We start from the raw sequence: 57299 nt of genomic DNA, 5'->3' as shown, positions 1-57299 counted from the left end.
GTGGATCAGGCCGAGGCGCAGGTGATGCACCTGACGGACACACCGCGCGGCACCCTGTTCGTGGCCGCACCTTTGGGGGTGGGCCGACGTCTGGTCGCGCCCGACGTTCCATCGTTTCTGGCCGACTACCCGCAGATCAACATCCGGCTTAGACTGTCGGACCGTACAGTGGATTTAACCACCGAGGGCTTGGATCTGGCGTTTTTTCTCGGTCAGCCTGCAGATAGCAACCTGCGCATTCGCAAAATTGCCGAGTGTCAGCGGGTGCTCTGCGCTGCGCCGGATTACATTTCCCGCCATGGTGCACCCGCTTGCGGCGAGGATTTGGTGAATGGGGCGCATAACTGCCTGAACCTGCGTTATCCCGGTGCCAGCGAGTTCCAGTGGATGTTACAAAGTGAGCAGGGGCCAAAGCGCTATGCGGTTTCTGGGCGCTATGAATGCGACGACGGTGATGTGCTCACGGATTGGGCCTTGGCTGGGGAGGGCATCGCGCTGAAACCGGTGTTTGAAGTGGCGGAGCATCTCACCTCTGGGGCATTGGTTGCAGTGGCGCAGCAGACACCACCGGTGCCGGTCCAGATGGCCTGTCTGTATACCCATCGTCGGCACCAGGACCCAAAAACGCGATTGTTTATGGATTTCATGACCCAGCGTATGGGGGCTTCGGTGCGTGCGGCGGAAACTCTGGTCGGATCTTTGGCCACAACAGAGACCTGAGTATTTCAGTTTAAAAGGAGGGGGCTCCCGCCCCCGAAACAGGCCCTGGCGGGCCTGCCCCGGCCTTGGGCCCGGCACCGCTGTCGCGGTGCGGTTGCGCCGCCTAGGAGCGGTGGCTTTAAGGGCAGGCGGCGGGCGGAGACAGGAAAGATGAACTGCTGAGAAGCGCTTCAGGAGGTTTTCTGCCTCCTGAAGACGCCCTGTCGATTGTATCGGTGATTGCCCCGCCTCAAGGGCAAGCCGGGCTGCGCCCGGCGGCTTTGCCGCCCTTGACCCGGCTCAATCCCCGCTGGTGGGGAGGTTGGCGGAAGCGGAGAGGGCCTTGAGATAAGGTCAGCTGCCGCGATAGGTGGAATACCCATAGGGAGAGAGCAGCAGCGGTACGTGGTAATGGGCCGTGGCGTCATTGATGCCAAAGCGGATGGGCACCTGATCGAGAAACAGCGGCTCCCTTGCGGCCTGCCCAGTGGCCCGGAGGTAGGTGCCAGCCTCAAAGACCAGTTCGTAGCTGCCTGTGGCGAACTCTGCCTGAGGCAGGATAGGGCTATCGGTGCGCCCATCTGCATTGGTGGTCATCTGAGCTAATTTGTGGCGAGTCTCACCTTCGAGGCGGTAGAGTGTGATGGGCAGGTTGGCAGCAGGGCTGCCTAGGGCGGTGTCCAGAACATGGGTGGTCAGATATCCGGTCATTTTAGCGGCGCTCCCTCAGATGTGTGCTGCATTTTCCTGCATGACTATGGATTTTGCTGCAAACATCCGTGCTTTGACAGTGCATTCGGGAATATTTGAAAAAGAAGCCGCGTCTTTTACAATAGCAAGAGAGAATAGGCCGTTTTTGCAGCTTTGATCAGAGGCAGCGGCTGGGAGACCAGGAAAGAGACACAAGGCATGAACAGATATCCGCGCAATATGATTGGCTACGGGGCGCAGGCACCGGATGCCGCCTGGCCGGGAGGCGCGCGCGTCGCAGTGCAATTCGTGCTGAACTATGAAGAGGGCGGTGAGAACTGCACCCTGCATGGCGATGCTGGGTCTGAGGCCTTCTTGTCTGATATTGCCGGCGCCGCGCCCTGGGAAGGGCAGCGGCATTGGAATATGGAATCGATCTATGAATATGGTGCGCGGGCGGGGTTCTGGCGGCTGCACGACATGTTTACCTCAGCCGGTATTGCGCTGACAATTTATGGCGTTGCTACCGCCCTTGCACGCTCGCCTGATCAGGTCGCGGCGATGAAGGCGGCGGGTTGGGAAATTGCCAGCCATGGGCTGAAATGGGTTGAGCACAAGGACATGGCCGAAGCGGAAGAGCGCGCTGCCATTGCTGAGGCCGTGCGTCTGCATACAGAGGTTGTGGGTGAACGTCCCAGAGGCTGGTACACTGGCCGCTGCAGCAGCAATACCGTTCGCCTGGTGGCAGAGGAGGGTGGTTTTGACTATGTGTCAGACACCTATGATGATGATCTGCCCTATTGGCTGGAGGTCGGAGAGCGCGACCAACTGGTGATCCCCTATACGCTGGAGGCCAATGACATGCGCTTTGCCACAGCGCCCGGCTATATCACCGGCGAGCAGTTCTTTCAGTATCTGAAAGACGCCTTTGATTTGCTTTATGCCGAAGGAGAGGCGGGCAGGCCCAAGATGATGAACATCGGTTTGCATTGCCGTCTGATCGGACGCCCTGGCAAGGCGGCGGGGCTGAAGAAGTTCTTGGAGTATATCCAGGGCTTTGATCATGTTTGGTGTCCGCGCCGCATCGATATTGCCGACCACTGGGTCAAGCAGCATCCGCACCAGCGCCGGGAGCGTGCCAGCCAGATGGAGCGCGGGCGTTTTGTCGAGGTTTTTGGGGGTATCTTTGAGCATTCTCCCTGGATTGCCGAACGTGCTCATGGGTTGGAATTGGGACCGGCCCATGACACCGCAGGGGGTGTGCATAGTGCGCTGTGTCGTATGTTCCGCTCCGCCAGCGAGGAGGAACGCCTTGGCGTTTTGACCGCCCACCCGGATCTGGCGGGCAAATTGGCTGCGGCCAAGCGGTTGACGGCAGAAAGCACATCAGAGCAGGCCAGTGCGGGCCTAAATGCGCTGACAGATGCGGAACGGGCGCGGTTTAGCGAACTCAACAGCGCCTACGTGGAAAAGCACGGTTTCCCCTTTATCATAGCAGTGCGCGACTATGATAAGGCGTCGATCCTGGCGGCCTTTGAGCGCCGTATCGGCAATGACCGCGTGGTGGAATTTGCCGAGGCTTGCAACCAGGTGGAACGCATAGCTGAACTCCGCCTGCGCGATCTGGTGCCCGCATGAGCGCCTCTGAGAACCGGATCCTGATTCAGCCGATGAGCGCTGAGAGTTTTGCGTCTTTTGGCGATCTCTTGGATGACTCCGGCCAGCCGGACAAGATCATCAATCAAGGGCTCTGTGGTCGATACCATGACCGGGCGCAGATGGAGTTTTTTGAAGGCCGGGCGGGATTGAGCCTGTTCAATGCCGAGCCCCGCGCTTTGCCGATGCCGCTGGCGATGATGGAGCGCCACCCCGAGGGCAGTCAGGCTTTCATCCCGATGAGCGAACATGGGTTCTTGGTCATCGTCGCTCCGGATGAGGGTGGCAAGCCGGGACTGCCACTGGCCTTTGAAACCCAGCCGGGGCAGGCGGTGAATTTTCATCGTGGCACCTGGCATGGGGTGCTCACGCCTTTGCAGGCGCCAGGGCTGTTTGCGGTCGTGGACCGGATCGGTGCAGGCGACAATTTGCAGGAGTATTGGTTCGAGACGCCATTTGTGGTGGCGCGACCCTGACACTGACGAGAGTGACACTGACCAGAGTGACCCCCCAATAGAAGGTGGCGCTCGTGATAACCAACAGAACGAGGGAATAAAAGAATGGCTGACGGCGCAATAGGAACGCCCGCGCAATTGCGGGATCCGAATTATACTCCACCCCTGGCCCGTGCGGTGCCGCTGGGCATCCAGCATGTGCTGGCAATGTTTGTCTCTAACGTGACACCGGCGATCATTGTCGCGGGGGCTGCGGGATTTGGCTTTGGCTCCAACTCACCGGACTTCCCAGAGCTGCTCTATCTGATCCAGATGTCGATGCTCTTTGCTGGGGTGGCCACCCTGTTGCAGACTGTGACACTGGGGCCTGTTGGGGCAGCGCTGCCAATCGTGCAGGGGACAAGCTTTGCCTTTTTGCCGATCATGATCCCACTGGTGGCAGGCAAAGGCGTGGATGGCCTGGCGGCGCTTTATGGTGGGGTGCTGATTGGTGGCATCTTTCATGGGCTTCTGGGGCTGGTGATTGGCAAGATCCGTTTTGCCCTGCCGCCATTGGTAACCGGGCTGGTTGTGACCATGATCGGCCTAGCCCTTGTCAAGGTGGGCATTCAATATGCGGCTGGCGGGGTGCCTGCGATTGGCACGCCTGAATATGGCTCTTTGTTGAATTGGTCGGCGGCTCTGGTGGTGATCTTTGCCACACTGGGGCTCAAGTTTTTTGCACGTGGTATGCTGTCGGTCTCAGCCGTGCTTTTGGGTCTGATTATCGGCTATATTTATGCTCTGATGATGGGCATGGTGACCTTTGACGCCATTGGCACCAGCTGGTCGCGCGCGGCCTCTTTTGCTCTGCCGGTGCCGTTCAAATACGGGTTTGAGTTCTCCTTTGCTGCCATTCTCGGCTTCTGTCTGATGGCTTTTGTTTCGGCGGTCGAGACTGTGGGCGATGTCAGCGGCATCACCCGCGGTGGGGCCAAGCGTGAGGCGACGGACAAGGAAATCGCCGGGGCAACCTATGCTGATGGTCTGGGCTCGGCTGTTGCCGGCATCTTCGGCGGGCTGCCTAATACCTCGTTCAGCCAGAACGTTGGCTTGATCGCCATGACCGGAGTGATGAGCCGCCATGTGGTCACCATCGGGGCGCTGTTCCTGATCCTCTGTGGCTTGGTGCCCAAGGTTGGCGCGATCATCCGCACTATTCCGATTGAGGTGCTTGGGGGCGGTGTCATTGTGATGTTTGGCATGGTTGTGGCCGCCGGTATTTCGATGCTGTCCGATGTGGACTGGAACCGGCGCAATATGGTGATCTTTGCGATTTCTCTGTCGGTTGGTTTGGGGCTGCAGCTGGAGCCGGGGGCGGTGCAATATCTGCCAGGCACGCTGAAGGTGCTGATGACCAGTGGCCTGTTGCCCGCCGCGTTGATTGCAATTGTGCTCAACCTGATCTTGCCTGCAGAATTGGCGGATGAAGCCACCGAAGAAGTCTCTGGCGGTATGGCCGGGAATGGTGAGGGCAGCCTGTAACCTTCTGCGGGGCCTAGCTGAGAAAGGGGAGGGCTCCCGCCCGATCCAGGACAATCAAAGATTGGCCAAGATCCGTTGGGCCCAGCGCCGCGCTTCGCGCGGCGCATTTTTTTGCTGAGAAGCCTCTGAGGAGCAGGTCTGCCCCTCAGAGGCGTTATTGAGTGTGCCACGCCGACCCCGGCCTCAAGGGTGAACCGCGCTGCCGCGCGGCAGCCAGGGCTGCCCTTGACCCCGTGTTCGGCAGAGGAGGTGGCGGGGAGGTCTTATGCTCGCCGCGCGACAGCGCAGCGCCTGGCCCAAGGGGAGCGCGGCGGCTTTGCGGCTGTGGCGACGGTCGGGTACGTCTGGCTTTGGTCTCTTATGACCTGGCCATCAGGCGCGCGACGTCCAGCATCCGCGCGGAAAAGCCCCACTCATTATCATACCAGCCAAAGACGCGGACCTGCTGCGGGTCCACCATCCGAATTTCCGGTGCTGCGAGGATGAGGGATTCCGGGCGGGCGCGTAGGTCTGACGAAACCAGCGGCATTTCGGTCCAGCCCAAGACCTCAGCAGCCTCGCTACCAGTTTTGAGTGCGGCGACGAAGCTGGGCTCATCCATCGGTTTTTGCAGCCGGGCGACCAGGTCCACCGCGGAAACGCTGGCAGTCGGTACCCGCAGGGCGGCACCGCTGATCCGGCCCTTGAGATGTGGTAGGACCTCATCAATCAGATAGGTTGCTGAACTGGTTGTTGGCACCATCGACAAAGCGCCTGCGCGTGAGCGGGCAAAGTCACCGCGCGGGGCGTCCACCATAGGCTGCGAGTTGGTGTAGCAATGGATGGTGGTCATATGAGCGCTCTCAATTCCACCGATTTCGTCGACCAGCTTGACCAAAGGGGCCAGCCCATTGGTGGTGCAGGAGGCGTTGGAGACAATCCGCGCTCCTCCCAGTCGCTTCTCGTTGACCCCAAAGACCACTGTTTGCTCGGCGGCAGGAGAGGGGCCGGAAATCAAGACCTTGCCGGCCCCGGCCGCCAGGCCGCGTTGTGCCACGTCGGAACTGCGGGCAATGCCGGTGCATTCCAGCACCACATCAACACCGGAAAGATCGACCTGGGTGAGATCGGCCTCGTGGGACATCGGGACGGATTTGTCCAGAACCCGGAGCATGCGGTCTCCATGGGTTACCGCATGGGGGAAGGGGCCAAAGGTGCTGTCGTATTGAAATAGATAGGCGCACATCTCCAGTGGGGCGATGTCATTGATCAGGGCGATCTCGACCCCCTCGCCGCGCGTCGTCGTGAGGATCTGGCGCAAAATAGCGCGACCGATACGGCCAAACCCATTGATGGCAATTTTCATATGCGCAACTCTCCTGCGATCCGGATGGTCTTGCGAGGGGCAAAGGACCGGGGATCTGTTCAGCAAATCTGCCTTGGCGGGTTAAACTCTAACCTGCGCGGGCGGTGGTCTTGAGGGGTTACTGATGTGGGCAGATCAGAGCGGAAAAATAGGTGCCGGTGATGTCACGATACAGCGTGTCGAGATTGGTGCTACACCCTGTTGCCCTATGAAAGGCGCGCACTGCCTGTCGCGCGCTGAGCACAGCGGGCGGGCGTTTGGGGCGCAATTCGGTATTGAGCCGGGTGGCGCTATAAAATCCAGGCACCTCTTCTGTCGGGGCGACAACCCAGCTGCGTCCCAAAACCGTGACCTGCTTGTCGGCTTCTAAGTCTTTGGCCTGCGTGGTGATGGGCATCAAACCAGAAGCGACCGAAAGGCACAGGGCAGCAGCCAGCTTTGAGGGCAGTTTTGCGGGCCATGTTGCAGACAGTTTCGAGGACGGGGGGCTGGTGATCATTGCGAAAAGCTCCGGTAGTCAAAAGCACTTGCCGCCAGCCTAGCGCCGCGACCGGGCTTTGCAATGGGCTTCTCCACCAGCTGCGGTAAAGAAAGCGGCACAGGAGGAGGGCCACCGGAGCCAAGGCGCTGCACGAGGTCTTTTCCAGAGCCCCGTCCCGTCTCCAGTCCGGGCTAGAGGGACAGGGGCATGTGGCGATTCACATCCTTATATAGCAGGTAGCGGAATGGCCCTGGGCCGGCAGAATAACAGGCCTGTGGGCAAAAGGCGCGAAGCCACATAAAGTCGCCTGCTTCGACCTCAACCCAATCCTTGTTCAGCAAATAGACCGCCTTGCCCTCAAGCACAAAAAGCCCGTGCTCCATGACATGAGTTTCCTCAAAGGGGATAACGCCGCCGGGCTGGAAGGTAACAATGGTGACATGCATGTCGTGGGACATGTCTTCGGGGTCCATGAACCGGGTGGTGGCCCAGCGTCCCTCTGTGTCGGGCATCGCATTGGGGGCGATGTCCTGCTCATTGCAGGTAAAAGCCTGAGGCCTGTCGATCCCTGGGGCGGATTGCCAGCGTTTGCGGATCCAGTGGAAGCTGGCGCTGGCTGCGCTGTGATTGTGCAGGGTCCAATTGCTGCCCGCTGGCAGATAGGCAAAGCTGCCGGGGCTGAGGTCCTGGACCTCGCCATCGATGCAGATCTGGAGGCTGCCTTCGGTGACAAACAAACTGCTTTGGGCAGTGGCATCGCTTTCGGGAGTGTCAGATCCACCACCAGGTTGAAGTTCAACAATATACTGCGAGAAGGTCTCAGAGAAACCAGTCATGGGCCGGGCAATGACCCACATGCGCATGCCCCTCCAGCCCGGCAGGAATGAGGTGGTGATATCGCGCATGGTGCCGCCAGGGAGTACTGCGTAGGCCTCAGTGAAAACCGCGCGCCCGGTGAGCAGCTGATCCTGACCGGGTAGGCCGCCTTTGGGGGTGAAATAGCTGCTTTGGCTCATGGTGTGTCCCTATTGCTCAATCTGGGCTGCCGCTGGGGCATGCCAAGGGCAATATGCGCCTCCCCTTGCGCCACTCCTAGCGGCGCAAGGGGGATAACTATCTTCGTGTTTTTTTGAAAACGAACGCAGAGCTTGGATGCTTGGGCTGTTCCGAGATCCCCCCCTCAGGGTCAGGCCAAGGGTCAGGCCGGGGTCAGAGGTCCTCAACGGCATGGGTCTGACGCAGCTCAGCGGCGCAAACCTGCAGCCCCTGCAGCAACTGTTCCGCTTTGTGGTCGGCCGCGAGGCCGCCGGGGGTGGAACTGCCCAGGACCACTGGCGTCGTCCCGGGACGCGACAGGGGGACAGCATAGCCGATGATACCAGGTTCAAATTCGCTGTCCGTGATGCAATATCCCTGACTGCGCGCTGCTGCGATCTGGTGCAAGATCTCGTCCTGATCCTGGAGCGAATGTTCGGTGTGCCGCGGGATTTCCGAACGATCCAGCAAACCGGCGGCCTCTTCCTGGGAGAGGCAGGCCATCAGCATCCTGCCTAGGCTGGTATGGACCAGCGGGATATGGGCACCAGCGGTAAAGCCATAGGTGACAGGCCCGCGCTCAGTCGTAGACTGCGCCAGCAATAAAACCCGCCCCTGATCAAGAATCGCCAGGCTGAGCTCTGTTTGCAGTCTGGTGGCATGTTGATTCAAGACCGGCTGCACCCTGCGCCCAAATTGATTTGCCTGCAAAAATCCCCCAGCCAGTGCCAGGACCCGAGGTGTGAGCGAAAGCATGCGCCCCTGTTGGCGCAGATAGCCAGCCTGAACCAGCGTCAAGGCCCCGCGCCGGGCGGTGGCGCGGTCTTGCTTTGTGCGCCGGGCTATTTCGGCCAGGGTCATGCTGGGCGTTGCGGCATCAAAGACGGCCAGCACGGCTAGGCCCTTGGCAAAACTTGAGGAAATATTTCGGTCTTGTTCTGATTTGGTCATGGAAACCGTCGCTTGTCAAAATTGAATTCTGGTCGTGACCTTGACAATGGCCGGAACATACTGCAAAAAATGACCGTATTCAACACTATAAGTACGTATTTCGAACTATGTCAAGGCCGTTAAGTCGCCTACCTCTTCCACGTTGACTGCCAGAGAAAGAGCCAGCCATGATCAGCCAGGGACTGAACGACGGCCTCACCCGCACAGGTAAGGGCAGCGATGCCGGCGAGGTGCTGCGGCGCTATTGGCAACCCGCCGCGCTCTTGGATGAGTTGGAGGGCGGGCGCCCTGTGGTGCCAGTGCGGCTGCTGGGCGAGGATCTGGTGCTATTTCGCGACAGCGAGGGCGCTTTGGGCCTGATCGGGCGCCATTGCCCGCATCGCGGTGCGGATATGTGCTTTGGTCGCCTAGAGGACAACGGGCTGCGCTGCCCCTTCCATGGCTGGCATTTCAACCGCGCCGGTCAATGTGTTGAACAGCCGGGAGAACCGGCCGGCAGTCGGATGCACGAACAGATCCAAACCACCGCCTATCCGGTGGTCGAGAGGAACGGCATCATCTGGGCCTATATGGGGCCGGGCGAGCCCCCAGACTTCCCAGCGCTGGATTGCTTTCGTGCGCCCACCACCCATGTTTTTGCCTTTAAGGGCCTCTGGCAATGCAACTGGCTGCAGGCCATGGAGGTGGGGATCGACCCAGCCCATGCTTCGTTTTTGCATCGGTTCCTGCAGGACGAAGACCCGGCAGAGGCCTATGGCAAACAGTTCCGCGATACGGCTGGCAATACGGAAATCCCGATGACCAAACTGTTGCGCGATTTCCCCCGTCCTGAAATCACCGCTGAAGAGGCAGATCACGGGCTCAAGATCACTGCCCTGCGCCATCTGGGCGATGGGCGCACCCATGTCCGGATCACCAATCAGATCTTCCCCGAGGCGATCTGCATTCCGATGTCACGCGAGATGACCATCACCCAATGGCACGTGCCGATTGATGATGAAAACTGCTATTGGTACTCCATGTTTACCAGCTTTGATCAGCCCGTAAACAAGGATCTGATGCGCGAACAGCGCCTGAAAGAGCATAGGCTGCCAGACTATGCGCCGCTGAAAGGACGCCACAATAACTATGGTTTCGACCCCAAAGAGCAAGAGCGCGAGACCTATACCGGCATGGGGCTGGACATCAACGTGCATGACCAATGGGCGGTCGAAAGCATGGGTGCTATTCAGGACCGCACTCAGGAGCATTTGGGTAAGACGGATGTGGCCATCATTCGTTACCGTCGGCAGCTGCGCGCAGCGATTGATGCGGTCAAGGAGGGGCGGGATCAAGACCTGCCGATGTGGGGGGATCTGGACCTGTCTACTGTCTATGGGCCAATCTCTAATGATTCCATTGCGCAGGACGGCGATTGGCAGAGCGCGGCACTGCTGGCCGACCAGGAGCGGCGCGGCGGTTGTTCCTGGGATGCTGATGTCGCAGCGGAACACGCATTGGCCAAGGTTGCCCCCTAATCAACATTGTTTTTTGAGTAAAATTTGGGATTACCTGACGGCAGATCAACGGATCTGCCCTGAGGTGTAGCTTTTGGGAGTGACGCAGGATCTGCACAGCGGCAGGATGCGGCGCGGCTTGGCTGTGAGATTGGGCTGCAGGATTTGGCAGCGGCAGAGGGACGAATAGACGCAAATGGCATATGATCTGGCAACAGGACGATTGGCGCGCGACGGATTGCTCAGCTCTGAGGCGCTGACCCAGGCAGATGAGCTATTGGCCCAGCTTCAAGCGGCCAGGGTGGAAACGCTGCGGGTTCTGTTTGCCGATCAGCATGGTATTTTGCGGGGAAAGACCCTGGTGGCAGAGGCCTTTGCCGGGCTGTTCCGTACTGGGCTGAATGTGCCCTCAACCCTGCTGCTGAAAGACACCTCACATCGTACGGCCTTTCCGGTCTGGGACGAAGGTCGCGGCCAGGACGCCTTTGTGCCGATGCGCGGCGCCGGGGATGTGCTGTTGGTGCCGCGCCCAGAGACCTTTCGGGTGCTGCCCTGGTCGCCACAGTCCGCCTGGATTCTCTGCGATCCGGTACAGACCGATGGCAGCGCTATCAGTTTCTCCTCAACGCAGGTGTTGCGCCGTGCCATGGGCGGTGTGCAGGCGCAGGGGCTGGAGGCGATTTTTGGTTTGGAGGTGGAGTTTCAGATCTTTGAGCGCCTGAACCCGGAGCTGGAGCATGGCCAATGCACCATGCCAGGGGCACCGGTGCAGACCCGAAATCTGACCCAGGGACACCAATATCTGACGGAAACCCGCTATAGCGACTGCGAAGCTGTGCTGGATGACATCCGCCGCAATGCCCAGGCGCTGGGCCTGCAACTTCGCTCGGTTGAGATCGAGATGGGGCCAAGCCAGTTTGAATTCACCTTTGCGCCGCTGCCCGCGCTGGAGCAGGCCGATGCCATGGTCATGTTCCGCACCATGGTCAAGGAGGTCTGCGCCCGCGCCGGGTTGCACGCCAGTTTCATGGCCAAGCCGCGGCTGGAAAATGCCATGGCCAATGGCTGGCACCTACATCAATCCCTGGTGGAGCGCAGCAGCGGGCGCAACCTGTTTCAGCCCGCCGAGGATGGCAATCTGAGTGCGCAGGCCTCTGGCTGGATTGCCGGGTTGCTGCAGCACGCGGCGGAATGCTCGCTGATGATCGCGCCAACGGTGAACAGCTACAAACGCTATCAGCCCTATCAATTGGCGCCGGATCGCATTCAGTGGGGGCAGGACAACCGTGGTGCCATGCTGCGCGCCCTGATGAAGCCCCAGGATGCCGCCTCGCGGATTGAAAACCGCGCACCGGACAGTTCGGCCAACCCCTATTATGCTCTCGCTTCCCAGATCCTTGCGGGATCTGCCGGGATGGCGGCGGGGCTGGCTGCGCCAGCACCGACCTATTCGCCCTATGATGCCGGCGCTGCCCGGCTGCCGCGTTCCCTTGGTCAGGCGCTAGAGGGATTTGCGGGGTCAGAACTTTTTGCCGCCACCCTTGGGGCGGAGTTCGTCAGCTACTTGTCGCAGTTGAAGCGGTTTGAATGGGATCGCTACCTGAATACAGTTAGCGAGTGGGAGCAGGCGGAGTACTTCAACCTTTTCTGACCCGGCTTGCGGGACGCTCAAGATAGTTATGAGCAAAAGCGACAGAGCGGGACGCATTTGCGTCTTGAACGGTTTCCTGCGCGCTGGTAATTGTGCCCCTGTGTATATGGGAGAACCGTCGCTGTGATGTCGGGCCTTTGGCCTGCCCCGCAAGCTCGGTGCCGAAGGAGCAACCGCCCCGGAAACTCTCAGGCAGAAGGGACCTTATACACGAAAGACTCTGGAGAGAGCTCGAGGGAACTCGAGCCGCCGAAGGGATAACGATCTCAGGCACCGGGACAGAGGGGGCATCGAACCGCGCAGGCGGACTGCTCGCGCGGGGATGCCGGAGTGACTTGACCAGATCCCACTGATCAAGCCGGCCCCAGATTTCAGGTGTCTCATTGGGGCGCCGCAAGGCCAGATCAACCACCGGGCAAGGCGCTCCGGGGCAAGCATAACGGGATGAAGACGATGAAATTTACCGAAGAACACGAATGGCTGGACGTGGACGGCGAAATTGTGACCGTGGGGATCACGGCCCATGCCGCCGAGCAGCTGGGCGATGTGGTCTTTATTGAGCTGCCCGAGGTTGGTGACGAATTTGCCAAGGACGACGAAATTGTGGTGATTGAGTCCGTCAAGGCCGCGTCGGACATCCTGTCGCCGCTGGACGGCGAAGTTGTTGAGGTCAACGCCGCCCTGACCGAGACCCCCGGCAAGGTGAATGAAGACCCGCAAGGCGATGCCTGGTTCTTCAAGCTTAAGGTTGAAGACATGTCCCCCATGGACGACTATATGGAAGAAGCCGCCTACAAGGCCTTCATCGGTTAACTCCGCCCCCGCCGCGCCCCTGGTTCGGCGGGATTTCTTTTACCAGCGTCGCCTTCAGGCCAGCAGTGTATGATACCGGGTTTGCCCGATCAGATTTCTGCGTCCTGCGTTTCGCTGCCCCGCTCTGCTTGCAATATGTCTAGATCAACAGGACCCATGTGATGTCTTTCACCCCGACCGATTATCTGCCCTATGATTTTGCCAACCGCCGTCATATCGGCCCCTCCCCAGAAGAAATGGAGGAGATGCTTGCGGTGGTTGGCGCCGAGAGCCTGGAGGCACTGATCGACGACACAGTTCCGGCCTCGATCCGGCAGTCTGCGGCGTTGGAGTTCGGCCGCCCCTTGTCGGAGCGTGAGCTGCTGTTTCACATGCGCCAAGTGGCGGATAAGAACCAAGTGATGACCTCGCTGATTGGTCAGGGCTACCACGGCACGGTGACGCCCCCGGCGATCCAGCGCAATATTCTGGAAAACCCCGCCTGGTACACCGCCTATACGCCTTACCAGCCAGAGATCTCCCAGGGGCGGCTTGAGGCCTTGCTGAACTTTCAGACGATGATATCAGACCTTACCGGATTGGAAGTCGCCAATGCTTCCTTGCTGGACGAGGGCACCGCAGCGGCTGAGGCGATGACCATGGCGCAGCGGTTGGCAAAATCCAAGGCAAAGGCGTTTTTTGTCGATCGCGACTGCCATCCGCAGACCATCGCCGTGGTGCAAACCCGCGCGCAGCCGCTGGATATTGAGGTGATTGTTGGCAATCCGGACAAGCTGCAGGCGGATCAAGTCTTTGGCGCGCTTTTTCAGTACCCTGGCACCTATGGTCATGTGCGTGATTTCACCCCGCAGATGGAGGCGCTGCACGGGGCCCGTGCGATTGGTGTGGTGGCGGCGGATCCCCTGGCGCTGACCCTGCTAAAAGAGCCGGGCGCCATGGGGGTCGATATTGCGGTGGGCTCGACCCAGCGCTTTGGCGTGCCGATGGGGGCGGGCGGTCCCCATGCGGCCTATATGGCCACGCGCGATGCCTACAAACGAGCAATGCCGGGGCGCATTGTCGGCGTGTCGATTGATGCCCAGGGCAACAAGGCCTACCGGCTGTCGCTGCAAACCCGCGAGCAGCATATCCGCCGCGAAAAGGCCACCTCGAACGTCTGCACCGCGCAGGCGCTGCTGGCGGTGATGGCCTCCATGTATGCGGTGTTCCACGGTCCCAAGGGGCTGAAGGCCATCGCGCAGCGCATTCATCGCAAAACTGTGCGTCTGGCCCGTGGGCTGGAAGAGGCGGGCTTCAAGGTCGATCCCAAGAGCTTTTTTGACACCATCACCGTGGATGTGGGGCCTTTGCAGGCGGCGGTGATGAAGTCGGCCCTGGACGAGGGCATTAACCTGCGCCGCGTTGGCGAGACCCGCGTTGGCATTACCCTGGATGAAACCACCCGCCGCGACACCACCGAGGCCGTCTGGCGCGCCTTTGGCATTACCCGCACGGATGATGCGCTGGTGCCAGAGTACCGCGTGCCGCAAAATATGCACCGCACGTCTGACTACCTCAGCCATCCGATTTTCCACATGAACCGGGCCGAAACCGAGATGATGCGCTATATGCGCCGCCTTGCGGACCGTGATCTGGCCCTTGACCGGGCGATGATCCCGTTGGGGTCCTGCACCATGAAACTGAACGCCGCGGCCGAGATGATGCCGCTGAGCTGGCCGGAATTTGCCCATATCCACCCCTTCGCCCCCGCAGCGCAGCAGGCGGGCTATGGTGAGATGCTCACGGACCTGTCGGCGAAACTGTGCCAGATCACTGGATATGATGCGATCTCGATGCAGCCCAACTCGGGTGCGCAGGGCGAATATGCCGGGCTCTTGACCATTGCTTCCTATCACCAGGCGAGAGGGGAGGCGCACCGCAATATCTGTCTGATCCCGATGTCAGCCCATGGCACCAACCCGGCCTCGGCCCAGATGGTGGGCTGGAAGGTTGTGGTGGTGAAATCCGCTGAGAATGGCGATATCGATCTGGATGATTTCCGCGCCAAGGCTGAGAAACACGCGACACATCTGGCGGGCTGCATGATCACCTACCCCTCCACCCATGGGGTGTTTGAGGAAACCGTGCACGAGGTCTGCCAGATCACCCATGATCACGGCGGCCAGGTCTATATTGATGGTGCCAATATGAACGCCATGGTTGGGCTCAGCCGCCCCGGCGATCTGGGCGGTGATGTGAGCCACCTGAACCTGCACAAGACCTTTGCCATTCCCCATGGCGGCGGTGGCCCCGGCATGGGGCCGATTGGCGTTAAGGCACATCTGGTGGCGCATCTGCCGGGCCACCCTGAACTGGGTGGCGCCCAAGGGCCGGTCTCGGCAGCGCCCTATGGGTCGGCCTCGATCCTGACCATTTCCTGGGCCTATTGTCTGATGATGGGGGGCGAGGGTTTGACCCAGGCCACCAAGGTGGCCATTCTCAACGCCAACTATATCGCAAAGCGGTTGGAGGGCGCCTATGGCGTCTTATACAAGGGGCCGACAGGCCGGGTGGCGCATGAGTGTATCCTGGACACCCGTCCCTTTGACGAGAGCGCTGGCGTGACGGTGGATGATGTGGCGAAACGGCTGATCGACAGTGGCTTTCACGCCCCCACCATGAGCTGGCCTGTGGCGGGGACACTGATGGTGGAACCCACCGAGTCAGAAACCAAGGCCGAGCTGGACCGCTTTGTCGATGCCATGCTGTCGATCCGTGCCGAGGTGCAGGCCATTGAGGAGGGCGTGATTGATCCGGAGAATAACCCGCTGAAACATGCGCCCCATACCATGGAGGATCTGGTGAAGGATTGGGATCGCCCCTACAGCCGCGAGCAGGGCTGCTTTCCTCCCGGCGCCTTCCGCGTCGACAAATACTGGCCGCCGGTTAACCGCGTCGACAATGCCTATGGTGACCGCAACCTGATCTGCACCTGCCCGCCATTGGAAGACTACGTCGAGGCGGCAGAGTAAGCCTTGGGTGCAATATTATCAAAATCGACGGGCCCTGTGGGGCCCGTTCTCGTTTGTTGGGGTGGTCCGGCGAAGGCTTTGAGGCACGGCGCGGGCGACGGTGGGGCCAGGCGCGGTTTTCTTTTTGCGGCGACAGCAGCCACTGCTCAGCAGGCTGATACGATCTCTGCTTTGTAAGCGCAGAGGTTGTGACTGAAATCTGTAAATTCTCCTTAAGTTTGCACCCTCCCGCAACGTCAGCCTTGTTTGGAACCATCGCGAAGACAATCCTGCCGAGCAACGGTACGGGGGAGATACGTGCGATGAAATGGCTGGGACGCGTATTCAAAGGGTTGCTAGTGTTGGGGCTGCTAGCGGCGGGGCTGATCTGGTATCTTCTGCGCCCCGAGCGCGTTGCATCCCAGCTGATCCTGACCGGAGGGCAGATCCTTCCCATGTCCACAGCGACCGAGGTGCCAGGTCCCGAGGCGATTTTGGTTCAGGATGGCGTGATCACCGCTGTTGGCACCTTGGCACAGCTGCAAGAAAGTGGCGCGCCAGTGCATGACCTCACGGGCCGGGTGCTGACTCCGGGCTTGATCGAACCCCATACCCACCCAATTGCAACCGCGCTGCTGGGGGCGGTGGTGGACGTCAGCGGCTTTCGCCACACCAGCCGGGCGGAGGTGATGCAGAGCTTGGAGCAGGCCGCAGATGCCACTGCACTCACCCCCTGGTTGGTCGCCTATGGATGGGATCCGGTGGCAATCGCGGATCTTTCCGCCCCCACCTTGGGGGAGCTGGATGAGATTGCGCCAGAGCGGCCGCTGGTGGTGATCACCCAGATGCTACACGAGGTCTTTGCCAATACCGCCGCGATGCGGGCCTCTGGCATTTCGCTGGCTACCCCGGAGTCTGGTGAGCCCCACGGCATCATCCGCGATGCGCAGGGGCGCGCGACGGGTGCCTTTCGCGAGCTGGAGGCGGTAAATGCGGTGCTTGGTGCAATGCCCGCAGCAGATCCCGCGGTGGTAGAGCTGTTGGTGCGCCGCGCATATGTTTCTTATGCCAAGGCAGGCTATACCACGATCGGCATCACCGGGGCAGTGGGCAAACATCCCGATCCGGTGGGATTGCTGCGCCATATCGGCGCCAGGGATGCGCCGCTGCGGGCCTTTCTCTACCTCTTGCCACATCAGGGCAAAGATCTGGGAGGCAACGATGATTTCCGGGTGCTTGGCACCAAATACTGGATGGATGGTTCTCCCTTTACCGGCGGCGCCGCCTTTGCCGAGGCCTATGAGCACAGCGATCTCACTTCAGAGCGGATGCATATCCCCCATGGTCATCTGGGGCCGGTGAACCATGAGCCCGGCGATTTCAGCGCCACCGTGGCAGACCTGCAGGCGCAGGGGCATCAGATCGCGGTACATGCCCAGGGGGAGCGCGCCATTGATCAGGTTCTGGACGCTTTTGAGGCGGCAGCGCCCAACCCCGGTCTGGCCCATAGGCTGGAGCATAATGCGCTGATCACGCCGGCGCAGATTCAGCGGGCCAAGGCCCTGGGCATCAGCCTCGGCTTCTTTGTCGATCATATCTACTACTATGGCGATGCGCTGCCCGATATCGTTGGGGATCGCGCAGATCGTTATATGCCGGTGGGGGCGGCGATGCGTGCGGGGGTGGTGACGACGCTGCATGGGGATCACCCTGCCTCGCCGATTGATGCGCTGCGCACCCTGCGTACGGCGGTGGACCGTCACTCGGTTTCGGGTGACACGATCACCGCACCGGACCAGGCAATCACCCGCTACGAGGCTCTGTCGGCGATGACATTGCAGGCGGCGCAACAGCTGGGGCAGCAGGATCTGATCGGCTCGATTGAGGTTGGAAAGAGGGCAGATTTTACCCTGTTCAACGGCAACCCGTTGACGACGGACTGGCAGGCACTGTCAGTGGCGGCAACCTGGAAAGATGGCCAGCCAACCCAGACTGGGCTGGGAGGCTGGCTCCGATTTGGACCTGCGTTTGCAGCGATCAGATCCATATTGTTCTGAAGCCGATGGCGGCAGGCGGGGTCAGTAGCCCCGCTGGCGGTCTACCGCATGCAGTAGATCTTCGCCGGCGCTTAGCCGGCGGAAGTTTTCCACCACATCCGCCAGGGCCTCGCCCAGGTGCCAGCCCGAAACATGCGGCGTGATGGTGACCCTGGGGTGGGACCACAGCGGATCTGTCTCGGGGAGGGGTTCGGTGCAGAGCACATCCAGCACCGCATGGCCTAGGTGGCCGCGATCCAGATCGGCAATCAATGCGGCCTCATCCACCAGATCACCACGTCCGGCATTGATGAATGTGGCGCCAGGCTTCATCGCGGCCAATGTCTGCGCATTGATCAGCCTGCGGGTTTCTTCGGTGGAGGGCAGGATGGCGCAGATGTAGTCACAGATGCCCAGCATCGGCTCCAGCGTTTCCGCCCCGTGGTGGCAGGTGACGCCTTCCATGTCTTTGGGGGAGCGGCTCCAGCCGTGCACCTCAAATCCGAGGTCACGCATCAGCCGAGCAGTCTCGCCGCCAATATGTCCCATACCGAGCACGCCAACGCGGGTCTTGTGGTTTTGCTTCGGCTCCAGTGACTCCCAGGCAGCGCGGGCTTGGCTTTCGGCATGAGCTGCAACATTGCGTTGCCCCATAAGGACATAGGTCAGGCAGTATTGAGCAATCTCGCGTGCGGGCTCGAGCGGTTTCAGTCGGGTCACCTGCACATGGGGCGGCAGGGCCGGGTGGGCGACGATGGTTTCGACGCCAGCACCAAGTTTCTGCACCAGGGCCAGATTAGGCAATTGGGCGGGGAGATTTGGGGCCAGGCCAGAGACCGCCAGCATGGTGATTTCCGACATGTCGCCGGGCGCATCCAGTGTGCGAATATCCGCCTCGGGCATCAGGGCGCGCAGCTCAGCAGCCAATTCCGTGTCGCGATACCATCCGTTGTGACCAATATTGACCAATAGCGCCATGCCCGTTCCCTTCCGTCTATTTTCCATTGTCGGCCCATGACGTTCCGTCATTGTGCTGGACAGTTATCAAGCGACTAAGCCATGGTTTTTGCAAGAGCGAAAGCGGCAGTGGAGGAGAATTTGAGATGGATATGAATTTTGGAATGCGGGCAGAGAACCGCAAGCTGTTGGACCGGGTTGCCACCATGGTGCGCGACGAGATCATGCCGTTGGAGGCCGAATATCAGGCCGAAATCGGCAAGGAAGATCGCTGGCAGTATACCGCCCGCCAGGCAGAGATCCTCGAAGGGCTGAAGGCCAAGGCAAAAGAGCAGGGGCTGTGGAATTTTTGGCTCACCGACAGTGACAAGGGTTTTGGCCTTTCCACCGTGGAATACGCCTATTTCGCCGAGGAAATGGGCAAGACGCCGCTGGGGGCTGAGGTCTTTAACTGCGCCGCGCCTGATACCGGAAATATGGAAGTGTTTGAGCGCTACGGCACCGATAAGATGAAGGAAGAGTGGCTGGCGCCGCTGTTGGAGGGCAAGATCCGCTCCGCCTATCTGATGACCGAGCCCGACGTGGCCTCGTCGGATGCCACCAATGTGTCGATGGCCTGTGTGCGCGATGGCGATGACTATGTGCTGAACGGCGAAAAATGGTGGGCCTCGGGCGCGGGGGATCCGCGTTGCAAGGTCTATATCGTCATGGTGAAAACCGGTGGTGAAGACCTGCCCAAGCACCAGCGCCAGTCAATGATCGTGGTGCCTGCCGATACGCCGGGTATCGAAGTGCTGCGCCCGATGGAAGTCTATGGACACGACGATGCGCCCCATGGCCATATGCATATCCGTTTCACCAATGTACGCGTGCCCGCCGAAAACCTGCTGCTGGGCGAAGGCCGGGGATTTGAAATTGCCCAAGGCCGCCTTGGGCCTGGACGCATCCATCACTGCATGCGCGCTATCGGTCAGGCAGAGTCCGCACTCGAGCAAATGTGTAAACGCTCGCTGCAGCGCGAAGCCTTTGGCAAGAAGCTGGCCCATCTTGGTGCCAACTATGACATCGTTGCCGAATGCCGCATGGAGATCGAAATGGCGCGTCTGCTCTGCCTAAAGGCCGCCTGGTATATGGATCAGGGCGATGGGCGCGCCGCTGCACCTTGGATCAGCCAGATTAAGGTGGTCGCACCGCGGGTTGCGCTCAAGGTGATCGACGAGGCCGTTCAGATGTTTGGTGGTCAAGGTGTCAGCCAGGATACACCGCTGGCGATTGCCTGGACCCATGTGCGCACTCTGCGTCTGGCCGATGGCCCGGATGCGGTGCACCGTCGCCAGGTGGCACGGGTCGAGCTGAAAAAATATACTCAGGAAAAGGTCTGATCACATGACCTCCAGGGCCCTAGAGGCACCGCCGTTTTTCTCACAAAACTCCGATGGAGTCTTTGTGGGCAATGATCCGGCGCGGGGGCCCTGGTCTGCGGATCACTGTCATGCCGGGCCAGTCACCGGCCTGGCAGCCCGTGCCGCCGAGATCGCGGTCGGCGCGGAAAAGATGCTGTGCCGTCTGACCTTGGACATCCTGCGCCCACTGCCTTTGGCGGGGCTGCGGGTTGCAGCCGAGACCACGCGACACACCCGCACCTTGGCCACCACGCAGATTACCGTGCATGATCTCGACAATACGCTCTGCGCGCTGGGCACCTCGATGCATCTGGTGCGCAAGGATCTGGGTGTGGTTCCAACTGCGCCGGTCACGCCTCTGCGCCGGGCGGATGCTGTGTCCGGGCCGTTTTCCATAGGCGCAGGTCTGCACGACAAACCCTATTTTGGCCAGTTTCTGGATGTGGCCTACCCACCGGAGTTCGGCCTGAACCCTGGACCAAAAACCCTATGGATGCGCACCACGACCTTGGTGGAGGGCGAAGAGCAATCTGCGATCCAGTCGCTCTGTGCCCTGGCGGATTGTGGCAATGGGATTTCCTGGAACGCGCGCCCCGCGGAAATGGGCTTTATGAATACTGATCTTACCCTCAATGTGCACCGGGAACCCGAGGGCGACTGGCACGCCTCAGATTCTGTTTCCCATTGGCATGGAACCGGAATTGGCATGTCTCAATCGGTTTTGCAGGACGAGAAGGGGCCGGTGGCCACTGCCCTGCAAACCCTGGTTTTGCATCCCGCCAAAGCTTAAACTTAGGACCCGCGATCCGCTTCAGCTCTGCTTCGTGAAGGGATCTGTCGGATAGCCAACGCGTGCCAGATACAGACCATGGCCGGGGCAGACCGGGCCGCAGGCGGCGCGGTCGCAGGCTTCAAGCGCTGACTTCACATCCTGCGGCGTCCAAGCGTCGGCGCCCACCCGTTCCAATGTGCCGACGAAGCTGCGCACTTGATTGTGCAGGAAGGATCGGGCCCGCACATGGAAATGCACCTCAGGACCAGAAAGCCCCTGCACCCGCTCAATCCGGAGCTCATCCAGGGTCTTTTGTGGGCTCTGTGCCTGACAGATCGAGGAGCGGAAGGTGGTGAAATCATGGTTGCCTAGCAGATGGTTGGCCCCCTGCTGCATCCTTTCCACATCCAGGTCATTGTTGATCTGCCAGACCTGGCCCGCGTCATGGGTAGCGGGGGCGCGGCGGATCAGGATGCGAAACAGATACTGGCGCTCGATGGCTGAAAACCTTGCGTGCCACTCCGGGTCGACCACGGCGCAGTCGACAATGGCCACGGGCGCAGGCTTCAGGTGAAAGTTCAATGCCTCAGAGAGTCTAAAGGGGCTCCAGGGTTTTTGCAGATCACAATGGGCGACCTGTCCCAGGCCGTGCACCCCAGTATCTGTGCGACCGGCGGCGGCAATGGTATGGGGGCCGGGTTCCAGCTTTGCCAGGGCCTCCTCAATCGCGCCCTGCACCGAGGGCTGATCTTTTTGCCGCTGCCATCCGGCAAAGGGCTTTCCGTGGTATTCAACTTTGAGAGCAAAACGAGGCATGGTCGGGCAAGTAACCCGGCAACAGGGCTGAGGCAAGTGCTCAGGCATACTGGAAACCCACCGGGCGCCTGCCTATCTTGGGGAGAGAGAACAAACAGCAGGTGAGCCGGGTGGTATTATCGACATTGACCGAGGGCGCCGCGCGCGGGTTCGACACGCTTGGCAGTACGGTCTCTTCGCGTTTTTTTGAGCCCTCACTGCGCCTTGGCGTCACCGGATTGGCGCGGGCGGGCAAGACGGTGTTCATCACCTCGCTGGTGGCAAATCTGTTGAACCGGGGGCGTATGCTGCAGCTGCAAGCAGCGCGGGCAGGGCGGATCGACAGCGCCTATCTGCAACCCCAGCCGGATGATACCGTTCCGCGCTTTGCCTACGAAGATCACCTGGCGGCGCTCACCGGGCCGCAGCCCCAATGGCCCGCCAGCACCCGGGCCGTATCCGAGTTGCGTCTGAGCCTCAGCCTACGCCCCTCGGGGCTATTGTCCGGCTTTCAGGGACCGCGCCGACTGCATCTGGATATCGTGGATTACCCCGGTGAATGGCTGTTGGATCTGGCGCTCTTGGATAAGTCTTATGCTGAGTGGTCCGCCGAGGTTCTGGACCGGCTGCCCGCCCGTGAGGTTGCACGGGATTTTCTGCAATCTCTGACTTCGGTGACAGCGGCTGATCCCCACGATGAACCCCAAGCACAGATGTTGGCGACGCAGTTCACCATTTATTTGAACGCGGCGCGTCGGGCTGGTTTTTATGACTGTTCGCCAGGACGGTTCTTGCTGCCAGGCGATCTTGCGGGATCACCGGTGCTGACCTTTGGGCCCTTGCCACCGGAAGAGGCAGCGCCGCGCCGGAGCCTTTGGCGCGAGATGGAACGCCGCTATGAGGCCTATAAGTCCAAGGTGGTCCAGCCATTCTTTCGCGATCACTTTACCCGTATCGACCGTCAGGTGGTGCTGGTGGATGCGCTCAGTGCCATTCACTCGGGGCCGCAGGCAGTGGAGGACCTGCGTCTTGCCATGGGGGATGTGCTCTCAGCCTTTCGGCCCGGTCGCAACGGGTTCTTGTCCTCTTTGTTGCGCGGCAAGCGGGTGGAAAAGATCCTATTCGCGGCCACCAAGGCCGACCATCTGCATCATCAGCAGCACGGGCAATTGACCGCCATCATTGAGGCACTGACCAGCGATGCACGAGACCGCGCCCAGTTTGCCGGGGCCGAAACCGCTGCTCTCTCCTTGGCCTCTTTGCGGGCCACCACCGAGGAGATGCGCGCTCATAACGGCACTGAACTGCCCTGTGTGCGTGGGCGGCTTTTGGAAACGGGCAAGCAAGCGGCCTTTTACCCCGGTGCTTTGCCAATGGATCCTGCACAGTTGCTGGCGCCAGCGCGGCAGGGGGCGACTGATTGGCTGGAAGGCGACTACCAGGCCATGCAGTTCGCCCCGGCTGCGCTCAACCTGAAGCCCGGAGATGGTCCGCCCCATGTCCGGCTGGACCGGGCAGCGGAATTCCTGATCGGAGATGCCCTGTGACAGCTCCTGTAAGATGTCGTCTCCGCCCAGCAAATGCTCTGGATGCCGGCCGTACCGGTTGGATCCTGCATCGCTTTGCCCTGGATACGCCCTGGATGCCGGTGCTGTATTCCGAGGCTGAGACGATTTCCTTTTGTGGTGTCATGATTGATCGTGGCTGGGTCACCGTGGCCGAGCAGGAAGGACGCGTCGTTGGCTTTCTTGCCCGTGACGGGGCAGAAATTTGCAGCCTGTATCTGGCTCCGGGAAGCTGCGGGCAGGGTATCGGTAAGGCGCTGCTGCGGCAGGCCAAGGCTGCTCAGCCGGAGCTGTGGTTGAATGTCTTTGAGGCCAATACCAGCGCGCGGCGGTTTTATCAGCGCGAAGGGTTCCAACAAGGGGCGCGCGGCACTGGGCAGGACAACGAAGAAGGTCTGCCTGATATCCGGTTGGACTGGGTGGATGATACCAAGCAGGAGACCGAGGAATGAGCCAGAAACCGGTTGTGTTCGATCTGGAGCAGGAAGAACTGGAGCAGCTGCCTGATGTGGCTGCTGCTCCCCCTGTTCCTGACCCGCTGCCAGAACTGGCAGAGATGGCCCCGCCTGCGGCGATGGAGCAGGCCGCGCGAATGGCGGCGCGTTCGCCCTCGCGGCTGAGCCGCTGGTTCTGGGGTCTGGTACTGGCTCTCTTTGGGGCCGTGGTCTCTCTGGCAGCCTGGGATTTTGCCGTCGGGTTGGTGGCGCGCCTGCCGGTCCTGGGTTGGGCTGTCAGCGCCGCGCTTATCTTGGCGCTGGTCCTGGCCTTGATCATGCTGCTGCGGGAGCTGGCGGCTCTGGCCCGGTTGAAGCGGGTGGACGGGTTGCGACAGGGGGCAGCAGAGGCCGGCTCTGATCTGGCAGCTGCCAAGGCGCATGTTGTCAAGCTGGAGAGCTTTTATTCCGGACGCGCGGATATGGCCTGGCAATTGGCGCGGTTCAACGAGCGCCGGAGCGAGGTGCTGGATGCGGATGCCCTGATGATGTTGGCCGAAGAAGAGCTGCTGTTGCCGCTGGATACCCGCGCCTTGCAAGAGGTCGAGGCCGCTGCCCGTCAGGTCGCGACCGTTACGGCGCTGGTGCCGCTGGCGCTGGCAGATGTTGCCGTGGCGCTGCTGACCTCAGTGCGTATGATCCGACAGGTGGCGCAGATCTACGGCGGGCGTTCAGGGCTGTTCAGCTCCTGGCGTCTGACCCGCGCTGTGCTGGCGCATCTGGCTGCCACAGGGGCGGTCGCTGCCGGGGATGATATCTTGGAATCCGTCCTCGGGGGATCGGTCCTGTCGAAACTGTCACGCCGCTTTGGCGAAGGTGTGGTGAACGGTGCGCTGTCAGCCCGCGTTGGCATTGCTGCAATGGAGGTTTGTCGTCCCTTGCCCTTTTCTCCGGCGCATCGCCCTGCCACCCGCAGGGTGATCAAAGGAGCCCTGGCCGGGCTGTTTCGCCGCGATCAGGCCTCTGGGAGCACGGCCTCCTAAGTCGGGCTCGCTAGGTGATCTTTGCCAGGAGAGTTATTGATTTATCAATGATTTCTTTCAGGGCCTTTTGCAAAAGCGCCTCCAAGGTCAATGGCGGCTAGGAGGCGCGTGAGGGAGCCTGTGGGAAAACCTGTGTGCAAATCTGTGGATCATTTGATGTCACCAACCGTTTCAGCAGGTTATGGCTCATACCTGAGCGCTTCTGTGGGGCTGGCATTCGATCAGCGGTGATGCACAATCCGCAGGGGAGAAAGACCCTGAGAAGTTAACGCCTTGCATAGGGAGTTTTCCACAAGGGAGGTGCAGTTTTCCCCAAGAGGAGCGGGTTCCTACACAGAAGGCCTGTCAGATCATGCTGTTTTTACGTGTGTGCTGTCGTTCCATTGGAAATCCTTTTTTGAACCTTTTTTGGCTATTCTGAGATTCCGGGCCGTAAATTTTTGTCTTTTTTATACATTTTCTGATTTCAGCTCTCGGATTTTCATCTCCGGCCAATGCGAAGATGAAAATCCGTCAGTGAAATTTGGTCCCCAAGATGAGGGGGCGCTTTAGAACAATTTGGGCGGTGCGTTCTTGGGCTGACGCATGGCGACGATCCCGGTGCGAAATCCCTCACCGATGCGATCTGCTAGGGCCCCCCATTGCAGAGCAATCGGTGTCGGTAATTCAGTCCGCAAGACCTCGTGAAACAGGCCGAGCCATTGCGGGAAGTGCTCAGCCTGGATTTCAGGTCGCGAGACATGCACGCGCATGGGATTGCCGCTGTAACTTTTCTCGCGCAGGATTGCATTGCGCCAAAAGCGGGCAATCTTGGCCTCATGCTCGGGCCAGTCTCTGTCCGCCACGTAGCGGGCAAAAATGGGTCCCAGCTCGGCGTGGGCGCGGATGCGAACATAGAACCGGGTCACCACCCGGTCGATCTCTGGCCCGGTGATATCAAAGCGTTTCATCGGATGGTTGGCGGTCTGGGAGTCCTGGGTCATGGTTTATCTCGCATGGGAATAACGCAGGTTGTCTGCATCTGTGTTTCCGCTGCTCTCACATACGGGGGCGGACGGGTCTTGGATAGGGCCGGCGTTGATCTGTCGCAAGGCAAAGGAATGGAGATTGCTTAGATGTCTAGGGTACAAGAGAAGGGAAGCCCGCCATGGTCGATCACGGTCACAGCCCGCAGGAAATCACCGCACGTATCGGAGCCCCACCAGGGCGCGGCGTTCTGCGCGATGTGATCTATGGGGCCATTGACGGATCTGTCACCACATTTGCCATTGTCGCCGGTGTTGCCGGAGCAGGGCTATCGCCGTTTATCATTGTGGCCTTGGGGCTGGCCAATGTGCTGGCGGATGGGTTCTCCATGGCCGCGGGGAATTACTCCGGTACCAAGGCAGAGCTGGACAACCTCAAACGCCTGCGCCAGGTCGAGGAATGCCACATTCAGCACTACCCAGAAGGGGAGCGCGCCGAGGCGCGGGAAATTCTCCGGCTCAAGGGTTTGTCCGGACCCGTCCTGGAAGCGGCCACGGATGCGATTTGCGCCGACAAAGAGGCCTGGATCAACCTGATGATGGAGGGCGAATACGGTGCTAGCCCGGTGGATCCGGAGCCTATGCGAGCAGCTCTTGCCACCTTCGCAGCCTTTCTGGTGGCTGGTATGGTGCCCCTGTTGCCGTTTCTGTTTGGCCTTGCTTCGGCCTTTTCAGTTTCGGTCTGGCTGACATTGATCACCTTTTTTTGCATCGGCGCAATGAAAAGCCATTGGGCGCTGACGCCCTGGTGGCGCTCTGGGGGGGAGACCCTGGCAATTGGCGGCGCTGCAGCCCTGATGGCCTACGGTGTCGGCAGCCTGTTTCAGATCTAACCGGGCTAAAGGTTTCGCATGCGAAACGCATTAGGGGTCCGGCAACCTTTCCTAAGAACATCTTTGGGGGGCGTGCCCAGTACCGCTCGCTATCTGCGGTTAGGGCTTTGCGGCTATATCACTGCAGCTCGATCTTGAGCGGGTAGCCATAGGTATCCTGGCTGGTATCGCGCTGGCTGCCAGCACTGGCGGTCACCGCGGCTCCAATCAGCCCGTAGCCAATCAGGACATGTGCAACCGAGGCCGTTGCGATGGCTTGCTGAGTTAGGTTGACCCGTTTGAAACTCTTGTCAAAGGTGAAGTTCTCGGAGTCACATAAGACACGCAGGGGCGGTGTATTGGGGCCGTAGGCAGGCAGGTTGACCTGGGAGGGGATCGGGACTTCGGCAGTGAAATGGGAACTGATTAGGCTGCAGCTCTCGGGCTGAAAGGAGTAGGGCACAGCTGAATAGGATCTGCTGTCAGGAAAGGTCAGTTTTACCGGGGTCACGGAAACTGCGGGCGTCCGCATGCCGGTGGCGGTCAGTTTGACATTCTTTGAAACGGTGAGAGGCCCGGTTTGGCTGCTACCTGGCTCAGTGCACCCCAGGAGGGGCAGGGTGAGCATCGAGGCGGCAAAAACAAAAGAGAGCTTAGACAACAGTGAAATCCCCAATTTTTGTAAAGAAGGCCTGAACTACGGAAGCCGGGGTCTGAATAAGAATGTTGCTTTTGGCTTGCAAGTTTTTGGACGTGAAGCGGGAATTTTGTTGTCAGGCTGCGACACTGGGCCAGGCTACAACCCGGCTTTACCCCGGACCATAGTCGGCCTATAACGCCCTCATGTCCTATACTCTGGCCATCATTATTCGAATTATATCCCCGGCGCTCTGACCTCATGAGACGCCGGGCAAAGGCGCTTGAGCCATCGCGCCGCACCGAACACCTTGATTTGCGAACCGAACATCCAAAGGACGCCACCCATGTGCGCCGATACTGCTGATACCCCTGACTACAAACAGACTTTGAACCTGCCCCAAACCGACTTTCCCATGCGTGCTGGCCTGCCTAAGCGTGAGCCAAGTTGGCTGGAGCGCTGGGAAAAGATTGGCGTCTACGACCGTCTGCGCGAAAAGGAAGGCCGCACCCCCTTTGTGCTGCACGACGGCCCGCCCTACGCCAACGGCCATCTGCACATCGGTCATGCTCTGAACAAGACCATCAAGGACATGATCGTGCGCTCGCATCAGATGATGGGTTTTGACAGCCGCTATGTGCCGGGCTGGGACTGCCACGGTCTGCCGATCGAGTGGAAGATCGAAGAGCAGTACCGCAAGAAGGGCAAGAACAAGGACGCGGTGGATGTGGTTGAGTTCCGCCAGGAATGCCGCGCCTTCGCTGACAAGTGGGTCGATATCCAGCGCGAAGAGTTCAAGCGCCTTGGGATCACCGGCAACTGGGCCGATCCCTATCTGACGATGGATTACCACGCTGAGGCGGTGATCGCTGGTGAATTCCAAAAGTTCCTGATGAACGGCACGCTGTATCAGGGCTCCAAGCCTGTGATGTGGTCGCCGGTGGAAAAAACCGCCCTGGCTGAGGCTGAGGTGGAATACAAAGATAAAGACAGCTTTACCATCTGGGTGAAATTTTCTGTCACCGCTGGCTCGGACGAACTGGCGGGCGCGAGCGTGGTGATCTGGACCACAACCCCATGGACCATCCCCTCGAACAAAGCAGTGGTCTATGGCGACAGCTTTGACTACGGGCTTTACGAGGTCACCGACACACCAGAAGAATGCTGGGCCGCCAAGGGCGACCGCTTCCTGCTGGCCGACAAGCTGGCCGGTGACGTTTTCAAGCGCGCGCGCTTGGAAGAGGGGCAATACACCCGTGTCCGCGCCGTGCCTGCGGATGAGCTGGCAACCCTGCAGCTGAGCCACCCGCTGGCTGGGGCCGAAGGCTCCAACGGCGAATGGGATGCGCCCCGCGATTTCCGCGCCGCACCTTTTGTGACCGACGAAGAGGGCACCGGGTTTGTTCACTGCGCGCCAAGCCACGGTATGGAGGAATTCGAGCTCTATCGTGACCTTGGCATGCTGGAAGATGTCATCACCTACAACGTGATGGACGATGGCGGCTTCCGCGCTGATCTGCCCTTCTTTGGCGGCAAGTATATCCTCAACCGCAAGGGCGGCGAAGGCGATGCCAACAAGTGTGTGATCGACAAACTGGTCGAGGTTGGCGGTTTGCTGGCGCGTGGCAAGATCAAGCACAGCTACCCGCATAGCTGGCGCTCCAAGGCGCCGATCATCTATCGCAACACGCCGCAGTGGTTTGCCAGTGTAGACCGCGCGGTTGGCGACGGTCAGGACGAGATGGGCACAACCATCCGCGAACGCGCCCTGCGCTCGATTGATGAGCTGGTGAAATGGACCCCGCAAAAGGGTCGTAATCGACTCTATTCCATGATCGAAGCCCGCCCGGACTGGGTGCTGTCACGCCAGCGCGCCTGGGGCGTGCCGCTGACCTGTTTTGTCAAAAAGGGTCTGCTGCCCACGGATGAGGGTTTCATTCTGCGGGACGAAGCGGTGAATGCCCGCATCGTCGCGGCCTTTGAGGCCGAGGGCGCAGATGCCTGGTACGCGGATGGCGCCAAAGAGCGGTTCCTTGGGGATGGCTACAAGGTTGATGACTGGGAGCAGGTCTTTGACGTGCTCGACGTCTGGTTTGATTCTGGCTCGACCCATGCCTTTGTGCTGCGCGACCGTGAAGATGGCAGCCCCGATGGCATTGCTGATGTCTACATGGAAGGCACCGACCAGCACCGCGGCTGGTTCCATTCCTCCCTGCTACAGGCCTGCGGCACAAAGGGGCGTGCGCCTTACAAAAATGTTGTGACCCATGGCTTTACCCTGGACGGCAAGGGCAACAAGATGTCCAAATCCCTGGGCAATACCATCGTGCCCGAGGAAATCGTCAAACAATATGGCGCCGATATCCTGCGCCTTTGGGTGGCGCAGACGGATTATACCTCTGACCAGCGCATCGGGCCTGAGATCCTGAAAGGCACCGCCGACAGCTATCGCCGCCTGCGCAATACCATGCGCTATATGCTGGGCTCGCTGCATGATTTTAACGAGGATCAGCGGGTGGCGCCTGCGGACATGCCGGAGTTGGAGCAATGGGTGCTGCATCGTCTGGCAGAACTGGATCATCAGGTCCGCACCGGCTACCAGAGCTTTGATTTCAATGGTGTCTGGCAGGCGATCTTTACCTTTGCCACCGTTGATCTGTCGGCCTTCTACTTTGATGTACGCAAGGACGCGCTCTATTGCGATGGCGACACATTGAACGCCCGCGCGGCGCGCACGGTGCTTGATATCCTGTTCCACCGTCTCACCACCTGGTTGGCACCGATCCTGGTCTTCACCATGGAAGAGGTCTGGCTGGAGCGTTTCCCTGATGACGACAGCTCGGTGCACCTCACGGATATTCCCGACACGCCAGCGGATTGGCTGAACGAGCCCCTCTCGGGCAAATGGGCGAAGATCCGTCAGGCCCGTCGGGTGGTGACAGCCGCGCTGGAAGTGCAGCGTGTGGATAAGGTGATCGGCGCTTCGCTTGAGGCCCATCCGGTGGTGCATGTGCGCGATGCTGAGGTGCTGGAACTGCTGAAATCGGTGAATTTTGCCGATATCTGCATCACCTCGGATATCTCCCTCACCAATGACCCGGCCCCAGCCGAAGCCTTCCGCATGCCTGAGGTCGACGGGATATCGGTGGTCTTTGAAAAGGCCGAGGGCGATAAGTGCCAGCGGTGTTGGAAAATCCTGCCGGATGTTGGCAGCCATAGCCATGCTGGCGTCTGCGGCCGCTGCGAAACAGCCCTGGCCTAAAGACTTGGCACCTTCGCTGAGCCGCCTTGCCCTGTGTAGAGCAGGAGGGGGCCAGAAAGGTTGCAGCACAGATAAAACCTGCCGCGGTCACCGCGGCAGGTTTTGTTTTATCTAACAGTCTATTGCCCAGAGATTTACAAGGTTGCGCCAGCTACCGCAGCCACAGCCTGGCTGCGCGCTGCGCGGAAATTCTCTTCTGCCATCATGCTGCTCACGGATTTTGGTCCAGGCGCATGGCTCGAGGCAAGAACCAGAAACTGTGCGATCAGGCTCTGTTCACCGTAAATGCCCCGCCCAAGGGCCTTATCTCTGGCTGCTTCCAGCGCGGGGCCCAGGGATTGGGTGTCAGCCAAGGGTGAGGCCACAACGGCTTCCGCCTGCTTCAGGGCACGCTCCCTCTGAACAGCACGGTCCATTCCTTGACTTTTGCCTTCATTCAGACTGGCATCCATCGCAGAAACCCCAGCCTTGTAAGAACAGGCAAGAGTGCTGTGGGCGGTGCTTGTACCAGTTGCAGAGATCATAGGCATATTCCATTTGTTCTTCCTGAGGTGTTTTTAACAGAATTTTAACAATCCCTGCGGACACCTTCGGTCATGGCCTTTGCAAAATAGGGCAGTGACCTATACGAAAGGCGCAGATCCGCATATGGCATGTCCGCGGTTTGCCGCAGGCTTGCCGGAGCCACCCTGACGGAGCACGCCACATATGCCCTCTGCCCAAATAGACACAATTGTCGGCCCCCTGAGCGTAACAGAGAGCGAAGGGGCGATAACCGCTTTGACCTGGGCAGCGCTTGGAAACGACAGAACTGGGCTGCTTGATCGTGCGCTGGAACAGCTCAGTGCCTATTTCGCGGGGGAGTTACAACAGGCCTTTGACCTGCCCCTGTATGTGGAGGGGTCACCCTTCCAGCGGGCTGTATGTGATGCGATGCTGGCGATTCCCTTCGGGCATACCCGCACCTATGGCGACATCGCAAAAGAGCTCAATATGCCGCCTCAGCCGGTGGGCAATGCCTGTGGGGCGAATCCGATCCCGGTTATCATCCCCTGCCACCGGGTGCTGGGCGCGAATGGTCTTGGTGGGTTTTCAGGCGGGACCGGGATCGAGAGCAAAATTACCCTGCTCAAACACGAAGGCGCCGCCAGCCTGCTGATCTGATCCCTGCCGCTTCCAAGCGGGGCAATGCCCATGAAAAGCGCCGAGTTCTTTGGCGCTGCGAGGTAAGTGAAGCCGCTACGTGTGAAACGCGCTGCCAAACTGCAGGACATGGCCCCTGACATTTGAACAGTCTGGATTTCACCTTTCCTGAAATATTCCGGGGTGAATGCATCCTGACCTCGGTCAGGGTGCAGAGGGGCCGGCCCCTTTGCCTCTCGCCACCTCTTGGGCCGACTAGAGGGTATTCCCCCAAAGACGGTGCGGTTTTAGCTGCGCTGTGGCAGGATCTGCTGCGCGATCCCAACGAAGACCAGATAGATCGAGGTGATGACCAGCCCCCAATGCGCCCAGCTTTCAGGGTGGAAATCAACCCAGGCTGCCCAGCCGGCAAAAAATGTCCAGGCCAGCGCCATAGGCAAAGACAGCCGGCGCCAGCGTTCGGTGCGCACTGGATGAATGAACTTCAACGGCAGGAACATGGCAATCGACAGCAATGTGACCAGCAGCAGAATGGTCCAATGGTTGGGTTCCAGGGCAAAAATCACCAACACCAGCATGTTCCAGCAACCGGGAAAGCCGGAAAAGGAGTTGTCCTTTGTCTTCATCCGGGTGTCTGCAAAATACATCGCACTGGCAAAGGTGATGACAATAATTGCCACCCAGCCGGTCCAGCCCGCCATCAGCCCTGATTTGAACAGGGCAAAGGCGGGGATAAAGACATAGGTGAGGTAATCAATGATCAGATCCAGCAAAACACCATCAAACTGTGGCGCGTAGCGGCCGACCTGATAGTGCCGGGCCAGCGGCCCATCAATCCCATCGACAGCAAAGGCCACGACAAGCCAAACGAACATTAAGCTCCATTTGGCCTCCACCGCGGCGAGCATGGCGAGCATTGCAAAAACAGCACCGGTGGCGGTGAGCAGGTGAACGGAGAGGGCGCGGATCTGAGGTGTCATACCCCTGTGATGGCGAATTTCACCCGCGCCCGCAAGGGCTCAGTGCAACCAGGTCGGGTATTCCTGACGATGCTGACTTTGAGCCTCCAGAAGGGGCAAAGCCTCCAGAGCCGAAAACAGGACCATTTTTGCGTCCGGCGCACCTGGATGCGGCAGATCTGTGCGGGGTTTGCGGTCTGGCTGGCGGGGAAAGCGAATCTGCGAGGGGGCCGGTGTCGGCGCGGCAGGGGCGGGATGAAAGGCAAGGGCGGGTGCTGATGTCATTTGAGGCATCCTTTCTGGAGCAATTGGAGCCTCAAGATAAGCGCCAAGCTCTTAACCACAGATGCAAAGGGTCGGAAAAATTGTCTCGAATTTTAGAGGCTTCGCTTGGCTTGCAAACGTTTGCGACCAGGCGCAGGCAGGTGGGTCATGCCTTTGGGTGGCTGCGGTTGTAGACGGCCATCAGATGCGCCGTATCCACGGCCGTATAGGCCTGGGTGGTTGAGAGCGAGGCATGACCCAACAGTTCTTGAATGGCCCGCAGATCGCCGCCCGCCTCCAGCAGATGGGTGGCAAAACTGTGACGCAGGGCATGGGGCGTGGCACTGGCAGGCAGCCCCAGCTGCGCTCGCGCCTGTGCCATGGCGCCTTGGATCTGGCGCGGGTTCAGCGCCCCCCCTCGGGCGCCGCGAAACAAAGGGCCATCGGCTTCGTTAGGGTAGGGGGACAGCGCAATGTAGCGCGCAACGGCCTCGCGGGCGGCGGCAATCACCGGCACCAGCCGTTCTTTGCCCCCCTTGCCTAGAATGCGCAGACTGGATGGCAGCGGGGCGGTTTTGCCAGTCAGGGCCAAGGCTTCAGAAATACGCAGGCCGCAGCCGTATAGCAGTGTCACCACGGCGACATCCCGCGCGGCAATCCAGTCAGTATTTGATTGCAGCTCAACGGTTTCAATCACCGCCCGCGCGGCATCCTCGTCCAGGGGGCGCGGCAGTTTCTTTTGGAACTTGGGTGCCCGTGCTGCCAAGACGGCTGTGAGTTCAAAACCCTCGCGCTCTGCCAGCCAGCGATAGAAACTTTTGACGGCGGACAGCCTGCGCGCCAGGGAACGCGCGCCGGTGCCTGCGTTGCGCTCCTGCGCCATCCAGGACCGCATATCCGAGGTGGTGATGCGCGCCAGCGCGCCCAAGCCCTGGGGGGCGCCGCTATGTTGGGTCATAAAGGCGAGAAAACTGCTGATATCGCCCTGATAGGCGTTGATGGTATTGTCGCTGGCCCCATCCAGCGCCCGCAGCCCCTGCAACCAAAGCTGTAGCGCATTGCGACAGGCTGGCGAGATGAACATCTGGGCCTCAGTGGCGCTCATTTTCTTCGCCACCAACTGGGGGCAACCTGCGCGCGTCTCTCAGACGTGGTGCGTCTGGTGTGGCGCAGGCAGGCATATGCAGGGCGTTGAGATGCCCCGCCTGTGTCTCGCAGGCTCATGCCAGCCAGCGGCACATGGCACGTTCAAACACACCGGCAAAGAAGGTCAAGAGATCGGTACCATGCTGTGGGGTGAATTGATGCGGATCCTCTGACCCGAGCACCAAAAGACCCGGCAGGCGCCCGGCGCCAAGATTTAGGCGCAGACAGGCCTCCGAACGGACCCAATCGGCCTTGTCGCCATATATCTTTGTGGTGCCGCCCTGCAATTGGCGCAATGTAACCTGCCTTGGTTGCCCGCCCTGGCCTGTGCCACGGGCTGCGCCGACATAGGCATCGATAAAGCCGGGGCTTGCCACCTTGAGGATCTGGCCCATGCGCGCGGCGGCGGCACCGCCATCGTCTTGCAGGGTTTCCAGCACCAGGGAGATCGAATCGACCCGCATGATTTCGGCCAGATCACCGTTTAGGGCCTGCAAGAAGTCCGCAAAGTCTGTGGGATCCAACAATCGAAGCACAGCACGGTGGATCTGATTCGTCCCAGCCAGGTTTTCATAGGCTGCGGCAATCACCGACCGATGGGTGTCTTCCAGCCGGTCCAGGCGCGCCTCCATACGTTCCATGGCGATGCCACGCATATCGACGATATTGGACCCCATGGCGCGCTCACTGGCCGAAACCAGCGCATTCATCAGGCCCTGATCTTCGAGGATTGCGTCTGGCTTGGCCAGAATCGCTTCGCGCAGGGGAGTGTCTAGTTTGGCTGTGGTGCTGCTCATTCTTGAACCTTTGTGGGCTTGAACCTCTTTGGGCTTTGCGCCCGGGTTATAACACGGGTTTTGACGCAATGTGGCTAAAAATGTCTTACGGGCAGGAAAAGGCCGAAGCTGTTACCGCAAAGTGGGGGCTCCCGCCCGGGGCCGCAGGATCAAAGATCCCTTGCCCCCGTTGGGCCCAGCGCCGGGCTGGCGCCCGGCGCTGTAGAAAAAAGGCGGCTGAGATGCGGCTTAAGGGCAGGTTTGCCCTCAAACGCACGGCAACTAGTCTGAAGTGGGGGGGGCAGCCTCAAGGGCAAGCCGCGCCTGTGGCGCGGGCGCAGATCTGCGCCCCTTGACCCGGCAAAACCCCGACACGAAGGCGACTGGGTTATCGGCCTGTTCGGGCATGGAATTCAGCAGTAAAAAAGGACGCCCCAATGGGCGCCCCTCTTCCTGTTTTGTGCGCAACTTCGCCCATAGCCTGTAGGGTATTGCCTTACAGGATTTTGATGTCTGCGGCTTTGATGTCGTCAAGGAAGGTCGCCAGGCCCTTGTCGGTCAGTGGGTGATTGGCCAGTGATTTGATCACAGCTGGGGGGGCGGTGATCACATCGGCACCGATACGGGCGCTGTCGAGCACGTGGTTCACGGTGCGGATCGACGCGGCCAGGATCTCGGTGTTGAAACCATAGTTGTCGTAGATGGTGCGGATATCCTCGATCAGCTCCATACCGTCGAGATTGATATCATCCAGGCGGCCAATGAAGGGCGAGATAAAGGTGGCACCGGCTTTGGCGGCGATCAGCGCCTGATTGGCGGAGAAGCAGAGCGTGACATTGACCATGTGGCCGTCATCCGACAGGGTTTTGCAGGCTTTAAGGCCATCCCAGGTCAGCGGCACTTTGACGGCGATGTTTTCGGCGATCTCGACCAGCTTGCGGCCCTCAGCGATCATGGTTTCGGCATCTGTCGCAGTGACCTCGGCAGAGACCGGGCCGCTCACCATGGCGCAAATCTCTTTGGTGACCTCAATAATGTCGCGGCCAGATTTCTTGATCAGCGAGGGGTTGGTTGTCACACCATCCACCATGCCAAGGTCGTTCAGTTCGGCAATGGCGTCGATTTCGGCGGTATCTACAAAGAATTTCATCGGCGGGGATCCTTTTGGGAAAGTTTGGCCTTGATTGCGCTAGCCTTTAGCGCATGGCGCGGGCATTAAAAAGCCCCGAGGTTTGGAGGCGGCACAGGTGAGCGGGCAGGATTTTTTCCATCAAGGCGACAGGGTCGCGGTTTTGACCGCGCAACCTCTTGATCGGCTTTTGGATTATCGTGCGCCTGAGGGCGGGTGTTTTCGTGGTGCCTATGTCGAGGTGCCACTGGGGCCACGCAAAGTTCTGGGGGTGATCTGGGGCGCGGGGAGCGGTAATTTTGATTCGGCCAAGCTGCGCAGTGTCATCCGGGTACTGGATGTGGCGCCCATGCGCGATGAGATGCGCCAGTTCCTGAGCAAGGCTGGGGATTACACCCTCACGCCGATGTCACTGATGCTGCGCCTTGCGACACGGGCGCCGGGCCTGTCGGATCCGCCCTCGATGCGCAAAGTGCTGCGGCTGGGGGAGCGGGAGCCGGACCGGATGACCCCGGCGCGCAGCAAGGTGCTGGCGGTGATGGACGAATTCAGCTCCATGGCCTTCACCCCCAAGGAACTGGCCGATATGGCCGGGGTGACGCCTTCGGTGATCAAGGGGTTGGTGGGTCAGGGGGCGCTGCGCGAAGAGGAGACCCCACGGGATCAACCCTATCCGGTGCTCGATCCGCTGCGGCCGGGCAAGACCTTAACTGCGGACCAAGCCACAGCGGCGGCGGCTTTGGCAGCGGGGGTGGAAAGTGGCAGCTACGGCACGACGCTGCTAAAGGGCGTCACAGGCTCCGGCAAGACCGAGGTCTATTTGGAAGCGGTTGCATCCTGTCTGCGCAAGGGGCGACAGGCCCTGGTGTTGTTGCCGGAAATCGCCCTGACGGCGGAATTCCTGAAACGGGTTGAGCAGCGCTTTGGCGCGACCCCGGCGGAGTGGCATTCTGGCGCCACCATGACCGAGCGGCGTCGGGTCTGGCGGATGCTTGGGCAGGGCAATGCGCAGCTGGTGATTGGCGCGCGCTCGGCGCTGTTTTTGCCGTTTCGCGATCTTGGACTTATCATCGTCGATGAAGAACATGACTCCGCCTATAAGCAGGAAGAGGGCGTGCTGTATAATGCCCGCGATATGGCGGTTCTGCGCGCGGCCATGTGTTCAGCCCAGGTGGTTCTGGCCTCAGCGACGCCCAGTTTAGAGACCTGGAGCAATGCCGAGGCAGGCAAATACAAACGCGTCAACCTGACAGCGCGCTTTGGCACGGCGGTGCTGCCGGTCATGAAGGCGGTGGATATGCGGGGCGAGGATTTGGCACCTGCAACCTGGATCTCTCCGACCTTGAAACAGGCCATGGCCCTGCGGATGGAACGCGGTGAGCAGTCGCTTCTGTTTCTCAATCGGCGCGGCTTTGCGCCGGTGACGATCTGCCGGGCCTGCGGCGCCCAGGTGGCCTGCGACAATTGCGATGCCCGCATGGTGGAGCATCGGTTTATGAAACGGCTGATGTGCCATCAGTGCGGCGAGACCAAGCCGGTGCCTGAGGTCTGCCCCTCCTGTCAGGTGGAGGGCAAGATGGCGCCGGTGGGGCCGGGCATCGAACGGCTGGGAGAAGAGGCCGCGGCGCTGTTTCCTGAGGCCCGTATTGCGGTGCTGAGCTCCGATCTGTTTGGCTCTGCCCGGGCGTTGAAGGCGCGGATCGAGGAGATCGCCGCGGGCGAGGCCGATATCATTTTGGGCACCCAGCTGGTGGCCAAGGGGCACAACTTTCCGCTGCTGACCTTGGTGGGGGTGATTGATGCGGATCTGGGCCTGCAGGGATCGGACCTGCGTGCCGGGGAGAGGACATTCCAGTTGATGCGTCAGGTGGCGGGGCGGGCGGGGCGTGCAGAGCGCCCCGGTGAGGCCCTGTTGCAGACGTTCCAGCCGGAGCATCCGGTCATTCGCGCCATTTTGACCGGCGATGAAGAGGAATTCTGGCGCGCGGAGGCGGCGCAGCGCCGAGAGGCCGGGGTGCCGCCCTTTGGCCGTATGGCAGGGATCATCCTGTCTGGATCTGACCTGGCGCAGGTTTTTGATCTGGGCAATGCCTTGGCGCGCAACGATGGCCCGTTGCGCCAGGTCGGCGCGCAGCTCTTTGGCCCCGCCCCAGCGCCGATTGCCCGGGTGCGTGGCCGTCACCGGGTTCGGTTACTGGTCAAGGCGGCCAAAGGGGTGGCGCTGCAGGATGCTTTGAGCCGCTGGGTTCAGCCTTTTCGCATGAAAGGCGATCTGCGGCTCAGCATTGACATTGATCCGCAGAATTTCTTTTGAGCGGGGAACCGGTCAAGAGAGGCCCGTGATAGGGCAAGAGCGCAGGCCGGGTGGCGGGGCAGGCGGTGTGCAATTGAATATTTATGGAAAGATGATGTCCAAAGGGGGCATCCAGCCCGCCGCCGGGATCATGCGGCGGCGGTGCGTGATTTTTGATCCACCAGCATGTCTGTCGCCATGGCGCCGACCCACATGAAGAACAGCGCCAGCCAGGCGGTGCCGGTAAAGATGGAGCCGCCCGTGACGCCCGCGCCAATGGCGCAGCCCCCTGCAAGCATTCCGCCAAATCCCATCAGGACGGCGCCGATCATGGCTTTGCGCATGGTTGCGGCATCGTCAAAGGCCTGTAGCTTCATCTCGCCTGCGGACCAAGCGGCCAGCATGGCACCGATAAAGACGCCAGGCACCAATCCGATATCGAACTCCAGAATGGCATTGCGATCGAGGAAGAACATCAAGGTATGGGCCGAGGGGCCAGTGAAGGTGGCGCTTTCGATCTGCACCGGGTCAAAAGCCACCTGTGACAGCCCGTAGGTCAGCACCCAGCCCAGAGCCACGGCAAAGCCAACGCCGGAGGCAAAGACCAGCCGGGACGCGCTGATCTGGCTGCGGCGCGCCAACACCAGCGCCACGATGGCAATCGCCAGCCCGAGTGCCAGCCCGCCCCAGCTTGGCAGACCGGCCTCTACCAGGAGATCCATATTGCGCCCGCCTGAGGTGATCCACAGTGCAGCGATTTTGTCGCGTAGCGGTGAGAGCATCCCAGAAAGGCTCATCTGCGCCACGACGGCAAAGATCAGGCCAGAAACCACCGAGCGCAGGTTGCCGGTTGCGGCCAGGACCAGCAAGCGGCCAGAACAGCCGCGCGCCAGCACCATGCCTGCCCCAAAGATCAAGCCGCCGATAATGGCGCCAGACCAGCTGCCAGGCACCGCCATCATCCGCGCATCGGCGCTGCGCATGAGCCCCAGAAGTTCGGCGCCCTGGACCCAGACTACGGCAGTGGAGAAAGTGAGCAACCAGACCGCCATCCGGTCGCCCAGACCGCCGCGAGCGAATTCCACTGTGGCAGCGCGCAGACAAAATCGAGAGCGTTGTGCTGCGATGCCGAAGGTGACCCCAGTCAACAGGCCAAAGAGTGCCGCCAGAGGCGCCTCTCCCAAGCGTTCGGCTAGGGTTTCGATGAGAGTGAGTAGATCCATTGCCCCTAGCCTCCGCGAGATACTATTATCGGTGATAATATACACACATTCGTATTTTTGATTTGATCTATGTCATCGGGCTGGCCCGTAGACATAGGCTCTTCAAAGCAGCGCCAAGCGGCGGGGATGCAGGGTTGAGATTTGGCGCTTTGACAAGTTGTCAAACTTCAACCAGAAGTACTGTCTTGTATACTTAATCCCGAATAGGTGGAATTTTAATGGCAAGATTTTTGTTGAAACCAGCGATTGTGATTGCTGCTGGGCTTTTGGTTGGTTGTGTTGCTCCGGTGCCGGAACGCGGAGAGCAGGTCTCCCTGCGGGTCATGCTGGCAGAAAATCGGGATAAGCCCTTTGCCTGCAATATCTATAAGTCAGATACGGATAGTTGCGGAGGCCTGAGCCAGTATCACCTGAGGGGGAGTAAGGGGATCGAAACAGGACGGCTCGCTTTGAGAGGGATGTCTGAATCCTATGTCGAGGCGATCATACCGTTTGAAGAACGGGCTGAAGGTATCTGTACGGATGGGGCCAAGGCGCGGTTCTCGATTAAGGGTAGCGCGCCTTCCAGCGCACAATGGGGGCTGAAGATCGTGCGTGACGCTCTGCGCAAACAGGGGGTTCTTTGTAACACCTACTACCGGGCGGTGGGTGGAGGCTATATTGTCGTAACCAAGAACAGCCAAGGCAAAATCCCATATGGTGGGGAGGTCCACCTGAGGTTCTTTAGCGCTCCTAAGGCGCTGCGGCCGTTGTAAAGCGAATACGTCAGGCCCGTTTCTGTGCAAAGATGCGGGCCTGTATGTGCGAGAGAGGCTTTGGCCTCGCGCCAGAGCAAAAAGAGGCGTAGAGGAGGGACATGTTTAAACCTCTCCCCCTGGATGCGGCCCGTGATCTGCCGCTGTGGCGCCGACCGACAGCATTGCTGTTTGTGATGGCGCTTTGCATGCCTATTGCCTTTAATGCCTGGTTTGCACTGCTCAATAACTTTGTCATCGAAGTGGCGCAGTTTGATGGGGCCGACATTGGCCTGTTGCATACGGTGCGCGAAATACCGGGCTTTTTGGCGGTGGGGGTTATTGCCATCATCCTGTTTGTGCGAGAACAGGTATTGGGGCTGATCTCTTTGGTGATGCTAGGTGTGGCCACCATGCTGACCGCCTGGTTTCCCTCACTCGGCGGGATCTTGATGATCACATTGCTGAGTTCAATCGGGTTTCACTATTATGAGACGGTCAACCAGTCGCTGCAGCTGCAATGGCTTCCCAAGGACCGGGCGCCGCAGATGCTGGGCTGGCTGATTGCGACAGGATCGGCGGCAACGCTGGTGGTCTATGGTCTGATCGTCCTGCTGTGGGAAAATTTCGACCTAACCTATAATACGGTCTTTATGACGGCTGGCGGGGTGACCACGCTGATCGCGCTGGGGTGCTTGCTGGTCTATCCGCAGTTTGACTCGCCAACGCCGCAGAACAAGAAGTTGATCCTGCGCCGCCGCTATTGGCTCTATTACCTTTTGCAATTCATGGCAGGTGCGCGGCGGCAGATCTTTGTGGTCTTTGCTGGCTTTATGATGGTGGAGCGCTTTGGCTTTGACGTGCATGAGGTGACAGGCCTGTTCCTGATCAACCTGGTGATCAATATTCTGGTGGCGCCCTTGCTGGGTCGGTTTGTGGCCTATTTCGGCGAGCGCCGGACGCTGATCATCGAATATGCCGGTCTGGCGCTGGTCTTTGCGCTTTACGGCGGTATTTACTGGTTTGGCTGGGGCGTGTTGCTGGCCTCTGTCCTTTATGTGGTGGACCATGTGCTTTTTGCCCTGGCTCTGGCGCTGAAGACCTACTTCCAAAAGATCGCAGACCCGGCGGATATTGCGCCGACGGCGGCGGTAGCCTTCACCATCAACCATATTGCAGCCGTTTTCCTGCCTGTGTTGCTGGGGTTGCTATGGGTCGTTTCCCCGTCAATGGTCTTTGCCCTGGCTGCCACCATGGCGCTGGTTTCTCTGGGGCTGTCCTGTCTGATCCCGCGCCATCCGGAACCTGGGAATGAAACTATCTTTGCCAAGTATCGTAGCCGCGCGGCTGCCGAATAGGGGCGGAACCTAGGAAAACAGGGGGGAGAGCGGCCAAAATCTGCTCTCCCCTTGACCTCTGGGCCCCTTGGGCCTAGGCGCTGGGCACCGCAGCTGGAGATCTGATATGCCCACCTTTACCGCCCTGACCACCCTGCCTGGCAAACCTCAAGCCGAAGCCCTGGGCGAGGCGATGGAGACACTGATGCCCGAACCCACCGGGGTGGGCGTTTTTGAGGTGGAAGATGGCTCGGGGCTGTGGGAAGTGGGCGGTTATTTCACCGAAGCACCGGACCAGGCTGGGCTGGCACTGCTGGCGACGCTGCATGGAGCCAAGGAATTCGCTGTCTCGGAACTGCCGGAAACCGATTGGGTGGCCCATGTGCGCCGCGAACTGGCACCGGTAGAGGCGGGTCGGTTCTATGTCTACGGCAGCCATGACGCCGAAACCGTTCCCGCGGGGCGGATCCCACTGCTGATCGAGGCGGCAATGGCTTTTGGTACCGGGCATCATGGAACAACGCTGGGCTGCCTAAAGGCGCTGGATCATCTCATTTCAGATGGGTTTGTCGGTGCCAAAGTGGCGGATATCGGTTGTGGTACCGCTGTGCTGGCCATGGCGGCTGCACGGGTCTGGGAGGGCGATTTTGTCGCCAGCGATATCGATGAGGTTGCCGTAGAGGTGGCGGAGGCCAATCTTAAGGCCAACGACATGGCCGGCGCTGTGACCTGCCTGGAGGCCGCTGGTTTTGATCATCCTGGCCTGAAAGAGCGCGCTCCCTATGATCTGATCTTTGCCAATATCCTCAAAGGCCCTCTGGTGGCGCTTTCTCCGGATCTTTGCGCGAATCTGCGCCCTGGTGGCTATGCGATTTTGTCCGGTATCCTGAACGAGCAGGCTGATAGTGTGATTTCCGTTTATGCTGAAAATGGAACCAATCTCGTGCAGCGCTCTGTTATTGGTGAATGGACCACGCTTCTTTTGCAGCGAGATTCCTGATTTTACGCAGGTTTAAGTCTAATTTAATGTAAGCGCCTTGGAATCGTTGAAGTAGGAATCTATAAAATTTTATCCGCTGGTGGGGGCCAGTTCGGAGCAATTTTATGAGTGTTCAACATCAAGAGTTTCGCGGCCGTGTGGCTCGTTTGCAGAGTAAGCAAGCTCGCTTTTCGCAAGGCTACACCGCGCGTGTTCAATCGGATGGGCTGATCGTTATCGAGCCCAGCAAGATCCGTTCAAGCATTTCTGGCAAAGTCTTTGTGCTGATTGTTGTGGCGTTTTTGTTGTTCAAGGCCTTTCTGATGGCCGCGCTCGGCTTTGACAGCTACGACGAGCGCGTCGCAAGGCTGGCTGAGGGCAGCGCCATAGAGCAGGTCGGAGCCGTGGTTATGCAGGCGGATCCTGTCTCGATTTGGGCAGCACAACAAGTCGTGCCAATTTTGCGCTAGAGCAACAAATACATATGCGGGCTGGCTTGCCTGGTCCCGGAAATCGCCAGTCTGACAGGGCGGCGCTGATGGCCTGACATAAAATCTGCAAATTCCTGAAAACCGCCGTGGACAATCACGGCGGTTTTGCTGTTCTGCCGCGCCCTTCAGCGCGATGGTGTTCCCTAACCAGGCTTGCGGGCAAAGAGGGCAAGTCTACCGATGCCAACAAAAACGCCGCGGCCAGAGGCACGCGGCGTTCTGTGCGGGGATCCATAGCAGGGAGGACGCAGGATCACCCGAAAGCTGTAGAGGCCCTAAAAAACTGGCTTGCCAGCAGAAATGTCTTCGATATCGCCACGGCTCAGGCCGATGTCCGCCAGTTCCCGATCAGACAGGGCGTTCAGAGTTTTCTTGGACATGCGTGCGTCATTCCAAGATACGAGAGCGCTTGCCGCGGCGTAAAAGGCAATGCCGATACGGCCAAACAGGCCGGTGGAGCCATAGGTGGTGCGGGTAGTGTCAAATGCAGCCATATCCTCATCCTTCATATCTGAGTGAACTGTTTTGCAGCAACGGGATGTTGCTGCGATTTTTCGCATTTAGGGTGGAATTTTTGCCGGAACAAGAGCTGAAAATTGCATGTGTCCTATGCGCATTGCGCATAGCTTTGGCCCTTAAAAATAAGGCGGAATTACATCTATTTAGGTGCTGTCAGGAAATGTCGCGGCCTCCCTGGAAAAGGGTCGGTTTTGGAACAGGTTTTGCTGGTCTGAGCCAAAGCTTGCCAATCAGCCGCGCGAAATGTGGCCAAGATGGGGATGGGAAAGCAATTGGACATGTTCGCCTTTTGTGCTATTTGATTGAAAAATAATACCAACACTCAGGCAGAGGCCGGGCAGAACATGCGCATATTGGGAATTGATCCGGGGCTTCGCAACCTTGGGTGGGGGGTGATCGAATCACAGGGCAGTCGGCTCAGCCATGTGGCCAATGGGGTCTGCACCTCTGATGGCGATGATCTGGGGGAGCGGCTGTTGTCGCTACACAATCAGGTCACCGAGGTGATCGAAGCCTATGCGCCGACCCAGGCCGCCATTGAACAGACCTTTGTGAACAAGGATGGTGTTGCAACCTTGAAACTGGGGCAGGCGCGCGGTGTTGCGCTGCTCACCCTGGCCAAGGCCGGGTTGCCAACCGGGGAATACGCGCCAAACCGGGTGAAAAAGACCGTGGTTGGCGTCGGCCATGCCAGCAAAGAGCAGATTATCCATATGGTGAAGCTGCAATTGCCGGGCTGTGCGCCTAAGGGGGCCGATGCGGCGGATGCGCTGGCGATTGCCATCTGTCACGCCTATTACGGGGGCACGCAGCAAAGACAGCTCAGGGAGGTGCGGGCATGATTGGCAAGCTCACAGGACGTCTGGAGTACCGGACGGCGGATCATGTGCTGATTGATGTGCGCGGCGTTGGCTATCTGGTCTATTGCTCTGAGCGTACCATGATGACCCTGCCGGGGGTGGGCGAGCCGGTGACGCTTTATACCGATATGGTCGTGCGCGAAGATCTGATGCAGCTTTATGGATTTACTTCGCTGGTCGAAAAGGAATGGCACCGGCTGCTGACCTCGGTTCAGGGCGTCGGGGCCAAGGTCTCGCTGGCGATCCTGGGCACCCTGGGGCCGGATGGTGTCAGCCGCGCCATTGCCTTGGGGGATTGGGGCAGTGTCAAGGCGGCCAAGGGCGTCGGCCCGAAGACCGCACAGCGCATTGTGCTGGACCTCAAGGACAAGGCGCCAGGCGTGATGGCGATGGGCGGTAGCCTGCCCGATGCCATCGAGGGTGCCGATCTGGAGGCGGTGGTGGAGCCGGTGGAACCGGCAGCCCCGAAAAAAACCGCCCGAAAAGCAGCATCGAAGCCCAGCGGCGCAGCGGCAGCCTCAGCCGGAGCGCTTTCGGCCCTTGGAAACCTCGGCTACAGCCCCTCGGATGCGGCCTCAGCTGTGGCAGAGGCGGCGGGAGAGAATCCCGATGCTGACGAGTCTGCCTTGATCCGTGCAGCCCTGCGCCTTTTGGCGCCAAAAGGGTGAGCGATATGACTGAGACGAGAGCCAAGGACAGTGCCCAGCCCTGGGCGGAGGGGTTCTGTTCGGCCTTTTCGTTGGAGAGACTGGTTGACCGTGCAGGTAAGGGGGGCTCGAAATGATCGACGCTGACCCAACCCTGCGCCCGGACCCAATTCCCGAAGATGCCTCTGGTGAAGGGGATCGCGCCCTGCGCCCACAAGGGATTTCCGAGTTCATTGGCCAGGCTGAGGCCCGCGCTAACCTGCGCATCTTTATTGAAAGCGCGCGCCGTCGTGGCGAGGCGATGGATCATACCCTGTTTCACGGCCCCCCTGGCCTGGGCAAGACCACCCTGGCGCAGATCGTGGCACGCGAATTGGGGGTGAATTTCCGCATGACCTCGGGCCCTGTCTTGGCCAAGGCAGGTGATCTGGCGGCGATCCTGACCAATCTGGAAGCCCGCGATGTGCTGTTCATTGATGAGATCCACCGGCTGAACCCGGTGGTAGAGGAGATTCTATACCCAGCGCTGGAGGATTTTGAACTGGATCTGGTGATCGGGGAGGGGCCGGCAGCGCGCACCGTGCGTATCGAGTTGCAACCCTTTACTTTGGTGGGGGCAACAACGCGGATGGGGCTGTTGACCACGCCACTGCGTGATCGCTTTGGCATTCCGACACGGTTGCAATTTTATACAGTGGATGAGCTGTTTGAGATCGTCAGTCGCAATGCCCGCAAACTGGGAACGCCTGCGGATGCGGAGGGCGCCCGAGAGATAGCGCGGCGCGCACGCGGCACCCCTAGGATCGCCGGGCGGCTCCTGCGCCGCGTGGTGGACTTTGCGGTTGTGGAGGGCGATGGGCGCATCACGCGGGACCTGGCGGATGGGGCCTTGACGCGGCTGGGGGTTGATCGGCTGGGACTCGATGGGGCTGACAGGCGCTATTTGCGGCTCATTGCCGAAAACTACAGCGGCGGGCCGGTGGGGATTGAGACGCTGTCGGCGGCGCTGAGTGAAAGCCGCGACTCACTGGAAGATGTGATCGAGCCCTACCTGTTGCAACAGGGATTGATCCAACGCACTCCGCGCGGACGGATGCTGGCGCAAAAGGCCTGGACCCATCTGGGGATTGCACCGCCACAGGGGGCGGCGGATCTGTTTGGCTAAAGGTCCAAGGCGGCGTTTTGTACAGATTCGGAGCAGACGGCAATGACACAGGACCCAACGGAGGAGCCGGTTACTCTTGTGCAGCTCAGCGATCTGGTGCGCCGGGTGGCTGACCTCTATGCAGAGCGGTTTCAGATTGATCGAGACCCTGCCTGGTATTTGGGTAAGATGAGCGAAGAGCTGGGGGAGGTTAATGCGGCCTACTTAAAATCCGTGGGTCAGGGACGGGGCGAAGGATCGCGCGGTGATTTGGAGGATGAGGTCGCAAATCTGTTTGGCTTTGTGCTGCTTTTTGCGGACTGGCAGGGGATTGATGTCGCAACAGCCCTGCAGCGTAAATGGGGCTCCTACCTGTAAGGAGTCTGGTTGCGGAGCAGATTCTGCTGAGAAGGCCTTTGAGGGGCAGATCTGCCCCCGCAAAGGGCCCGCTACGATTATGTTCAGGCAGGCGCCTCAAGGACAAGCCGCTGCGCGGGGCCTTGCGGCCTCCTTGACCCGCGGCGGGGGACTGGGCGGATGCTGCCCGGGCTTGCCGTTTTGCGCCCTTGCGGGCATAGAGCGGCAACCCGCCTGTATCAAAGCTGATGGAGTGCCACCATGTCGCTAGACTTGACCCCTGAAGAAATCCAAGCCCTGTTCACCCGCAGCGATGGCTCCTATGGGTTTGCCCGCTGGGGGCGTCCCATCGCGCCTATTGTGTTTGGGGTGCAAGAGGAGACACTGAAGGTGGTCAAGGGGGCGATCGAGGCTGTTGCAACCCTTGCGGGGCAGGCGATGGCGGAAACAGACCCAGAGCTTGGCTCTAATCTGATGTTCTTTTTCTTTCGCGACTGGGCGGAGCTGTTGGAGGTGCCAGACCTAGGCCGCCTGATCCCGGATCTGGCGCCTTTGGTGGTACGCCTGCAAGAGGCCAATGCCAGCCAGTACCGGGCGTTTCGCTTTGATGATGCCGGCGCTATTCAAGCCAGTTTTGTCTTTTTGCGCATGCAGGGGGCCATGGCAGAACTGCCCGCAGAAACGCTGGCCCTGAGCCAGGCTGCGCAGATCATAGTGCTTTGGGGCGATCAGGCCTTTGCCGAGACCTCGCCCTTGGCCATCCTGCCAGAAACCGGCGCGACCATTCTGAGGCCGGAAATTGCGGCGATCATTGCTGCGGGCTATGATCGGATGATGCCGCCCTCTGCCAATGATGCCTCTCATGCGTTGCGGTTGTTCGCACGATTGCAGGCACCAACTGAGGGGTGAGCCATGCGCTGCTTTCTGGGGCTGGCTCTGCCGGATCGGGTTCTGGACTTGCTGGAGCGCCTGCAGGAAGACATCCCGGTAGGGCGACTGGTGCCCTGCGAGAACCTCCATATCACCCTGAGCTTTCTGGATGACCAGCCCGAGGCGCGGCTGGAGGCTCTGCACCAGGAGCTGCTGAGGCTAGAGGCGGCTCCACTGCGGTTGGAACTGCGCGGGCTGGGCGTCATGGGGGGCAAAAGCCCAAGGGTGTTGAGCGCCGAAGTCACCGCAAATGCGGCGCTGACAGCACTGCATCGCCATCTGCGCGCCAAGGCGCAGGCCTGCGGGATTACCTTGCCGCGGGCCCGGTTCCGCCCCCATGTGACACTGGCACGGTTTGGGCAGCGGCTGCAGCCGGGGCAACTGCAGCAGATCCACCAGCTGCTGCAGCATTTTGGTGGCTTTACCACTCCGGTCTTTACGGTACAGCAGATCACGCTCTACCAATCGACCCTGCTGCCGGAGGGGGCGCGCTACGAGGCACTGGCTCAATACCCGCTGAGGGCAGAGACGGCCTGAGAGCGCAACGGAAAGGACCTTAGCCAGGTCACAGGGCTTGTGGCTGATTTCTCGGGGTTTTAGGCTAGCGATCAGAGCACAGGAGCACAGGCCAATGATCCATACCTTTCCGGTCCGCGTCTACTACGAGGACACCGATATGGGCGGCATAGTCTATCACGCCAACTATCTGCGCTTTATTGAGCGGGCCCGCAGTGATTGGGTGCGTGGCCTTGGCAATGATCAAAATGCCATGCGCGATGCTGGCATCATCTGGGTGGTACAGCGGATTGAGGCGGATTACCTGGCCCCTGCAAAATACGACGATGAGCTGCTGATTGAGACCGAGGTGATCAAGCTGTCACCGGCGCGGCTGATCATGGGGCAGCTTGTCAAACGCGGCGAGACAGAGCTGTTTCGTGCCAAGGTCTCGGCTGTTTGTATCGCATCTGACACCGGGCGGCCAACACGGCTGCCGGCAGAGATTCGCGCATTGCTGTAACATTGGCCGCTCTGCGCACTGTTTGATTGGCTTTTCCTAACGAACTCAGCTAGCCTGCAAGGAAATAAGGCCGCGATAGACGGCCAAAATGAGTGATGGCAACAAGCAGAACGCGGCGGGCTCAGGTTTCTGGGCGCGGGGCAAAGACGTAAGACCGGAGCGATCCGGCAGAGATAGAGCAGGCAAATGGAAGCAGAAACTCTGGCGCTGGCGCAGGAGATTGATTTCTCCATGTGGGGTCTTTTCGCGCGGGCCACCTTTACCGTGAAGCTGGTGATGCTGATGCTGACGGCGGCCTCGATCTGGTCTTGGGGCATTATCATCCAGAAACTGATCAACTACCGTCAGGCGCGCCGTCGCGCTGCACAATTTGACCAGGCCTTCTGGTCCGGTGAGCCGTTGGATGGGCTGTTTGATCAATTGGGGCCAGAGCCAACGGGCCATTCAGAACGGATTTTTGCCGCTGGCATGGCGGAATGGCGGCGCAGCCATCGCAGCGATGGCGGATTAATTCCTGGTGCGCAGGCGCGGATTGACCGGTCCATGGATGTGGCTATCGCCAAGGAGACTGAAGATCTGCAACGTGGACTATCGGTGCTGGCAACCGTGGGATCCACGGCGCCTTTTGTGGGGCTGTTTGGCACCGTCTGGGGTATTATGACCGCCTTTATTGAGATCGCCGAACAGCAAAGCACCAATCTGGCTGTTGTCGCTCCCGGCATTGCGGAAGCGCTTTTGGCCACGGGTCTTGGGCTCCTGGCGGCGATCCCGGCGGTGGTCTTTTACAACAAGCTGAGCGCCGACAGCGATCGTATCTTGGGCGGTTACGAAGCCTTTGCCGACGAATTTGCCACCATCCTCAGCCGTCAATTGGATTCCTGAACCATGGGGGCCGCGGTTCAAAACTCTTCCTCCAGTGAACGGCGTCGGGGTCGGCGTCGGGGCCGGGCTCGGCCCATGTCCGAAATCAACGTGACGCCTTTTGTCGATGTTATGCTGGTGTTGCTCATCATCTTTATGGTTGCCGCGCCGCTGACCACGGTCGGCGTGCCGGTGGATCTGCCAAAGACCGAAGCTGGCGCGCTGCCAAGCGAGCAGGAAGAGCCGCTGACCGTCACCATGATTCTGGGCGGCGAGATCCAGATCCAGACCACCCCTGTGGCCCGCGATGAACTGGTGGCAAAGCTGCGCGCCATTGCGGCGGAACGCACCTCGGATCGGGTCTATCTGCGCGCAGATGGCGGGATTTCCTACGCGGAGGTGATGCAGGTGATGGGAGCGCTGAATGCCGGTGGCTTTGCCAATGTCGGTCTGGTGACAGATCTGGCGGCGCCAGAGCCCGACGCGGCCTCCGTTTCTGGCACGGATCAATAAGCGGGGGCTTGGGGCAAGTATATGGGCCTGCAAACCGGAACCAAAATCTCTCTTGCGGCGCACGGCCTGTTGGTGAGTTGGGTTGCCTTCGGCGCCTGGCTGCCCTCGGAGCCTTTGCCGCTGCCGGTTCAGGAGGTCGCGGTGATCTCGGCTGAAGAGTTTGCCCGCTTGAGCCAGCAAATCCAGGCGCCAGAGGTGAGCGAGAGCCCAAGCCCCCTCACAGCGCCTGCGACATCTCCTGAGCCGCCAGAGGTTTCAGTACGCCCGGAAACGCGCCCAGATACATCCACGCCACAATCGACGCCCGCTCCGGTCGAGGAGGCTCCGGTCCCGACACCGCCCGAGCCAGAACCCGAACCTGAGCTGGCCGAAACCTTGCCCGTGCCCGAAGCGCCAACCGAAAGTCCGGCGGTTATCCCGAGCCTGCCAGTCCCAGAGCAGCTGCGCCCAGCGGATCGCGTCGCCCCGGTGCCGGTTGAGGCCCCTGAGGAGGAAGTCGCGATTGATGATCTGGTCCAGCCCGAGGTGAGCCCAGATGAGGGCGCGTTGAGCGAACAAGAGGTGCAGGAGGCCACCGCGCCAGAGGCCGCCAGCGATCGGATTGTGACTGAAGCCAATGAAAACGAAGAGGCGGAGCCGACGCCACCAGTCACCGCACCGGTCACTTCGGTGCGTCCAAAGCCCCGGCCAAGCCGCCCTGCGCCCAGTGCGGTCGCTGAAACCCCACCTTCCACACCCCAGACCGAACAGGCCTCGGCCATTGAGGACGCCCTGGCGGCCGCCATCGGCGGAGGCGGCGAGGTTGCAGCCCCTGAACCCTCTGGTCCGCCGTTGACTGTGGGGGAAAAAGATGCGCTGCGGGTCTCTGTGTCCAAGTGCTGGAACGTTGGTTCGCTCTCCACTGAGGCGTTGAAAACCACTGTCGAAGTTTCGGTTTCTTTGGAAGCGGACGGACGGCCCAAAAACGGCTCTATCCGAATGGTGTCCAGCACCGGAGGCTCTGCGGGAGCTGCAAAACAGGCCTATGAGGCGGCCCGGCGGGCCATCATCCGCTGTGGTGCCAAGGGCTTTTCCCTGCCCAGCGAAAAGTATGATCATTGGCGCGACATCGTCATGACCTTTAACCCTGAAAAGATGCGTATCAAATGACACACCAAAAATTGAAAACGCCGCTCACAGGGGTCGTCTATGACAGGGGGAGGGGGGATTTTCCCCCTGCATTGAAGCCCCAAAGCCCCGATACTGAAATGACATTCACTCCGGAAAGGACGCGACGCTCATGAGGCGCAACCTGACAGCTCTTTTGGCCAGCCTTCTTGTTGCGGCAGCACCCCTGCTGAACGTTGGCAGCGCAGCTCAGGCCCAGAATGGGCCGCTGCGGATCGAAATCACCGACGGTGTGATTGAACCCTTGCCCTACGCGGTGCCGAGTTTTCTGGCTGAAACCCCGGCGGCGGCAGAGCTGGCCAATCAGATCACCCGGGTGATTGCGGCGGATCTCAGTGGCACGGGGCTGTTTCGTGAAATCCCTGCCACCGCACATATCTCTACTGTGAGCGATTTTAACGCGCCGGTGCGTTTTGCGGACTGGAAGGCCGTGAACGCCCAGGCGCTGATCACCGGGTCGGTTTCGGTCAACGGTAAACAGCTGACCGTGCGCTTTCGTGGGTATGACGTCTTTGCCGACAACGAGCTGGGCGCAGGTTTGCAGTTTAGCGGCACCACCGATGGCTGGCGTCGGATGGCCCATAAGGTTGCGGATGCCATCTACAGCCGGATCACCGGTGAAAGCGGCTATTTTGACAGCCGGGTGGTTTTTGTTTCTGAAACCGGCCCCAAGAATGACCGCCGCAAACGCCTGGCGATCATGGACTATGATGGTGCCGGGGTGCAGTACCTGACCAACAGCTCTGCCCTGGTGCTGGCGCCGCGCTTTTCGCCCACCGGCGACCGGGTACTTTATACCAGCTATGAAAGCGGCTTTCCGCAGATCCATGTGCTGGATGTGGGCAAGGTGCAGCGCCGGGTTCTGTCGGCGGACAAGGGCATCATGAGCTTTGCGCCGCGCTTTGCCCCTGATGGCAACACGGTGGTCTATTCCCAGGCCGAAGGCGGCAATACCGACCTCTACACCATGGATATTGCCACGGGGGCGCGCCAGCGTCTGACTCGGGCGCCCTCAATCGAGACGGCACCGTCCTATTCGCCAGATGGCAGCCAGATTGTTTTTGAGAGCGACCGCTCCGGCACGCCGCAGCTTTATGTAATGCCCGCAACCGGGGGAGAAGCGCGCCGGATCAGCTTTGGCAAGGGGCGCTATGGCACCCCGGTCTGGTCGCCACGTGGCGATCTCATCGCCTTTACCAAGCAGAGCAAGGGCCGGTTCCACATTGGCGTCATGCGGCTGGATGGTAGCGAGGAACGTCTGCTAACGGCCTCTTTCCTGGATGAGGGCCCCAGTTGGTCGCCCAATGGTCGGGTGATCATGTTCACCCGTGAAACCCAGGGGGCCAATGGCCGCGCGCTGCTCTATTCGGTGGATATCTTGGGGCGGAACCTCAAACCGGTGCGGACACCAGACGGGGCCTCGGACCCGGCCTGGTCACCGCTGCAAAAATAACGGGCAGTCCCAGGCTGAACTGGCATGAAAACACAAGACTGGAAGACCTGCATAGAATCGGGCCCTGGACTGTGATAGGCTAGGCCCAAGAAACCAAAGGAAAAGACACTGTCATGAGCGGTTTTAAAAAGGCATTTATGCTGGTTGCGACCTTGGGGCTTGCGGCTTGTAGCAACAGCCCCTGGGACGATACTGGCGCAGGCGGGGCCGGTGGTCTTGGCAACATTGGCTCCAACTTGGATCCGGCCAGCCCGGCCTATTTCCAGGAAACCATTGGGGATCGCGTGTTGTTCCTGGTGGATCAGTCCACCCTGAACCCGGCCGCCGAAACCATTTTGCAAGGCCAGGCGCGCTGGCTGACGGCCAATCCGGATTACACTGTGACCATTCAGGGGCATGCCGATGAACAGGGCACACGGATCTACAACCTTGCCTTGGGTGAGCGCCGCGCCAATTCCGCACGGGAGTATTTGATTTCGCAGGGCATTTCCAGCTCACGAATCCAGGTGGTCAGCTACGGTAAAGAGCGTCCGCTGGAGATTTGCTCGGCCGAGAGCTGCTATGCCAAGAACCGCCGAGCGGTGACCGTTTTGGCCGGTGGATTGACGGGGTAAGATCATGCGGTTTCTGCAAGCGGCCTTTTTGACCACGACTCTTTTGGGAACCAGCTGTCTGGTGTCGCCAGCCTTGGCGCAGGATCAACAGACCCTGGCGGATATTCGTCAGGAGCTGACGGTTCTTTATGTGGATATTCAGCGCCTGAAACGGGAGCTGTCGACCACGGGGGGCGTTTCCTCCAGCGCGACTGTTGGCAGTTCGGTGCTGGACCGGGTTGGGGCGATCGAGACCAGTTTGCAGCAACTCACGGCGCAGACGGAACAGTTGGAGTATCGCATCAACCGCATTGTTGCCGATGGCACCAATCGGATCGGTGATCTGGAATTCCGTTTGGTCGAGCTGGAAGGCGGCGATATCGGCGCGCTGGGGGAAACCACTACCCTGGGCGGCGAAGAGGCACTGGCGGCGGGCGGCGCACCTGTAGGAGATCAGGGTGTCAGTCCTGGTGGGGGTGAGCTCGCGGTTGGAGAACAGGCCGACTTTGATACGGCCCAACAGGATCTGGAAGAGGGCGCCTATCAGCTCGCGGCTGAGAAGTTTGCCATTTTCACCCAATCCTATCCAGGCAGTCCGCTGGCTCCCGAGGCGGATTTCAACCGTGGCAAAGCGCTGGATGGGCTTGGCGACACCCGCGAAGCGGCGCGGGCCTATCTGGCTTCCTTTACTGGCGATGCAAATGGCGCGACCGCGCCAAAGGCGCTGTTTGAACTTGGGGCTGCCCTGGGACGTTTGGGGCAGGTCGATCAGGCCTGCATCACACTGTCTGAGGTCGGCGTTCGCTTCCCCGGTGGTGACATGGTTTCCCCTGCCACTGTTGAGATGGCTGCGTTGGGATGTCCTTAATCCATCCTGGCACGGGCGGATCGGGCAGGGAGGATCTCCTCCTGTCTCTGCGCCAGACGTTCTCCGCCCCTTTGCCTGCGCGGATAGGCATTGCTGTTTCTGGCGGGGGTGATTCTGTCGCGCTGATGCATCTGCTCAAGGAATGTTTCTGCGATGATCCGGTTGAGCTGATGGTGGCCACAGTCGACCACGGTTTGCGTGCCGAATCGCGCCAGGAGGCCGAAGACACTGCGCGGATGGCCAGGGAGCTTGGTCTGCGTCACGAAATTCTGACCTGGGAGCAGGGGCCAGAGAAAACCGGCAACCTTCAGGATCAGGCGCGGCGGGCCCGTTATGGGCTGCTGACCGCCTGGGCACGGCAAAATGGCATTCCGGTTCTGGCCCTGGGTCATACAGCGGATGATCAGGCTGAAACGGTGATTATGCGGCTGATGCGGGCTTCAGGCGTAAATGGGTTGGCAGGCATTCCGGTGCGGCGCACCCAGGATGGGGTTTCATTGCTGCGCCCGCTTTTGGGCCTGCGCCGGGTGGAGTTGCGGCAGTATCTGGATGCGGCTGGCCAAAGCTGGATTGAGGACCCGTCAAACGAAGACGAAAGCTATGACCGGATTAAGATCCGCAAGGCGCTGGCTGTTCTGGAAGATCTGGGACTGACTGTGCCTGCCCTTGCGACTGTCGCGCAGAATATGGGCAAAGCGCAAAAGGCTTTGGGCTGGTATGCATTTTTGTCGGCGCGGGATATGGTGCGAATTGAGGCCGGTGCCGTTGTTCTTGAGCTGCGAAAATACCGAACTCTGCCGGATGAAATCTCGCATCGGTTGATGTTGCAGGCGATTTTATGGGTTTCTGGCGGCCAATACGCGCCCAGACGTCAACCAATGATCGAAGCCGTCGCCATTGCGCAACGGGGCGGGTCCGCGACCCTGGCGGGCTGCCGTATCCTGAGCCATCAGGGCAAGATTTGGGTCTGTCGTGAGGCGGCCATGGTTCCACAGGAGGCTTGCGATCCTGGTGATTTATGGGACCAGCGCTGGAGAATTTTCGCTGGAAAGTTAGAGGCTTGCGAGGTTCGGCCACTGGGCTCTGAAGGGCTGAAACTATGCCCTGACTGGCGTGCCCAGGGCTGCCCGGCGCCCATTCTTGAGGTCACCCCGGCGCTGTGGCGGGACGGCAATCTGATGGCAGCACCGCTGGCCGGATTCGCCAATGGATGCAGTGCAGAACCGATAAATAGTGCAGAAGAGTTCTTCGCATCGCTTTTATCGCATTGAACCTGCCTGAATGTTCCTTATTTTATGCGTAACGAGGGCGTCCTGCGAGGAGGCCCGGATATTAGGAGATATTCCTTGGGTAACGCACGTAACATCGCCTTCTGGGTTGTTCTGTTCGTCTTGATCTTGGCGCTGTTCAATCTGTTCAGTGGCTCAGGCGGTACGATGCAGAGCAACGAGCGCGCTTTCTCGGATTTTGTCACTTCGGTTGAAGGTGGACAGGTCAGCACCGTTGTGCTGGACGGGGAGCGGGTAGAATATACCACATCCGATGGCAGCAAATTTGTCACCATCCGGCCATCCGACGCGGAAGTCACCGCGCTGCTGATTGAGAACAATATTCCGGTGCGCGCTGAAAAGCAGCAGCAGTCAACGTTCCAATCCTTCTTGATCACCCTGCTTCCCTTTGTGCTGCTGATTGGTGTCTGGATCTATTTCATGAACCGGATGCAGGGCGGCGGCAAAGGTGGCGCCATGGGCTTTGGCAAATCCAAGGCCAAGATGCTGACCGAGAAACATGGCCGCGTCACCTTTGACGATGTCGCGGGCATTGATGAGGCGAAGGAAGAGCTGGAAGAGATCGTGGAGTTCCTGCGCAACCCGCAGAAATTCTCCCGTCTTGGTGGCAAGATCCCGAAGGGAGCGCTGCTAGTTGGCCCTCCTGGTACTGGTAAAACCCTGCTGGCCCGCGCCATCGCAGGTGAGGCGGGTGTGCCGTTCTTTACCATTTCGGGTTCTGACTTTGTTGAAATGTTCGTTGGGGTGGGTGCTTCGCGTGTCCGCGACATGTTCGAGCAAGCCAAGAAGAACGCGCCCTGTATTGTCTTTATCGATGAGATCGACGCTGTTGGCCGCCACCGTGGTGCCGGTTATGGCGGCGGCAATGATGAGCGCGAACAGACATTGAACCAGCTCTTGGTTGAAATGGACGGTTTTGAAGCCAATGAAGGCGTCATCATCCTGGCTGCGACCAACCGCAAAGACGTGTTGGACCCTGCTCTGCTGCGCCCAGGTCGTTTCGACCGGAACGTGACAGTCGGCAACCCCGACATCAAGGGCCGCGAGAAGATCCTCGGCGTGCATGCCCGCAAGACCCCGCTGGGACCGGATGTGGACCTGCGCATCATCGCCCGTGGGACGCCTGGGTTCTCGGGTGCGGATTTGGCCAATCTGGTCAACGAATCTGCCCTGATGGCTGCACGCGTCGGCCGCCGCTTTGTCACCATGGAGGATTTTGAATCCGCCAAGGATAAGGTGATGATGGGCGCCGAACGTCGCTCAATGGTGCTGACGCAGGACCAGAAAGAAAAAACGGCCTATCACGAGGCAGGTCACGCGGTTGTTGGTCTCAAACTGCCGGAATGTGACCCTGTCTATAAGGCGACGATCATTCCCCGTGGCGGCGCCCTGGGGATGGTTGTGTCCCTACCAGAAATGGATCGCCTTAACTGGCACAAGGATGAGTGTAATCAGAAGCTGGCCATGACCATGGCAGGCAAGGCGGCTGAGATCATCAAATACGGTGAGGATCATGTCTCGAATGGCCCGGCAGGTGATATCCAGCAGGCCAGCCAATTGGCGCGGGCGATGATTATGCGCTGGGGTATGTCCGATAAGATCGGCAACATCGACTATGCTGAGGCCCATGAGGGCTATAGCGGCAACACCACTGGGTTCTCGGTCTCCGCGCATACCAAAGAGCTGATTGAGGAAGAGGTTCGTGTCTTCATCCAGAATGGCTATGATCGCGCTTTTGAAATCCTGACCGAGTACAAGGATGAGTGGGAGCGCCTGGCGCAGGGGCTGCTGGAATATGAGACTCTGACCGGTGATGAGATCAAGCGGGTCATGAAGGGTGAACCACCTCATGAAAAGGGTGATGATTCCGATGAGGATGAGGGCAATGCCTCGGTGACAGCCATTCCCAAGGCAAAGCCGAAGAAACCCGCCACGGATGGAGAGACTGATTCCGGACTGGAACCTGAACCGTCCTCTTAAGCTTTGAGTTCAAAGTGCGAACTCTGGAGCCCCAGGAACCTGTTTTAGGTTGCTGGGGCTTTTCTTTGTTTCCTTGGGGCACTGCAGGTTGTTTGGGGG

General features: G+C 59.9%; 54 protein-coding genes and 1 riboswitch (1 of these 55 running past the window's edge). Of the genes, 37 read left to right on the top strand and 17 right to left on the bottom strand.

Translation table 11 applies throughout. The features are described from left to right. Nucleotides 1-720: the 3' portion of a LysR family transcriptional regulator gene (locus MED193_RS09060; protein ID WP_009809401.1), read on the top strand. The gene continues 225 nt to the left of window position 1, outside the view; the window shows 720 of its 945 coding nt (coding positions 226-945); its start codon lies off the left edge, out of view; it ends in the stop codon at nt 718-720. Nucleotides 721-1053: 333 nt separating this feature from the next. On the opposite strand, the gene uraH is transcribed toward MED193_RS09060, so the two are convergent. Then, nucleotides 1054-1410: a hydroxyisourate hydrolase gene (uraH, locus tag MED193_RS09055; RefSeq protein ID WP_009809400.1), complete on the bottom strand. Its 357-nt coding sequence runs from the start codon at nt 1408-1410 to the stop codon at nt 1054-1056. Between the two features lie 198 nt (nt 1411-1608). On the opposite strand from uraH, the gene puuE reads away from it, so the two are divergent. The 3 genes from puuE to MED193_RS09040 all read left to right on the top strand — a co-directional run bounded on the left by puuE (nt 1609) and on the right by MED193_RS09040 (nt 5024). Next, entirely contained in the window at nt 1609-3027 is a 1419-nt protein-coding gene (gene puuE / locus MED193_RS09050; RefSeq protein WP_009809399.1) for an allantoinase PuuE, read from the top strand. Continuing rightward, a complete protein-coding gene (locus MED193_RS09045; RefSeq protein WP_009809398.1) occupies nt 3024-3521 on the top strand; it encodes an ureidoglycolate lyase in 498 nt (165 codons plus the stop codon). The genes puuE and MED193_RS09045 overlap by 4 nt, the downstream gene beginning before the upstream one ends. Nucleotides 3522-3605: 84 nt before the next feature. Continuing rightward, nucleotides 3606-5024 (top strand): uracil-xanthine permease family protein, encoded by a 1419-nt coding sequence (locus tag MED193_RS09040; protein WP_009809397.1) that lies wholly within the window; start codon nt 3606-3608, stop codon nt 5022-5024. Nucleotides 5025-5382: 358 nt separating this feature from the next. Here the strand turns inward: MED193_RS09040 and MED193_RS09035 are convergent, their stop codons facing one another. The 4 genes from MED193_RS09035 to MED193_RS09020 all read right to left on the bottom strand — a co-directional run bounded on the left by MED193_RS09035 (nt 5383) and on the right by MED193_RS09020 (nt 8836). Next, nucleotides 5383-6369, bottom strand: a complete 987-nt coding sequence (locus MED193_RS09035; RefSeq protein WP_009809396.1) for a type I glyceraldehyde-3-phosphate dehydrogenase — start codon at nt 6367-6369, stop codon at nt 5383-5385. Nucleotides 6370-6487: 118 nt separating this feature from the next. Next, the gene (locus MED193_RS09030; RefSeq protein WP_009809395.1) at nt 6488-6868 is read right to left on the bottom strand and encodes a hypothetical protein; all 381 of its coding nucleotides are present in this window, start codon (nt 6866-6868) and stop codon (nt 6488-6490) included. A 173-nt stretch (nt 6869-7041) separates the two neighbouring features. Beyond that, nucleotides 7042-7866 (bottom strand): bifunctional allantoicase/(S)-ureidoglycine aminohydrolase, encoded by an 825-nt coding sequence (locus MED193_RS09025; RefSeq protein WP_009809394.1) that lies wholly within the window; start codon nt 7864-7866, stop codon nt 7042-7044. 193 nt (nt 7867-8059) lie between these two features. Continuing rightward, nucleotides 8060-8836: an IclR family transcriptional regulator C-terminal domain-containing protein gene (locus MED193_RS09020; RefSeq protein ID WP_009809393.1), complete on the bottom strand. Its 777-nt coding sequence runs from the start codon at nt 8834-8836 to the stop codon at nt 8060-8062. A 167-nt stretch (nt 8837-9003) separates the two neighbouring features. Between MED193_RS09020 and MED193_RS09015 the strand changes: the two genes are divergently transcribed. From MED193_RS09015 to MED193_RS08995, 5 genes are all read left to right on the top strand, one after another. Then, nucleotides 9004-10353 (top strand): aromatic ring-hydroxylating dioxygenase subunit alpha, encoded by a 1350-nt coding sequence (locus MED193_RS09015; protein WP_009809392.1) that lies wholly within the window; start codon nt 9004-9006, stop codon nt 10351-10353. A 175-nt stretch (nt 10354-10528) separates the two neighbouring features. Further along, nucleotides 10529-11983, top strand: a complete 1455-nt coding sequence (locus tag MED193_RS09010) for a glutamine synthetase family protein (RefSeq protein ID WP_009809391.1) — start codon at nt 10529-10531, stop codon at nt 11981-11983. Between the two features lie 210 nt (nt 11984-12193). Continuing rightward, nucleotides 12194-12275, top strand: a riboswitch (glycine riboswitch). A 161-nt stretch (nt 12276-12436) separates the two neighbouring features. Further along, on the top strand, nt 12437-12796 hold the full coding sequence (gene gcvH, locus MED193_RS09005; protein WP_039966068.1) for a glycine cleavage system protein GcvH: 360 nt from the start codon (nt 12437-12439) through the stop codon (nt 12794-12796). A gap of 161 nt (nt 12797-12957) precedes the next feature. Continuing rightward, the gene (gcvP, locus tag MED193_RS09000; RefSeq protein WP_009809389.1) at nt 12958-15807 is read left to right on the top strand and encodes an aminomethyl-transferring glycine dehydrogenase; all 2850 of its coding nucleotides are present in this window, start codon (nt 12958-12960) and stop codon (nt 15805-15807) included. A 302-nt stretch (nt 15808-16109) separates the two neighbouring features. Continuing rightward, nucleotides 16110-17843, top strand: coding sequence for an amidohydrolase (locus tag MED193_RS08995; RefSeq protein ID WP_009809388.1), 1734 nt, complete (start codon nt 16110-16112; stop codon nt 17841-17843). Nucleotides 17844-17864: 21 nt separating this feature from the next. Here the strand turns inward: MED193_RS08995 and MED193_RS08990 are convergent, their stop codons facing one another. After that, nucleotides 17865-18827 carry a glyoxylate/hydroxypyruvate reductase A gene (locus MED193_RS08990; RefSeq protein WP_254655443.1) on the bottom strand — a complete coding sequence of 321 codons (963 nt, stop codon included), beginning with the start codon at nt 18825-18827 and terminating at the stop codon, nt 17865-17867. Between the two features lie 98 nt (nt 18828-18925). Here MED193_RS08990 and MED193_RS08985 point away from each other — a divergent pair, with 98 nt between their 5' ends. Both MED193_RS08985 and MED193_RS08980 read left to right on the top strand, forming a co-directional pair. Next, entirely contained in the window at nt 18926-20161 is a 1236-nt protein-coding gene (locus MED193_RS08985) for an acyl-CoA dehydrogenase family protein (RefSeq protein WP_009809386.1), read from the top strand. Nucleotides 20162-20165: 4 nt separating this feature from the next. Continuing rightward, nucleotides 20166-20972: a thioesterase family protein gene (locus MED193_RS08980; RefSeq protein ID WP_009809385.1), complete on the top strand. Its 807-nt coding sequence runs from the start codon at nt 20166-20168 to the stop codon at nt 20970-20972. Nucleotides 20973-20993: 21 nt separating this feature from the next. On the opposite strand, the gene truA is transcribed toward MED193_RS08980, so the two are convergent. Further along, complete coding sequence (gene truA / locus MED193_RS08975; protein ID WP_009809384.1) at nt 20994-21770, bottom strand: tRNA pseudouridine(38-40) synthase TruA; 777 nt, start codon at nt 21768-21770, stop codon at nt 20994-20996. Nucleotides 21771-21880: 110 nt separating this feature from the next. On the opposite strand from truA, the gene MED193_RS08970 reads away from it, so the two are divergent. Genes MED193_RS08970 through MED193_RS08960 form a run of 3 tightly spaced genes read left to right on the top strand, consistent with a single transcriptional unit; the run spans nt 21881 to nt 24791 of the window. Next, nucleotides 21881-23296: a YcjX family protein gene (locus MED193_RS08970; protein ID WP_039966784.1), complete on the top strand. Its 1416-nt coding sequence runs from the start codon at nt 21881-21883 to the stop codon at nt 23294-23296. Next, nucleotides 23293-23766 (top strand): GNAT family N-acetyltransferase, encoded by a 474-nt coding sequence (locus MED193_RS08965; RefSeq protein WP_009809382.1) that lies wholly within the window; start codon nt 23293-23295, stop codon nt 23764-23766. Before MED193_RS08970 ends, MED193_RS08965 begins: the two co-directional genes overlap by 4 nt. After that, complete coding sequence (locus MED193_RS08960) at nt 23763-24791, top strand: YcjF family protein (protein ID WP_009809381.1); 1029 nt, start codon at nt 23763-23765, stop codon at nt 24789-24791. The genes MED193_RS08965 and MED193_RS08960 overlap by 4 nt, the downstream gene beginning before the upstream one ends. Nucleotides 24792-25339: 548 nt before the next feature. On the opposite strand, the gene MED193_RS08955 is transcribed toward MED193_RS08960, so the two are convergent. Next, the gene (locus tag MED193_RS08955) at nt 25340-25774 is read right to left on the bottom strand and encodes a group III truncated hemoglobin (protein ID WP_009809379.1); all 435 of its coding nucleotides are present in this window, start codon (nt 25772-25774) and stop codon (nt 25340-25342) included. A 164-nt stretch (nt 25775-25938) separates the two neighbouring features. On the opposite strand from MED193_RS08955, the gene MED193_RS08950 reads away from it, so the two are divergent. After that, the gene (locus MED193_RS08950) at nt 25939-26649 is read left to right on the top strand and encodes a VIT1/CCC1 transporter family protein (RefSeq protein ID WP_009809378.1); all 711 of its coding nucleotides are present in this window, start codon (nt 25939-25941) and stop codon (nt 26647-26649) included. Between the two features lie 118 nt (nt 26650-26767). On the opposite strand, the gene MED193_RS08945 is transcribed toward MED193_RS08950, so the two are convergent. Continuing rightward, a complete protein-coding gene (locus tag MED193_RS08945) occupies nt 26768-27289 on the bottom strand; it encodes a hypothetical protein (RefSeq protein ID WP_157041319.1) in 522 nt (173 codons plus the stop codon). A gap of 322 nt (nt 27290-27611) precedes the next feature. On the opposite strand from MED193_RS08945, the gene ileS reads away from it, so the two are divergent. Continuing rightward, nucleotides 27612-30527 carry an isoleucine--tRNA ligase gene (gene ileS, locus MED193_RS08940; protein ID WP_009809376.1) on the top strand — a complete coding sequence of 972 codons (2916 nt, stop codon included), beginning with the start codon at nt 27612-27614 and terminating at the stop codon, nt 30525-30527. Between the two features lie 134 nt (nt 30528-30661). On the opposite strand, the gene MED193_RS08935 is transcribed toward ileS, so the two are convergent. Beyond that, nucleotides 30662-30943, bottom strand: a complete 282-nt coding sequence (locus tag MED193_RS08935) for a hypothetical protein (protein WP_198133859.1) — start codon at nt 30941-30943, stop codon at nt 30662-30664. Between the two features lie 292 nt (nt 30944-31235). On the opposite strand from MED193_RS08935, the gene MED193_RS08930 reads away from it, so the two are divergent. Beyond that, nucleotides 31236-31691 (top strand): methylated-DNA--[protein]-cysteine S-methyltransferase, encoded by a 456-nt coding sequence (locus MED193_RS08930; protein WP_009809374.1) that lies wholly within the window; start codon nt 31236-31238, stop codon nt 31689-31691. Between the two features lie 266 nt (nt 31692-31957). Here the strand turns inward: MED193_RS08930 and MED193_RS08925 are convergent, their stop codons facing one another. From MED193_RS08925 to fsa, 5 genes are all read right to left on the bottom strand, one after another. Beyond that, nucleotides 31958-32650, bottom strand: a complete 693-nt coding sequence (locus MED193_RS08925; protein WP_009809373.1) for a phosphatidylcholine/phosphatidylserine synthase — start codon at nt 32648-32650, stop codon at nt 31958-31960. A gap of 39 nt (nt 32651-32689) precedes the next feature. Further along, complete coding sequence (locus MED193_RS08920; protein WP_009809372.1) at nt 32690-32914, bottom strand: hypothetical protein; 225 nt, start codon at nt 32912-32914, stop codon at nt 32690-32692. 145 nt (nt 32915-33059) lie between these two features. Continuing rightward, nucleotides 33060-33998, bottom strand: a complete 939-nt coding sequence (locus MED193_RS08915; protein ID WP_009809371.1) for a tyrosine recombinase XerC — start codon at nt 33996-33998, stop codon at nt 33060-33062. A 115-nt stretch (nt 33999-34113) separates the two neighbouring features. Next, nucleotides 34114-34836, bottom strand: a complete 723-nt coding sequence (locus MED193_RS08910; RefSeq protein WP_009809370.1) for a DUF484 family protein — start codon at nt 34834-34836, stop codon at nt 34114-34116. Between the two features lie 475 nt (nt 34837-35311). Beyond that, nucleotides 35312-35965 carry a fructose-6-phosphate aldolase gene (gene fsa / locus MED193_RS08900; protein WP_009809368.1) on the bottom strand — a complete coding sequence of 218 codons (654 nt, stop codon included), beginning with the start codon at nt 35963-35965 and terminating at the stop codon, nt 35312-35314. A gap of 97 nt (nt 35966-36062) precedes the next feature. Here fsa and MED193_RS08895 point away from each other — a divergent pair, with 97 nt between their 5' ends. After that, nucleotides 36063-38258 carry a primosomal protein N' gene (locus MED193_RS08895; protein WP_039966064.1) on the top strand — a complete coding sequence of 732 codons (2196 nt, stop codon included), beginning with the start codon at nt 36063-36065 and terminating at the stop codon, nt 38256-38258. Between the two features lie 128 nt (nt 38259-38386). Here the strand turns inward: MED193_RS08895 and MED193_RS08890 are convergent, their stop codons facing one another. Continuing rightward, nucleotides 38387-39460: a YeeE/YedE family protein gene (locus MED193_RS08890; protein WP_009809366.1), complete on the bottom strand. Its 1074-nt coding sequence runs from the start codon at nt 39458-39460 to the stop codon at nt 38387-38389. 218 nt (nt 39461-39678) lie between these two features. Here MED193_RS08890 and MED193_RS08885 point away from each other — a divergent pair, with 218 nt between their 5' ends. The 4 genes from MED193_RS08885 (at nt 39679) to MED193_RS08870 (ending at nt 42980) form a co-directional block, all read left to right on the top strand. Beyond that, nucleotides 39679-40215 (top strand): hypothetical protein, encoded by a 537-nt coding sequence (locus MED193_RS08885; protein WP_009809365.1) that lies wholly within the window; start codon nt 39679-39681, stop codon nt 40213-40215. Between the two features lie 101 nt (nt 40216-40316). Then, nucleotides 40317-41552, top strand: a complete 1236-nt coding sequence (locus tag MED193_RS08880; RefSeq protein ID WP_009809364.1) for an MFS transporter — start codon at nt 40317-40319, stop codon at nt 41550-41552. Between the two features lie 106 nt (nt 41553-41658). Beyond that, nucleotides 41659-42531: a 50S ribosomal protein L11 methyltransferase gene (locus tag MED193_RS08875; protein ID WP_009809363.1), complete on the top strand. Its 873-nt coding sequence runs from the start codon at nt 41659-41661 to the stop codon at nt 42529-42531. Between the two features lie 104 nt (nt 42532-42635). Next, the gene (locus tag MED193_RS08870; RefSeq protein WP_009809362.1) at nt 42636-42980 is read left to right on the top strand and encodes a hypothetical protein; all 345 of its coding nucleotides are present in this window, start codon (nt 42636-42638) and stop codon (nt 42978-42980) included. Between the two features lie 296 nt (nt 42981-43276). Here the strand turns inward: MED193_RS08870 and MED193_RS08865 are convergent, their stop codons facing one another. Beyond that, nucleotides 43277-43495, bottom strand: a complete 219-nt coding sequence (locus tag MED193_RS08865) for a DUF1127 domain-containing protein (RefSeq protein WP_039966061.1) — start codon at nt 43493-43495, stop codon at nt 43277-43279. Between the two features lie 369 nt (nt 43496-43864). Between MED193_RS08865 and ruvC the strand changes: the two genes are divergently transcribed. The 15 genes from ruvC (at nt 43865) to ftsH (ending at nt 57200) form a co-directional block, all read left to right on the top strand. Next, complete coding sequence (gene ruvC, locus MED193_RS08860; RefSeq protein WP_009809358.1) at nt 43865-44362, top strand: crossover junction endodeoxyribonuclease RuvC; 498 nt, start codon at nt 43865-43867, stop codon at nt 44360-44362. After that, complete coding sequence (gene ruvA / locus MED193_RS08855; RefSeq protein WP_009809357.1) at nt 44359-45048, top strand: Holliday junction branch migration protein RuvA; 690 nt, start codon at nt 44359-44361, stop codon at nt 45046-45048. The genes ruvC and ruvA overlap by 4 nt, the downstream gene beginning before the upstream one ends. A 112-nt stretch (nt 45049-45160) precedes the next feature. Next, the gene (gene ruvB, locus MED193_RS08850; RefSeq protein ID WP_009809355.1) at nt 45161-46192 is read left to right on the top strand and encodes a Holliday junction branch migration DNA helicase RuvB; all 1032 of its coding nucleotides are present in this window, start codon (nt 45161-45163) and stop codon (nt 46190-46192) included. A gap of 42 nt (nt 46193-46234) precedes the next feature. Further along, a complete protein-coding gene (locus tag MED193_RS08845) occupies nt 46235-46549 on the top strand; it encodes a hypothetical protein (RefSeq protein ID WP_009809354.1) in 315 nt (104 codons plus the stop codon). Nucleotides 46550-46789: 240 nt separating this feature from the next. Then, entirely contained in the window at nt 46790-47437 is a 648-nt protein-coding gene (locus MED193_RS08840) for a hypothetical protein (RefSeq protein WP_009809353.1), read from the top strand. Nucleotides 47438-47440: 3 nt separating this feature from the next. Then, a complete protein-coding gene (thpR, locus tag MED193_RS08835) occupies nt 47441-47995 on the top strand; it encodes an RNA 2',3'-cyclic phosphodiesterase (protein WP_009809352.1) in 555 nt (184 codons plus the stop codon). 94 nt (nt 47996-48089) lie between these two features. Further along, the gene (ybgC, locus tag MED193_RS08830) at nt 48090-48476 is read left to right on the top strand and encodes a tol-pal system-associated acyl-CoA thioesterase (protein ID WP_009809351.1); all 387 of its coding nucleotides are present in this window, start codon (nt 48090-48092) and stop codon (nt 48474-48476) included. Between the two features lie 186 nt (nt 48477-48662). Further along, entirely contained in the window at nt 48663-49358 is a 696-nt protein-coding gene (tolQ, locus tag MED193_RS08825) for a protein TolQ (protein WP_009809350.1), read from the top strand. Nucleotides 49359-49361: 3 nt separating this feature from the next. After that, nucleotides 49362-49850 (top strand): protein TolR, encoded by a 489-nt coding sequence (gene tolR, locus MED193_RS08820; RefSeq protein ID WP_039966058.1) that lies wholly within the window; start codon nt 49362-49364, stop codon nt 49848-49850. Between the two features lie 27 nt (nt 49851-49877). After that, a complete protein-coding gene (locus tag MED193_RS08815; RefSeq protein WP_039966781.1) occupies nt 49878-50999 on the top strand; it encodes a hypothetical protein in 1122 nt (373 codons plus the stop codon). Between the two features lie 142 nt (nt 51000-51141). Next, nucleotides 51142-52470 carry a Tol-Pal system beta propeller repeat protein TolB gene (gene tolB / locus MED193_RS08810; protein ID WP_198133884.1) on the top strand — a complete coding sequence of 443 codons (1329 nt, stop codon included), beginning with the start codon at nt 51142-51144 and terminating at the stop codon, nt 52468-52470. Nucleotides 52471-52583: 113 nt separating this feature from the next. Further along, nucleotides 52584-53084 carry a peptidoglycan-associated lipoprotein Pal gene (gene pal / locus MED193_RS08805; RefSeq protein WP_009809346.1) on the top strand — a complete coding sequence of 167 codons (501 nt, stop codon included), beginning with the start codon at nt 52584-52586 and terminating at the stop codon, nt 53082-53084. A 4-nt stretch (nt 53085-53088) separates the two neighbouring features. Beyond that, nucleotides 53089-53931, top strand: a complete 843-nt coding sequence (ybgF, locus tag MED193_RS08800) for a tol-pal system protein YbgF (protein ID WP_009809345.1) — start codon at nt 53089-53091, stop codon at nt 53929-53931. Beyond that, the gene (gene tilS / locus MED193_RS08795; protein WP_083790472.1) at nt 53922-55202 is read left to right on the top strand and encodes a tRNA lysidine(34) synthetase TilS; all 1281 of its coding nucleotides are present in this window, start codon (nt 53922-53924) and stop codon (nt 55200-55202) included. The genes ybgF and tilS overlap by 10 nt, the downstream gene beginning before the upstream one ends. A 75-nt stretch (nt 55203-55277) precedes the next feature. Further along, nucleotides 55278-57200 (top strand): ATP-dependent zinc metalloprotease FtsH, encoded by a 1923-nt coding sequence (gene ftsH / locus MED193_RS08790; RefSeq protein ID WP_009809343.1) that lies wholly within the window; start codon nt 55278-55280, stop codon nt 57198-57200. The last annotated feature ends 99 nt before the right edge of the window (nt 57201-57299 follow it).

It is taken from the genome of Roseobacter sp. MED193, assembly GCF_000152965.1.
GTDB lineage: Bacteria > Pseudomonadota > Alphaproteobacteria > Rhodobacterales > Rhodobacteraceae > Pseudophaeobacter.
Note: the sequence above shows the minus strand (reverse complement) of the source record. Positions and strands in the feature narration are given on the sequence as shown.

Coding starts and splice junctions, on each gene's coding strand:
- uraH (WP_009809400.1), bottom strand. CDS start 1,410: ATGACCGGATATCTGACCACCCATGTTCTGGACACCGCCCTAGGCAGC.
- puuE (WP_009809399.1), top strand. CDS start 1,609: ATGAACAGATATCCGCGCAATATGATTGGCTACGGGGCGCAGGCACCG.
- MED193_RS09045 (WP_009809398.1), top strand. CDS start 3,024: ATGAGCGCCTCTGAGAACCGGATCCTGATTCAGCCGATGAGCGCTGAG.
- MED193_RS09040 (WP_009809397.1), top strand. CDS start 3,606: ATGGCTGACGGCGCAATAGGAACGCCCGCGCAATTGCGGGATCCGAAT.
- MED193_RS09035 (WP_009809396.1), bottom strand. CDS start 6,369: ATGAAAATTGCCATCAATGGGTTTGGCCGTATCGGTCGCGCTATTTTG.
- MED193_RS09030 (WP_009809395.1), bottom strand. CDS start 6,868: ATGATCACCAGCCCCCCGTCCTCGAAACTGTCTGCAACATGGCCCGCA.
- MED193_RS09025 (WP_009809394.1), bottom strand. CDS start 7,866: ATGAGCCAAAGCAGCTATTTCACCCCCAAAGGCGGCCTACCCGGTCAG.
- MED193_RS09020 (WP_009809393.1), bottom strand. CDS start 8,836: ATGACCAAATCAGAACAAGACCGAAATATTTCCTCAAGTTTTGCCAAG.
- MED193_RS09015 (WP_009809392.1), top strand. CDS start 9,004: ATGATCAGCCAGGGACTGAACGACGGCCTCACCCGCACAGGTAAGGGC.
- MED193_RS09010 (WP_009809391.1), top strand. CDS start 10,529: ATGGCATATGATCTGGCAACAGGACGATTGGCGCGCGACGGATTGCTC.
- gcvH (WP_039966068.1), top strand. CDS start 12,437: ATGAAATTTACCGAAGAACACGAATGGCTGGACGTGGACGGCGAAATT.
- gcvP (WP_009809389.1), top strand. CDS start 12,958: ATGTCTTTCACCCCGACCGATTATCTGCCCTATGATTTTGCCAACCGC.
- MED193_RS08995 (WP_009809388.1), top strand. CDS start 16,110: ATGAAATGGCTGGGACGCGTATTCAAAGGGTTGCTAGTGTTGGGGCTG.
- MED193_RS08990 (WP_254655443.1), bottom strand. CDS start 18,827: ATGGAAAATAGACGGAAGGGAACGGGCATGGCGCTATTGGTCAATATT.
- MED193_RS08985 (WP_009809386.1), top strand. CDS start 18,926: ATGGATATGAATTTTGGAATGCGGGCAGAGAACCGCAAGCTGTTGGAC.
- MED193_RS08980 (WP_009809385.1), top strand. CDS start 20,166: ATGACCTCCAGGGCCCTAGAGGCACCGCCGTTTTTCTCACAAAACTCC.
- truA (WP_009809384.1), bottom strand. CDS start 21,770: ATGCCTCGTTTTGCTCTCAAAGTTGAATACCACGGAAAGCCCTTTGCC.
- MED193_RS08960 (WP_009809381.1), top strand. CDS start 23,763: ATGAGCCAGAAACCGGTTGTGTTCGATCTGGAGCAGGAAGAACTGGAG.
- MED193_RS08955 (WP_009809379.1), bottom strand. CDS start 25,774: ATGACCCAGGACTCCCAGACCGCCAACCATCCGATGAAACGCTTTGAT.
- MED193_RS08950 (WP_009809378.1), top strand. CDS start 25,939: ATGGTCGATCACGGTCACAGCCCGCAGGAAATCACCGCACGTATCGGA.
- ileS (WP_009809376.1), top strand. CDS start 27,612: ATGTGCGCCGATACTGCTGATACCCCTGACTACAAACAGACTTTGAAC.
- MED193_RS08935 (WP_198133859.1), bottom strand. CDS start 30,943: ATGGACCGTGCTGTTCAGAGGGAGCGTGCCCTGAAGCAGGCGGAAGCC.
- MED193_RS08930 (WP_009809374.1), top strand. CDS start 31,236: ATGCCCTCTGCCCAAATAGACACAATTGTCGGCCCCCTGAGCGTAACA.
- MED193_RS08925 (WP_009809373.1), bottom strand. CDS start 32,650: ATGACACCTCAGATCCGCGCCCTCTCCGTTCACCTGCTCACCGCCACC.
- MED193_RS08920 (WP_009809372.1), bottom strand. CDS start 32,914: ATGACATCAGCACCCGCCCTTGCCTTTCATCCCGCCCCTGCCGCGCCG.
- MED193_RS08915 (WP_009809371.1), bottom strand. CDS start 33,998: ATGAGCGCCACTGAGGCCCAGATGTTCATCTCGCCAGCCTGTCGCAAT.
- MED193_RS08910 (WP_009809370.1), bottom strand. CDS start 34,836: ATGAGCAGCACCACAGCCAAACTAGACACTCCCCTGCGCGAAGCGATT.
- fsa (WP_009809368.1), bottom strand. CDS start 35,965: ATGAAATTCTTTGTAGATACCGCCGAAATCGACGCCATTGCCGAACTG.
- MED193_RS08890 (WP_009809366.1), bottom strand. CDS start 39,460: ATGGATCTACTCACTCTCATCGAAACCCTAGCCGAACGCTTGGGAGAG.
- MED193_RS08885 (WP_009809365.1), top strand. CDS start 39,679: ATGGCAAGATTTTTGTTGAAACCAGCGATTGTGATTGCTGCTGGGCTT.
- MED193_RS08880 (WP_009809364.1), top strand. CDS start 40,317: ATGTTTAAACCTCTCCCCCTGGATGCGGCCCGTGATCTGCCGCTGTGG.
- MED193_RS08875 (WP_009809363.1), top strand. CDS start 41,659: ATGCCCACCTTTACCGCCCTGACCACCCTGCCTGGCAAACCTCAAGCC.
- MED193_RS08870 (WP_009809362.1), top strand. CDS start 42,636: ATGAGTGTTCAACATCAAGAGTTTCGCGGCCGTGTGGCTCGTTTGCAG.
- MED193_RS08865 (WP_039966061.1), bottom strand. CDS start 43,495: ATGGCTGCATTTGACACTACCCGCACCACCTATGGCTCCACCGGCCTG.
- ruvC (WP_009809358.1), top strand. CDS start 43,865: ATGCGCATATTGGGAATTGATCCGGGGCTTCGCAACCTTGGGTGGGGG.
- ruvA (WP_009809357.1), top strand. CDS start 44,359: ATGATTGGCAAGCTCACAGGACGTCTGGAGTACCGGACGGCGGATCAT.
- ruvB (WP_009809355.1), top strand. CDS start 45,161: ATGATCGACGCTGACCCAACCCTGCGCCCGGACCCAATTCCCGAAGAT.
- MED193_RS08845 (WP_009809354.1), top strand. CDS start 46,235: ATGACACAGGACCCAACGGAGGAGCCGGTTACTCTTGTGCAGCTCAGC.
- MED193_RS08840 (WP_009809353.1), top strand. CDS start 46,790: ATGTCGCTAGACTTGACCCCTGAAGAAATCCAAGCCCTGTTCACCCGC.
- thpR (WP_009809352.1), top strand. CDS start 47,441: ATGCGCTGCTTTCTGGGGCTGGCTCTGCCGGATCGGGTTCTGGACTTG.
- ybgC (WP_009809351.1), top strand. CDS start 48,090: ATGATCCATACCTTTCCGGTCCGCGTCTACTACGAGGACACCGATATG.
- tolQ (WP_009809350.1), top strand. CDS start 48,663: ATGGAAGCAGAAACTCTGGCGCTGGCGCAGGAGATTGATTTCTCCATG.
- tolR (WP_039966058.1), top strand. CDS start 49,362: ATGGGGGCCGCGGTTCAAAACTCTTCCTCCAGTGAACGGCGTCGGGGT.
- pal (WP_009809346.1), top strand. CDS start 52,584: ATGAGCGGTTTTAAAAAGGCATTTATGCTGGTTGCGACCTTGGGGCTT.
- ybgF (WP_009809345.1), top strand. CDS start 53,089: ATGCGGTTTCTGCAAGCGGCCTTTTTGACCACGACTCTTTTGGGAACC.
- tilS (WP_083790472.1), top strand. CDS start 53,922: ATGTCCTTAATCCATCCTGGCACGGGCGGATCGGGCAGGGAGGATCTC.